The organism is Candidatus Omnitrophota bacterium (assembly GCA_040755155.1).
Classification (GTDB): Bacteria; Hinthialibacterota; Hinthialibacteria; order Hinthialibacterales; family Hinthialibacteraceae; genus JBFMBP01.
This window is the reverse complement of the sequence record JBFMBP010000091.1, coordinates 1-45332: the sequence shown is the minus strand read 5'-3', so window position 1 is coordinate 45332 and position 45332 is coordinate 1. Positions and strand designations below refer to the sequence as shown.

Genomic DNA, 45332 nt, shown 5'->3' with positions numbered 1-45332 from the left:
CGCGTCTCTTCCCTCTCGCCGAATTCATGGTTAGATAAGATTCAAAATATATTGGACTGAGGTGAAACATGATCGTCGACTTACTGCAAAATTGGGAACAATATTCGTTTGGACCCGCTGGCCGGCGCGCTTTCGAATTTCTTCTTGACCTAAAACCCGATGCGGAGGAGAAAAAATTCGAGATCATAGGCGAAGACGTCTTCGCGCGGATCATGAGTTACGAAACCCTGCCGCCGGAGAAAACAGGGCTGGAAACGCATAGGATCTATGCGGATATCCAATTATTGTTGGCGGGAACCGAACGGATCGAATGGCATCCCAAGGCGTTGCTGGAAGTGAAAACGCCGTACAATCCGGAAAAAGATATCGAATTCCATCATTGCGGCAAACCCGCTCCCGCGCATACCGACTTAAGCCCCGGACTCTTCGTCCTCTATCTGCCGCAAGACGCCCATCGGCCTCAGCTCGCCATCAACGGTCCGGAACGCGTCAAAAAAGTCGTGATTAAAATCAAAGCCGATTTAGTCATGGCCTAATTTTTTTCATCAAAAGAACATCTCTCTCGTCTTTCGCGGGCGGGGGAGATAATGCCATGATATCCTATGTTCTTTCAATGGATAATACCAACATGCATTGAGATTGTTGTTTTCAAAATTCCTCTCCCAAGATTGGGAGAGGTTAGGTGAGGGTTGATATTATTAGGCTTATATTTCCCTCACCCTAACCCTCTCCCAATGGGCGAGGGAATTTATAAGCTGCAATTTTAACGCAGATTGGTATAATTTGCTTTATTGCCGATTCCAATTTTTCACTTTCGTTTTGACAGGCGGGAAGGATTGCCCTTCTTTGAAAATCATCACCTCAACGGCGCCCGCCAGTTCCTGCTTGAATTTCTCGGCATCCTGGGCGCTGCCCACGACGGCGCCGTAGTGCATGGGAACAGCGATGGCGGGATGGATGACTTTCGCTGCTTGGGCGGCTTCCACAGCGTTCATCGTGTAGGTTCCTCCTATGGGAAGAAGGGCGATATCCGTTTCGATGTTGGCCATCTCCGGAATGTTATCCGTATCCCCCGCCTGGTAAACGCGGCGCCCATCGCTGAGAGTTACGACGAAGCCGAGATAGTTTTTCGATTTGGGATGATTGGTTTTGGTTATGTTATAGGAAGGAACCGCTTCGATTTTTAGTTTATTCCATTCGATTTTATCGCCCGGCTTCATCGTTTTCGTCTCCAGCCCCAGACTTTTCAACTTGGTTGCCGATTCCGGCTCGGTGACGAGAACCGTTCCCTCTTTCATGACGGCGCGGACGGCGGAGACATTGCAATGATCGTCATGGGAATGCGTGACGAAAATAATATGGGCGTCGCGCGGAGAACCGGTTACGCCATAGGGATCGAAATAGAGGATCGTCTCCTCATCCTGGATGCGGAAGCAGGATTGCTTGATCCAGGTAAAGCCGCCTAAGAGAACTTCCGGCTCAAGGGGGAGTTCCTCTTCACTAAAAGCATTTATCCGATTTCTCCCTAGAAGAGCGAGGCCTCCGCATCCCGCCAGGGCAAGAAAACGTCTACGCATTATGGGTTGGTTCATCATATCCCTCCTATTATTCCACGTAAAATCCAAGCGTTTCCGGAGCAGGTAGCGCTTTGGTTTTGTAGTACTCTTCCCACGCCTGGTTGATTTTATCGTACATCTCCCAGCCGCGAAAGATTTCGCGGTCCCAGAGCGCCAGCGTTCCTTCTAGATTATAGGGCGTATTGCCCCGCAGCCACAAATCCCGGTAGAGAGATTTCAGATTCCCGGCAAGAAAAATGAAATCGTAAACGCGGCATTTGTTGGCTTTGGTGGAGGCGCCCAATTGGATGCCCGCCAATTGGATGCGGGAGCGGTCGTTGGATTGACGGGCGGCGCGATAGATGCGGCTCATTTCGGGGCCGTATTGCAGTTTGAGACCGGCGAGATCGAGGCGCAGGGCGGCGTATTCGATGAAGTCCAAAAGATCGGCGTTGCGCAGCGGCTTTTGGCGGCTTTCGTATATGCGCTCCAATGCGTTCTCGGCATGGATTCTCATATCGCGCAGTTTCGGTTCCCACTGGACAATGCGTTTTTGGATTTCTTCCTCGAAGGGATCAAGCCAGAAGAGGCGGATAGAACTGCCGGAATAGAGCGACTCGGCGATGACTTGGGATTCCAATACTTCATGATAGACCTTAAGAACATCGCCCGTTGCGTCGCCGTGAAATGCCCAGGCGAAACCGCGTTCGAACGCTTCGAGATCGGGCGCTTGCGGCTGCCATCCGGCGGCGGCGCCGTAAGCGAAGCCATAATAGTTTAGGCTGTGCAGTTCTTCGCAAGTATCGATCCATAAGGTATTCAATATCCCATCGGTTCCGCTCTCTCGGCCTCGTTTGAGAAAGACGTCGACGACTTGGCTCATTCCTTTGAAATTGGGATAAATTTGCATCCAATTGCGAACTCCGGGACAGACGACGAAGGGAAGCCCAGCGTCGGCGAAGGGTTTTACTAGCGGCGTAAAATCGTCTTGGCGCTCGAAGTAACTCCAGGTCATCATGCGCATGTTTTTAGGGATGCTGTTAATAATTTCAGGATGATTCAGCAGAATGTCGCCCCAGACTTCCGGCGTACGGCCATAGGAGCGGATGATTTTCTGCACCTTGAGAGCGTGTTCAAGGTAAATTTCTCCAGCGGGACGATTTGGATGCCGTTCGCGGCTGCGTCCGGTTCCCAGTTCGTAAGTTTCGTCTCCGCCCGCATGGATGGATTTAGAGGGAAATAATTCCGCCAGGGTTTTCACGCATTTTTCGACGAATTCGTCAACGCCTTGTTGGCCGGGAGATAGTTCGCCGCCGTGAGGAACTTCGGCGAGATCGGAATATTTTTCTACGCGCAAGTTGTTGTGCAAATGGCCGTGGAATTGGACGCAGGGAACGATTTCGACGTAATTCTGCGCGCCCGCCGCCACGATGGCGCGGATATCGTCCGGCGTATAGCGTCCGTTGGTTTCGCCGATAAGCGGCTGGTTGGGATATTCGAGCGTATCTTCGGAATAGAGGTAATACTTATTGAGTTTGAATTCGGCCATGGAAGCGATGAAGCGTTTGACCGTTTCCAGGTTGGGGAGAATCCCTTGGCTGGAATCGATCATGACGCCCCGGAATCCGGATTCAGGCCAATCGGAGATTCGGACGGCGGGTAACGTCAGAGAGTGATTATCTATAGGATACAGCAATTGCAGAAAAGTCTGAGCGGCGTAGAAAAGCCCGGCGCCGGAGTTCCCCGCCAATAGAATGCGTTTGGACGTAGATTCCAAGAAATAACCTTCCGGCGTTTGCGGCTTCTTCTCTCCTAATTGGTTTATCGCCTCCGCCGCCGCATCGCGTCCGGCGATAGCCAATACGATTTGCAGCGCGTCCGAATCGGCTGGGGCGACGGCGAGGGGAAAATCCGGCTGGGTCATTTCACCGATGCGCCGCCGCAACAAATCCGCGGCGTTGCGATAATCGGGATGTGAGGCGTCGGGAATCGACAGCGCGGCGTTGGAACTTAATGTGATTTCTCCTGACAATATCTCCACGCTGCGCGGTTGGGGAATTAATAAAATTTCGCTGGCGGAAGCAAGCAGGCAAAAGAAATTCAAACAAACAATAATAAAAGCATTTCGGAACATGACGAATCTCCTATAGCGTTCAGCGCGATTCAGCGTAATGGGCGAGACGATTATCGCAAAAAATTTTAAATACCGAAAGCGGAGATAATAAAGTCTATTCATGAAATCAATTTAATATATGGACTCATCTATCATCACTCTCGAAATGGTTTCCCATTTTTTCGTGATTTTCGCTTTTCTTTCGTGGTTTCGTGATTCAATACGGCATGTAATTCAATTTCATCGCGTTTTCATCCAGCCTAACATGAAGCAAGATGGATTCAGGCGTCGATCTTCTCCCAAACGGTTCCGATCGCCGCTTCGCCGGGAAGATGGCCTTGGCATACGGCGCGGCAAATGCGGCTATCGCCGCTGCATTCGAACGACAATTCGACGCAGGAGCCTTCTAGATAAAAGACATTATTCGTTTTGTGGATCAAGCGAGTTTTGTAAGCATTGTCGAAATATAAAAAATCATCTCCAACGGCGACGATCCATTCCTGGCCGGAATGGATTTCTCGGTACCGTCCGGCGAAATCAGCCCAATTGTTTATTGGATGGGATGGATGATCGATATTATCAATGCCGAGAAAATCGCCGATGCGCCGCCTATATTCGTCCCAATCGCCTTGAGAATTTTCTATGGCGAGTTTTCGCTGCGGAAATTGCTCATAAAGAGCATCCATGAATTCGCGAAAATGTTGGAACGCCTCTACGATTTTATTTACATTGTCAATTTTCCGCTTTTTTCCCAATGGCGTTTCGCTGAATTTTGCGATGAGAAAACGATAAAACTCGCCGCCTCTTTTTTCGTTGATTCTATGCAGCGCCTGTGCGATGTCGTCTTGATAAAGATAAATCAAAATCGGATGGAGTTCGTGGATTAGAGGAGGAATTTGCTGAGAGTAGGCGATAATTTCGCCTTTTTCCGCACCCATCAATAACAAGGAACCGGCCGAGGTTTGGAAGAAAGCGCTTTCGAGGATAATGACGCGCTGGGTTCCTTTTAATTCGCTGGCAAGTTTTTCCCAATTCTCCAAGGCTTTTTTATGAATGCGGTTCGGTTCGGATAGGCCTGTTTTCAAAGCCGCTTCTACTTCATCTGCATGGAAAATGGGATGGGGAACCTCATGTTCGTAGAACCATTGCGCGTCGATTCCCTGACGGATCATGTTCAAATAAAGCCGTTGAGCTGTCGTCGATTTTCCCGAACCGGATATGCCTTCGATGAGAATTAAATTCGTTGAAATCATGAAGCATCGCCTATTCTTCACTTCTTAACAACTTTTCCAAGCGGGATAATTTATCCTCAATGGAATCATCAGCGGCCTTCGCCGCTTCGTTCAATGCGGGAATGATAATCGGCTTTTCCACTTTTCTATCGTCATTCCAATGAAAATGTTCGTGCGCCAAAAATTCCGCCAGCGAACGAATGTTGGGTTGATCGAAGATCAACGTCGATGATAACGATAGATTCAATTGTGCGGCAAGGCGGTTTTTTAGTTCAACAGCCATCAGAGAATCCATGCCCAAATCGAAAAAACCGCGCAGAGGATCGGGCGTACAATCCGGCTCGTAATCGAGAATAGCCGCCGTTTGCGCTTGCAGAAACGCAAGTAACAGATGCAAGCGATCTTCCTCATTTTCCTTTTCCCATAGTTCAATAAGATTCGATTTATGCGATGGCGTCAGCGCGGACTCGGAGGGCGCAGCGGCGATTTCCTGAAAAAGCGTCCTTGCGCCTCTTGCTTCGTATATCTCTTTAAATCTGTTCCAATGGACATCGGCGACAACGGTTTGACCTGTTTTGGCAGCCAGAAGAAAACCCAACGCCGACAGAGCGGTTTCCGGCGGCAAGGCGTTGACGCCCATTTTGGCAAGCGCCTCGAGATGTTCCGGCGCCGCCATGCCGCCGCCCGACCACGGCCCCCAATCGATCGTCAAAGCAGGCAAACCAAGGCTTTTACGGTAAAATGCCAAACCGTCCAAGAATTGATTCGCCGCCGCGTAGTGGGCTTGTCCCTTGGAACCCCAAACGGAAGCGATGGAAGAGTACATTGCGAAGAAATCCAAATCCCGATGGAGAGTATGCTGATGCAACAACCAAGCGCCTGTAGTTTTGGGCGGCAAAACGGATTGAAACGCGGCGGCGTCCATCGATGCAATGAGTTCATAACTGGCAACGCCCGCCGCATGAATCGCGCCGCGCAAGGGAACGCCTGCGGCGTCGATCTCGGCGAATACTCTGGCCATATCTTCTTCTGACGAGACGTCCGCTTTGCATACTGAAACCTGAACGCCAGCCTCTTTTAGACGATATATGGCTGCCATTGCATCGCCTGCGGCTCCCCGGCGGCTGGTCAGAATCAACCGTCTGGCGCCATGCTGCGCCAGCCATGCGGCCGTATGCAAACCTAGGGCGCCGGTTCCGCCTGTAATGAGATAAGCGGCGCTAGGCTGGCAGCGAAATTCCTTGGGAATTATGGCCTCGCTAGGCGACAGGCGGGCGGCGAAGCGTTGGCCAGGACGCAAGGCGATCAGGTCTTCGCCTTCGGAATCGACGATTTCCGCTAATAAATCTTCGGCTTCGTTTTCCTGCAGTTGCGGCGCCAGATCGAATAGTCCTCCCCAATATTCGGGATATTCCAAAGCGAAGGATTTCCCCCAGCCCCAAATGGGCGTCTGCGCCAGAGCGATGGATGATGTTCCAACAGATGCGGCGCTGCGGGTGACGAAGCGCAAACGCGGCGGCGGAGAGGATTGCAAACGAACAAGAACTTTTGCTAGATGCAATGCGCTTTCGCAACTTTGCGTTAACGCCAGTTCGATGGAGGCGGGCGTCAAGCTGGCTGTGGACGGCGCGTCCAGGCTCCATAGATGAACGATCTCCCCCAGCGGCGCCGAAGAGCCATTCGCGATGTCGTGAAACAGCAATTTAAAATCCGTCGCATTGCTAGGATCGAGAGACCAGGTTTTATCATCGATTTTATTAAATGTACGATCGCAATAAACCATAAATACTTCCTGATTGAACGATGCGAGCATTTGAACTAGTGTATTTCCCAAACCGCTTTTATCGGCGAAGATCAGCCAAGTCTTGCGCTCGCCGTTGCGCAAGGACTCCAAAGACAGAGAGCGGCGGCGAGGACAAGGGCGCCATTGCCATTCGTAGAACCAATGCTGCACGGCGGCTAACGACGATTCGCGTAGGCATTGCCCAGCGAGGATTTGTAGGCAATCCGCCATGTCCATCTTTTCTTCGAGCGAACGATGGCAGGTTTGGACGAGGCGTTGGGATAATCGTTGAACGTCTCCTTGTTGCAGAAGCGCGATGGATTCGCTGCATTCGTTCGGCGAAGCCGATTGCCTCGCCTGCGGCGCATCCACCCAATAGCGGCGGCGTTGGAAGGGATAGGTAGGCAATTCCACGCGGCGTCGAGCATAATCGCGATCAAAACCGCGCCAATTGATTTTTGCACCACGTATATAGAGTATGCTGAGGCTTTGCAGCATGACGCGCCAATCCGAACCGTCTTTTCGCAAGCTGGGCAGCCATAATCCCGCATCCTTGCCGTCCATGCCGCACAAGACGGGATGGGGGCCAATCTCAAGGAAGATTTCGCAGCCGCTTTGCCGCAGCGTCTTTATTCCCGCATCGAATTGCCCCGGCATGCAAGCCTGGCGGCCCCAATAATCCGGCTGAGTATATTCCTCCCGTTCGAATCTGCCCGTAATGCTGGAAATCAACCCTAATGAAGGCTGCGATAAGGAAATCTTCAACGCCGCGTTTTCCAATTCATCTAATAGGGATTCGCTCTCATTGTCTTGGCGCATAGTCTGCATCAAGCGCGCCCGCTCGGCGGTCCATCGCAAGCCGTCTTCCAGGCTAAATACTCCCGCCAGGCAAGCGGCGGCGCATTCGCCCGCATCACAACCCATAACGGCGGCCGGTTCGATCCCCCATGAACGCCATAATTGCGCCAATAAATATTCCAAAGAGAATAAGGCGGGCTGGGCGTAACCTATATTGTTTAATAATATATTGTTATCTTCTAAATAATATAAAATGTCAATTAAATGTTTATCCATGCAAGGACGCAACATCTCGGCGCAACAATCCATGCTTTGGCGAAAAGCGGGCGATGTTTCATAGAGTTGGCGTCCCATTCCCGCATACTGCGAACCGATTCCGGAAAAGAGAAACGCAACCTTGGGTTGGAAATCGCTTGGCGATATTCCTTGGAAAATATCGTCATCTTTCCTTTGGGCAATATGCGCGGATAACGATTTTTGCGCTCGATCTATCAACGGCGTTATTATGGCGAGGCGATGCTGGTGATGGGATCGTCCTGCGTTGGCGGTGAAACAGACGTCTTCTATTGGCAAGGAAGGATGAGAGGCGAGATGATTATCATAGCGGACGGCGAGTTGTTGCAACGCCTCTTCCGATTTCGCCGACAGCGTCAATACATGCAATGGGCGCTCGATCTCAGCGCGTTGGATTAAGGTTGATGGCGCTTCTTCTAAGATAACATGGACATTGGTTCCGCTTATGCCGAAGGAACTGACGCCCGCTATTCTTGGCGACTCGCAACGAGGCCAAGGCGTATTTTCTTGAGGAACCTTAATAGAAATTTCATCCCAAGGAATATGGGGATTGGGTCGATGAAAATGAATTTGCCGGGGAATTTCATTATGCTGAAAACAAAGGACAGTCTTGATCAAACCGACGATTCCGGCGGCGGCTTCCAAATGGCCAATATTCGCTTTGACGGAACCGATCCATAAAGGATTTTGCTGCGAGCGTCCTTGGCCCAACGCAGCGTTAAGCGATCGTATTTCGATAGGATCGCCTAACGCGGTCCCGGTTCCGTGGGCTTCCACATAGCTGATTTGTTGCGGCGCGATTTTGGCATTGCTCAGCGCTTGCTGAATGACGGCTTGTTGGGCGGCGGCGTTGGGAACCGTCAAGCCGCTGCTGGGACCGCCGTGGTTGAGAGCGGAGCCGCGGATGATGGCGTGAATAGGATCGCCATCGGCGATGGCGTCCGAGAGGCGCTTGAGCACGGCGGCGCCGCAGCCCTCGCCCCGGCCATAGCCGTCGGCGGCGGCGTCGAATACCTTGCAGCGGCCATCGGGCGACAGCGCCTTGGCGCGGCATAGGAAGATCGTCACTTCCGGCGAAAGGATGAGTTGAACTCCCCCAGCGAGCGCCAAATCGGATTCCCGCGAGCGCAAACTTTGACAAGCGAGATGGACGGCGGCCAGCGAAGAAGAACAAGCCGTGTCGAGAGCCAGGTTGGGGCCTTGCAAACCAAGGATATAGGATAAGCGGCCAGCGGCGAAGCAGAGGCCGTTTCCCGTCCCGTCGAAAGCGCTAATGCGCGCAGGATCGCCGCCGAATAACGACAATCGCGCATAATCGATTTGCCCAATGCCGACAAAAACGCCGGTACGGCTTTGCGCCAATTCGTCCGGCGCTTGTCCCGCATTTTCCAACGCTTCCCAAAATACTTCCAACAATAGCCGCTGTTGCGGATCCATGCTTTTGGCTTCGCGGGGGGATAGGCCGAAGAACGACGGATCGAATCGATCCACATCTTGCAAAAAGCCGCCGCCGCGAACGTAGATTTTCCCCGCCGCATCGGGATCGAGATCGTAATAGACGCTGGCGTCCCAACGATCTTGGGGCCACTCGGTTACAGCGTCGGTTCCATCGCGCAAGAGATTCCAATAGCGGAAAAGATCGTCTGCGCCGCCGGGAAAGCGGCAGCCCAAACCGACAATGGCGATCGGCTCCGCTTGCGTCCGCTCGCAGGCATCGAGCCGGGAGCGCATTTTCTTGAGCGCAATCGCCGCTTTTTGCAGGGGAGATATGGAATCCATTGTTTTATCGGCGCTCATGAATTCCATCTTTCCCATTCTTCGTCGATGAGAGACGCCAATTCATTTTCATCCATGCGCAAGATCTCTTCCACTATCGCCAGCTCCGATTCTTGCAAGGGCGGCTTTGCCGCTTCGCCGGGAGAATCGAAATGGAGTTTGGCGGCGATCAAGTATTGGGAGAGAGCCGTTATTGTCGAATACTCGAAAGCGATCGTAGCGGGCAGCGAACAATTCAACGCCCCTTCCAAGCGGTTTTTCAAATCGACCGCCATTAACGAATCCATACCCATATCGAAAAAGCCCTGCTGGCTATCGAATCGGCGTGATGATTCGAATCCCATAACGCTGGCGGTTTCTGCTCGAATGCAATCCATCAATACATTCAACCTTTCATTGGGATGACATTTTTTCAGAAGTTGCAAAATGGCGGAAGGCGGCGAAGATTCTTTCTCTAGCTTGCGCGGGCATAATTCGGCGAACAACGATCTTGGTTCTCCTTTGATGGTTTGAGAGAAGCTTAGCCAATCGACCGGCATCGCGGCTGCTTGAATAACGTTGGAAGCGAGCGCTTGTTCCAAAGCGAGAAAACCCTGTTCCAGATTAATCGTATTCATTCCCTGAGACGCCATTCGCTCTTGATGGCGGCTTTCTAGTCTCGCCGCCATGCCCTGACCTTTCCATAGTCCCCAATTGACGCTCAACGCCGCCAGTCCTTGCGTCCGCCGATAATGAACCAAGGCGTCCATGAAATGGTTTGCGGCGGCGTAGTTGGCTTGTCCCTGCGATCCGAGGATAGCGGCGGCGGATGAATAGAGGACGAAGAAATCCAAGGGGAGGTTCATAGTCCATTGATGCAGGTTCCACGCGCCGCGCATCTTGGGCGCCATGACTCGCCGGAATTGCTCGCAGCTTAGCCGCAGAATCATGGCGTCCTCGACGACTCCGGCGGCGTGAACGAGGCCGCGCAACGGCGGCATGGAAGACTGCATTTCATCGCGCAGCCGCGCAACATCCTCCGGCTGAGAGGCGTCGGCTTGAAAAACAAAAATGCGAACCCCTTTTTCTTCCAACCGATGCAGCGCTTCTTGCGCTTGATCTGTTGGTCCACGCCGTCCGCATAGCGCTAAAAATCGCGCGCCTTTCTCCACCAGCCACTCGGCGGTCTTCAAACCCAATTCTCCGAGTCCGCCGGTAATTAAATAGGAGGCGTCTGGTTTTAGGGAAAATTCACGCGGCTCGGCAATAGCGGAGAGAACGAGGCGGGCGGCGAATCGTTTTCCTTCGTGATAGGCGATTTGATCCTCTTCGGGATTCATAATCTCCAACAATAAGGCCGATATTTCACGATCTTCAAAAGAAAGATCTATAGCGCCGCCCCAAAGCTCGGGATGTTCGAGCGCGATAACGCGGCCCATCCCCCACAACGGCGCTTGCGCAATTGAAAGATGATGCGGGGATGGCTCAGCAGCAACGGCGCCTTGCGTCGCCAACCATAAGCGGGGCATCGCGCTCGGACGTTGTTGCAATAAGGATTGAATCATAAGCATGACGCTTTCGCATCCCAGCGTTTGCGCCTGCTCCAGCGCGGCGATGGATAAATCTTCCGTCGGAGCGGCATCGAAACTCCAAAAATGAATAATCGCTTTTAGCGGCAAATCGCAAACCCGCAGAATTTCTTCTAAAACAATTTCATAATCCTGCCGATTGGCGGGGCGAATATTCCATACGTTATCTTCGATTTTGCGATAGGAATCTTGCGCATTGACGAGATAGACTGTTTGTCTTTTGTTTTCTAAAACATCCGCCAAACGGCGGCCTATACCGGAACGATCGGCGAAGATCAACCAACGGCCTGTTTCAGTAAAAGATATGGATTCGAGCGCAGTCTCAGCACGGCGGGGCGTTGGACGCCATTGGATTTCATAAAACCAATTTTTGATTGAGGAAAATAGCGTCTCGCGTTCATGGCGGCGGCGGACGAGTTCCAGAAACTCCGGCAGCCATCGCTTTTTCTCTTCCGAAAGCCCCAGTTCTTGCGCCAATTCTTCCGCGTCGCCTTGCAATATTCGATTCAGGATAGGGGAAGATTCAACCGCGCCGGACGAAATGTTCGCCGCCGATCGCGCGCTGCCCGCGGGCAGCCAATAACGGCGGCGTTGGAAAGGATAAGTTGGCAGATCGACTCGTTGTCGAAAATAATCGCCGTCGAAACCGCGCCAGTCTATCGGCGTTCCCCGCGCGTAGAGTTCGCCCATACTTTGCAACATCCGACGCCAATCCGATTGGCCTTGGCGCAGACTAGGCAGCCAAACCAGAGGCGCTTGCGGCAGGCATTCGCGGCCTATCCCTAATAATATCGGTTTGGGACCTATTTCTAAAAATAGATCGCAGCCCGATTGGCGAAGCGTTTCCATACCGTTTTGAAACTGCACGGGAAAACGAACATGATTGCGCCAGTAAGCGGGCGTAGCGGTTTCCGCGCCTGCAATCCTTCCAGTAACGTTGGAAATCAGAACCATCTTGGGCGATGAATAAGAAATAGACGCCGCCGTTCGTTCGAATTCATCCAATATCGAATCCATCAAAGGCGAGTGGAAAGCGTGGGAAGTATTCAGTTTTACGGTTTTGATTCCTTCTGATTCCATCGCGCTCGCTATGGCTTGAATGGCTGATCGCTGGCCCGAAATAACGACGCTTTGTGGACCATTGACTGCTGCGATGGAGACATCGCTGGAAAAGGGACGGATAGCTTCGGCGGCGTGTTCTTCGCTGGCGAAGACGGCGAACATTTCTCCATCGCGAGGCAAGGCTTGCATAAGGCGCCCGCGCGCGGCGATTAGTTTCAATCCTTCCTCGAGGCGAAATACGCCAGCCAAGCAGGCGGCGGCGTATTCGCCCACGCTATGGCCCATCAGGAAAGCCGGTTCCACGCCCCACGCCAGCCACAACTGGGCCAGAGCGTATTCCAACGAAAACAAGGCGGGTTGAGTATAAGCGGTTTCGTCAAGCGGCGATTGGTTGCCTTCTAGCGGATACAGAACATCGAGCAGAGGGCGATCCAAAAAGGCTCGCAGGATTTCATCGCATTGCTGAAGGATGCTGCGAAAAGCGGGCGAGGTTTCGTAAAGTTCTCTTCCCATGCCGACATATTGCGAACCTTGGCCGGTGAAGAGAAAAGCGATTTTGGGTTGCGATGAAGCGGCGCGAGCGCAGATCGTTCTTGCGTCGGTTTTATGGTTTATATAATCACTTAATGATTCCGCCGCCTGAGTTTTCGTTTCGCTAATTATCGCCAAGCGATTAGTAAAGTGCGCGCGGCCCATATTGGCCGTGCAACAAGCGTCCGCGAATAGTGAGTCATCGAGGCTCGTAAAATGGGCAGCGTACGATTTCGCTAAATCAATCAACGCCGCTTCTGTTTTCGCCGACAGCGTCAATATGTGAAGCGGCCTCTCGATCTCATTACCTTGTAATGGCGCTGGCGGCGCTTCTTCAATGATCGCATGGGCGTTAGTTCCGCCGAAACCGAAAGAACTGACTCCAGCCAAACGCGGGCGAACGCTTCGAGGCCAGGGCTGCGGGGTTGAAGGAATGGCGAAGGGCGAATCCGCCAAGGGAATTAAGGGATTGAGTTTTTTCAAATGCAAATGCGGCGGAATCATTTCCTGCTGCAAGGCGAGTACAACCTTGATGATGCCCGCAACGCCCGCCGCCGCTTCCAGATGGCCAATGTTAGTCTTAACGGAACCAAACCAGCAAGTTTGATCCCTCGCTCGCCCGGGCGAAAGCGCCTCGATCAACGAATTGGCTTCGATCGGGTCGCCTAGAGCCGTGCCGGTTCCGTGCGTTTCGACATAATCGATTTGATGCGGTGAAACGTTCGCATTGGCCAGCGCCTGGCGGATAACGGCCTGCTGGGCGGGGCCATTGGGCGCCGTGAGTCCGTTGCTGCGGCCATCCTGATTGACGGCGGTTCCGCGAACGATCGCCAGGATGCGGTCTCTATTCCGCTGCGCGTCCGAAAGGCGCTTGAGAACCAACATCCCGCATCCCTCGCCGCGAGCATAGCCATCGGCGCTGGCGTCGAAGGTTTTGCATCGTCCATCCGCCGCCAACATGTTAGCTTGGGAGAAAACAACGCTGAGCGCGGGGGAAAGAATCAGGTTGACGCCGCCGCATAAGGCGGCGGCGCATTCGCCCCGGCGCAGGCTATGGCAAGCCTGATGCAGCGCTGCTAACGACGAGGAACAAGCCGTATCGATGGCCAGGCTGGGGCCGCGCAAATCTAACCAATAGGAAAGGCGATTGGCGGCGACGCTGAGCGCGGAACCCGTAGCCGTATAGGCGTTGAGCAATTCAGGGCGATTGGTTTGCAATTGAAAATAATCGTTGATGCTGACGCCGAGAAAAACTCCGGTCTGGCTTCCTTCCAAAGCAATCAGCCCGGCGTTTTCCAATGCTTCCCATGTTGCCTCCATCAACAAACGATGCTGGGGGTCCATGCTTTCCGCTTCTTTGGGCGAAATGCCAAAAAATTCGGCGTCGAACTGATCTACCTCTTTCAAGAAGCCGCCAAGGCGAATATTGCCTTTTCCCGGCGTCTCGCAATTCTTGTTTGCCTCCCCCCAACGGCCAGGCGGAATTTCGCCAATAGCGTCGATCCCCTCGCGCAAGAGCCGCCAAAAGGCTTCTGTATGGGAAGCGCCGGGAAATCGGCATCCGAGACCGATGATGGCGATAGATTCGTTTGACGGCGCCAAGGCGCCGCTTCGCCGGTCTTTGACTATTTCTGCTTCTGGCGATAAATAACGCGCTAGCGCCTGAACGTTGGGATAATCGTAAACCGCCGTCGGCGAAATCTTTCTCCCCAGCCATTGCCCTATTTCCCCCGCTAAAATCGCCGCCGTCATGGAATCCAATCCATAACGAGCGAAAGGTTCTCGATGTTCAATTTCAGGCGCGGCGATTTTGAGATGATAGGAAAGACGATTTACCAACCAATCCTGGATGAATTCTCTGGTTGGCGGCTCTTGCAGTAGAGAAATATCGGCGGCTTGCGGCGATAGAGATTCGGGCGATGTTTGCCGCCATTCCGCAATTGCGTTAAGGCTATTCTCCAAGAATCCCGCACGGCAAGCATGACGCTGAATCTTGCCGCTGGAGGTTTTGGGGATTGACGCCGGGCGCAGCAATAGGATGGCGTAAATTTGCAGCCCAAATTCTTCCGCCGCGGCCTGGCGGATGGCAGCGAAAATCTCTGCCGCATTCGCCTGGCGCATAAAGCGGCGTTCCAATTCCTGCGCGATAACTAGGTTCTCTTCACTGTCCACCTCTACCGAGAAAGCGGCCCCGCCGCTGGGACGCAAGGCGGGATGGCATTGCTCGACGATCCATTCGATATCCTGCGGATAATAATTAAGCCCCCGAATGACGATCATGTCTTTGAGGCGGCCCGTTACGTAGAGTTCACCGTTCCAAATGAAACCCAAATCGCCCGTGCGCAAAAACGGCCCTTCTCCCATATCGGCAAGATGCGCTTGAAAGGTTTGTTCGGTTTCTTGGGGACGGTTCCAATATCCTTGAGCAACGCTAAGACCGCAGGTCCATATCTCGCCGACGGAACCGTCGGGGCAGGCGGTCATCGTTACAGGATCGGCGATGACGACTCTGGCTTCCGGCTCGACGCGGCCGCATCCGCATATCGTTATAGCGTTCGCTGCTGGTTTCTCGGATGCTACGATCTTATGATGGGCCAGCGCATCTGCATCGACCGTAAGCAATATACGATGATCCTTGGCCCGCGTCGCCGTGACTTTCAAGGTATTTTCCGCAAGTCCAAAGCCAGGGCAAAAAGCGTTTGCGGAAAATCCGCAAGGAGCGAAGGTTTCGGCGAATCGGCGCATCGTCTCTTCGCGAACCGGTTCGGCGGCGTTGAGAGCCATGCGCCAACGGCGTAGATCGAGCGCTTCCCGTTTTTCGGGGGCAATGGCGCGCGCGCAAAGATCGTAAGCGAAATTGGGCGCGGCGCTGTGCGTGCCGCCATAGCGCGTAATCGCTTCCAGCCAGCAATAGGGAGATTGCAAAAACAAAGCGGGATCGATCATGTAACAGGGAAAGCCGCCAAACAACGGCTGCAGCGCTCCATAAATCAAACCCATATCGTGAAAGACGGGCAGCCAGGTAACCATGACGCTGTCCGTCCCATGATCCCATCCTTGATCGAGAAAAGCCAGATTATGCAGCAGATTGGCGTGGCTGACCATAACGCCCTTGGGCGTGGATGTGGAACCGGAAGTATATTGCAAAAAAGCCAAATCGCCGCCCTGCGCGCCGGGGTCGCGCCAGCCATCGGCCATAGCGCCGTCCACTTCATCCGTCGCCAGCCAGTAGAGAGAATTCATATCCAGCGTTAAATCACGTCGTCGATCCCGATCGGCGAGAATAGACGAGACGGTAAGCGCTGCCGCCGCCTGCGCATCCCCCGCGATGGCTTGCAAGCGCCGGTCGGTTCGATGGCGCCGGGGCGGATAGCTAGGAACAGCCACGGCTCCAGCGTAGAGACAACCGAAGAAAGCGGCGATGTAATCTAATCCAGATGGATAAAACAAAAGAATTCGTTGCCCGCGTAAGTTGCGATCTTGCAAAACAGCGGCGATGGAACGCGCTTTGCAATCCAATTCTTCGTAAGCGAGCGAAACAATATCACCCTCGCCGTTGGGAAGAAAATTGTAGGCGTTCCGATCTGGCATTCGCTGCGCTTGGCGGCGAAGAAGATCGACCAGCGTAGAGACGCGGCTTCTATCAGCATCGGTTGAGAGTAAGATCATTTTTGTATGACAATATTCGATGATCGATGGAATCCATCGAAGTTTAAGTGATTTCATTCGTAAAATATTTTTCTTAATGAATACAACAAAAGCCGCAATCTGTAAATGATGAATCGCATTCGACGATCGCGCGCTCTCGCATCGGCATTACGAACTCATGTTACACAACCTGGGAGTGCGGACGTCCCGTCCGCAAGTTGGAGTAACCGTTCCTGAGCGGCGCTTGGGTTTTATTTCTGTTGCGTTTTTGAATCGCGAAAACACGAAAAGGCTCGAATTCTACGAAATTTTTGAATTAGGGATATCACAGATTCTTTTTGATTCCACAAAGAAATCCTTTTCGCGGCACGATCCCTCGCGCCAACTGTTTTATATTTTTTTTCGCGTCTTTCTTTTTCTTTCGTGTTTTCGTGATTCAATACGATATGAAAACAATCCCAACCTACTTTTCATCGTGCGTAATATGAGTGAATAAGATGGAACCGCAACCGCTGCTGAGGGTTGACAACCTCGTCAAATATTTCCCCGTCCGGCAAGGCTTGTTCGGACGCGCCCGCGAATTCGTGAAAGCAGTGGACGGCGTCTCCTTCTCCTTGCAGCCGGGAGAAACGCTGGGACTGGCGGGTGAAAGCGGCTGCGGTAAAACCACCGTGGGGCGGTTGATTCTGCGCCTGTTGGAGGCGGACGGCGGCGACGTTCGTTTTAAAGATTCCCCCAACCTCTTGACGCTTTCGCCACAAGAAATGCGTCCATACCGCAAATGGATGCAAATCGTATTTCAGGATCCTTATTCTTCTCTCAATCCACGCCTCACGGCGGGCGGCGCGTTGAACGAACCGTTGAAACTTTTTCGCATCCGCCAAAGCCGCGGCGAGCGCCGCGAGCGATGCGCGGAGTTGTTGCGATCGGTGGGGCTGAACGAGGAACATCTTTCCCGTTACCCCCACGAATTCTCCGGGGGACAGCGGCAGCGGATCGGCATCGCCCGCGCCTTGGCCGTAGAGCCGGAATTGATTGTCGCCGACGAAGCCGTATCCGCCCTGGACGTTTCCATTCAAGCCCAGATTCTCAATCTTCTGCTGGAATTGCGCGACCGGTTTGGATTGAGTTTTCTTTTCATCGCCCACGATCTATCCATCGTGCGCCATATCAGCGACCGCGCAGCGATTATGTATCTGGGAAAAATCGTAGAACTGGCGGCGACCAAGGCGATTTTCTCCCAACCCAAGCATCCTTACACTCTGGCGCTCCTCGATGCGATCCCCCATCCTGCGCCGGGTAAGAAGAAACGGATTCTGCTCGAGGGCGACGTCCCCAATCCCATTCAACCTCCGCCGGGCTGCCCTTTTCATACGCGCTGCCGCTTCCGCTTCGAACCCTGTTCCGAAATCGCGCCGCAAATGCAGTCGCTTGGCGGCGGAATTGTCGCCTGTCATCTGTATAACCGGGAATTCAACGCCGCTATTCCCGAAACCATTCTCGATTATCCGCCCTCATCGCGGGGCGCCGGGATTTGAATCATGCGTTATACCTCCACGGATGCCGTCAAACGCCATGCGCCTTTCTTAATGATCTTCCTGGCGGGTTTGCTATTGCGCGTCTGGACTATCGGCTATGGAACCAATGTGGATGAGGGCGATTACCTGATGCAGGGGCGCGAAATGACGCATGGTTATTGGCCCTACCGCGACGTGCATTTGAACAAACCGCCACTAGTAAGTTTTCTGGCCTATCCTTTCTTTCTAGTTTTTAATATTCCCATCATCCCTGCGCGGATATTCATGATCGCCGTCAGCGCCTCCGCTCTCGCCGCACTCTATGGATTAGGACGCCTTTGCGGCGAGGAGCGCGGGGGTCTTTTGGCGGCGGGATTTTTTGCCTTCGATCCCTTCGCCGCCGTATGGGCGAAATATCTGCACGTCTCCACGCTGGCGCCGGTCTTATCGCTTTGGGCGTTGGTTTGCTTTTTATGGGGGATGAAATCGCAACGGCGGATCGGCTTGATGTTATCGGGCGTGTTTGCAGCGCTATGCCTATTGAATAAACAAACCGGCGTCATTGTTCTGCCCGCGTTATTCTTCGCTTTTCTTCTTTTCGAAAATAGGCGTTGGCGGGATTGGCAATGGTTTCTGCTCGGATTCTTCCCCTTGCCTCTATTGCTTATTTTCTATTTGGCGTTGTTAAACGCATTCGAGCCTTTTTTCTATGACATCTACTATTCCAATTTCGCCATGGCCGATTTCTTCAACCAATCCGCCGCTGCGCGCTGGGGCGAGTTTCTCGCCGTAGAGTATTGGAATCCTATCGCCTGGTATGGAATCGCGGCGGGCTTAGTCATTATGGCGTTGAAGCGGCGGCGATATTTGATTTGGCTAATCGTATGGTTCAGTTTGGAATTCGGCGTCAACATTTTCGCCTTGAGCCACATCTGGCAGCATTACGTCCTCGCCATCATGCCATCCGCCTTCGCGTTGAGCGGTTTGGGTCTCGCCGCTCTCTTGGATTGGGCGCCGCTGCGACGCCGCCTCTCCGAACCTGCCAACCGCTGGCTGCCCGCTGTGATGGCGTTAATCCTTACCGCCCCTTTCTGGATGCGCGCCGATTGGCGTTATCCTAATATGACTTTAGAGGACGAACGCGGATTCGCCGCCCAGATCGCGCGCCATTGTCCATCGCCCTACTTGCTGTGCTTCGCCAATGCGGCGTATTTCATGCTGACGGATAAGGAAGTCCCTCCTTCAATCCGCCATGGAAGAAAAGTGCGCATCCCTCCCTTTATGAATACGGCGGGAAGAAAATATCTTTCGCTGGAGGATATGAAAAAAACCGTGGAATTATGGCGCACGCTGCCAATGGATTATTGCGTTATGTACGATAAATACGCCCGGCAGATTTTTATCGATCAAGACCCCCATCTGGAACCGGTAAGGCAATTTTTGGAAAACGATTTCGAACGCGCGCCGAATCTGTCGAAAAACCTTCGAACGTATTACGCCCATATGATTTGTTTTGCGAGGAAAAGAAACTAAGGCTCAACTCCCAAAGGAATTGAGCCTTAGCAGTCTTTGTTTGATTGGAAAAGCCAAAAAATATTACTGTTGAATGAACAATACGGGTCCGGCTGCATGAAACGGTCCGTAGTGCCTGTTTGGATCTATAATAGCGTATAATAGAAATTTATACGAATTGCCAAACTGCGGGCCGGAGCGGAATGCAGGAAGGATGGAGTAATCCGTGGTCTTTTTCCAGACTAAAACCGTATCCGTACTTGGCGCTCTGCCCATATAGGCAAAGTTCCCAGCATTATTCGTTTGTACATAGATATGGAAAGACGTGATATTTGCAGGATCGAAATCGCCGCCGTCATGATGCCAACGAAAAACGAGTTCGCGGGCATCTGGCGCATCGTAATCTATACTATTGCTCAAATCGGCGAACGAATCCAAGTTGTCCGTTACAATGAACATGGGCGCGAGTTTTACCATCCTGCTTGAATAAGGTCCCAAAGCAGTTTTTCCACTCCGCAAAGCAAAAATTCGGAAAATGTACGAGCCAGACTCCGGACCAGAGCGGAAAGCCGGCGCAATAGAAATATTGCCTTTTTTCCATTCAAGCGCGGTAGATGAACTGCTCCTAAAACCAAGGAATTTTCCTTGACTATCCGTTGCGTCCGTCGCAACATAAATGTGATAGCTGCTTACTTGTTCGTTGGAGTTATATTCCCAGCTTATTATCAACTGGCGGTTTTCCAACGTATCGTAATCCGTTGCGCCGCTAATATCTATTATAGAAGAAAGATTATCATAGATGCGTATGGCGATAGGCTGCGACTGAACAATGACAGTCAGCCTTTCGGCTTTCGTCCATCCGCTTACTTTTCCGGCGGCGTTGATTCCACGAACGTAGAAATCGTATTCGCCTTCGTCTTCCGGCTTTAGGTTGAACCATTTTTCGCCGGTCGCTTCGGCGATAATGCCGCTGAATTTTAAAATGTACTTATCGACAGGCATAAATGCCGCGATGACGTAGCCTGTATTTGCTTCGTTCGTCGTCCATGCGATTTTGATTTGCACGAAGTCGATTTGTTCCGCCGTCACCTTCGCGGGGGGGACGGGATCGGGGATCAAGGTCGGCTGCGTTGTCGGCGTATTCGTTGGCGTACTCGTCGGCGGAATCAGCGTGGCTGTGGGAGGAACGGGGGTTATTGTTGGCAGCGGCTTAGGCGTATTCGTAGCGGTTAGGGCGGGAGTATTTGTCGCGGCAGGCGCAGGCGTCGCGGTTGGCGGCGCCGTCACTTCATAGGAAATAACCAGCGTAGAATATGTTTTGCCGTCGCTGGCGTAGGCGTACAATTCGAACTGAAAGCGGCCCAGTTCGCTGGAGTCCGCCCTAAGGATCATGATGGATTGATTGCCTATCGTTGTCAGCGAACTGTCCAATACCGGGGCCGTTGCGGGAACCACTATATTCGCCGCCTGCGCTTCATACTTGTTTACGCATTTCACTTGCATTGACAAACAACTGTTTTGACATACGCACGCTAAGTTTTGGCTGCAAGAAGACAATTCTAAGGATGGCGGGACGGTTTCCATGACGCACCAGTTGACTATATACGCATCGCTGGCTTTGTTGCCGTCATATACTTGAATGTTCAATGTATATTGTCCAAGTTGCGATGTCGATAAAAGCAACGATATTCGCGCCTGATGGTTGTAAACGAAGTATTTTACTTCTACGGCGTTTACGTCGCCGGAGATCGTCCAGTTTTGCGGCACCGTCATTTGTTCCGGCGAATAGGGTCCATCCGCGTCGTCTACGACCATGCCCAGCTTAATGTATTCGTTTCGCTTAAAAGTGAAATAGGCGGGGTTGGCGTGCGCATCGGCGGGGAAATAGAAGGAAATCCGCGGCGGTTTGTTGGCGCTGTCCGGAGTGACGGTCGGCGTCGCCGTCGGCAACGGCGTATGAGTCGCCGTCGGCGTGCAGGTCGGCGTCGCCGTCGGTGTGAGCGTCGCTGTCGGCGTGTTCGTAGACGTAGCCGTCGGTTCCGGCGTATAGGTGTCCGTCGGCGTATAGGTCGGCGTGAATGTTGGCGTCGCCGTCGGCGTGAGCGTTGGCGTGGCGGTCGGTTCCGGCGTGTTCGTAACGGTAGCCGTCGGCGATGGAGTGAAGGTAGGGGTTGGCGAAGCCGTCGGAGTGAACGTCGGCGCGGTTTTAAATTCAACGCTTACCGAGCCTAGCAGGCTGTTGCCTTGCGGATCCCGCGCCAGCAATTGGATAAATACGTTCCCTGGCTGGTCTTGCGCATAAGTTACCAAATACACTCCATCCGCTTGCTTCACGATGGTTGCACCGGGTGGAAGATTGTAATTTTCCACCGTCAGCGACGATGCGGGATCGTCCGGATCGCTGAAAATAAACCGAACGGTAAACGGCAAGCTAACAAACGTCTCTTTCCATGCGTAGTTGCCGGTTATGGAGCTGCCGTCGGCAAACGTCATCGTCAAAACCGGCGCGGCGGTAATCGTGAAGTTGGCTCCGACAAACGTCAAAATGTAACGGTCGCTGCGCAAGGCCAGCGTTCCTTGACGGATGGCGTAGACTCCGCCCGTTTCGCCGGGATCGCGGGCCAGAGCGCCGGAGAACGTATCGGCGCCGAGCAGCGATCCGCTGGTTATGCGGTAGTTAAGATGGGGATCGCTGGCGCCCATGTTTTTGCTTTGGGCTTCTGCCGTTACCGTAATCGAACGCTTGGTGATGTTGGCGGTCAGTGACGGTTGCGTCAGCGCATAGTTGCTCGCCGCCGCACCGCTTAACGAATAGCCAGTCGTCGTAATGCCAATGCCGTCTCCGATTTCCGCCGAGGCGAACATGAAGACAGGCGTTCCGGCGAGCGTTACGTCATCTGCCCCGTCGACGCCCGAGAGAGAGGCGGTTCCCGACGCCGTCGCCGCGGTAGTTCCATCATATTCTTTATTGGCGCCCGTTAGTCCGGCGACCGTCAGCATGGGCGTAAAGACGGATGTTGGGTACGTTTTCCAAGGATTCGTCCAGCCAGTTTTTCCCGCCCGGTAGTAGATGGTAAAACCCGAGGCGGCGTCGGAAAAAACGAGGCTTCCAAAAGATGATGGAGCATTCCCATAAAAATTCGCTGTGGTCAAACTGCTGCAATATCTAAAGGCATAAGGTTGAATGGTTGTTACGCTGCTGGGGATTGAAACGCTGGTCAAACCCGCGCAGCTATTAAACGCGTAAGCGCTAATACTGGCAACGCTATTTGGGATCGTTACGCTGGTCAAACCGCTGCATCCCTGAAACGCAGATTGTCCTATGCTGGTTACGCTAGAGGGAATCTCATAAGTTCCTGTTTTGCTTGCAGGATAGGACACCAGAGTCGTTTTTGTTTTGTTGAAGAGAACGCTATCTTGGCTGGAATAATTAGGATTATTCTCATCCACAGTGAGACTGGTCAAACTCGCACATTCAAAAAATACTTTATTTCCTAAAGTAGTAACGCTAGCGGGGATCGTTACGCTGGTCAATCCGCTGCCTCTAAACGCATAAGTTCCAATGCTGGTTACGCTATTGGGGATCGTTACGCTGGTCAATCCGCTGCATCCATTAAACACAGATTGTCCAATGCTGGTTACGCTATTGGGAATTACGACGCTAGTTAAACTACTGCAATTTTGAAATGTATAGTGATCAATGCTAGTCACGCTGTTGGGGATCGCGACGCTGGTCAAGCCGCTGCATCCTTCAAACGCATAATCCCCAATGCTGGTAACGCTATTGGGGATCGCGACGCTGGTGATAGCGCTCTTGTTTTGAAACGCATTGGCTCCAATAGTGGTTACAGGATTGCCGGCAATCGTATCGGGGATAACCACAGCGCCGCCCGCGCCGGTATATCCCGTGATGGTAATCGCCGTGCCGGAGTCCGTGTAGGTGAAATCGCCGAACGTATCGGAATAGGAGGGTAGGGAAGAAATTAAAAGGAGGAAAAAACAAAATGCTAATTTGCGCATTATTTTAACTCCTTTCATTTTTATTTAATCATTTTTTTAGGTAAAATCTAGAGCAAAAAAATAATAAATTTCAGTTCCTGTTCAGCGTGAATTGGAATTTAGGATCGCCTGAGTCAGCAAGAATAAAATAATTAAAGACGTTGTTGGACTCTTCTCTTCAACAAGCGGCTTGTTTGGCTTAGGAATTTATGAAAAGATGAAAATATCGATTTCATCCAAAACAGAAAGCAAGCGGTTCGCGCCGCTGGGAGCAGATCGATGAAAAAACAAGCATCCGTAAATCGAAGAAGATTTATCGAAACGGCGGGCAAAGGCGCGGCGGCGTTGGCGGGCTTCTATGCCGGAGCGCCGGCGGTTCTCGCCGCCAAATCGCCGAACGATCTCATCGGCGTCGGCCATATCGGCCTGGGCGTTCGCGGCGGAACGTTGATTACGGAAGTGGCGGGACGGCAAATGGGCGGCGGCGTCCAAGGAACCAAGGTCGTCGCCGTTTGCGACGTTTATAAGCCGCACATGCAAAAAGGCGTCGAACGCAGCCTGAATCCCGAAGTAAAAACGTATGAAGATCATCAAGACCTGCTTGCCGATCCTCGCGTCGACGCCGTCGTCATCGCCACTCCCGACCATTGGCATTCCCCCATGCTGATCGACGCCGCCAAGGCGAAAAAAGACGTTTACATCGAGAAAGGCTGGACGCGCACGATCGAGGAAGCCAAGGCCATGCGCGCCGCCGTCAAAGAGAATAACATCATCATGCAACTCGGCCACCAAAGCCGCGCCCAGACGGCGGGCGCGCAAGCGGCCCAGTTGATCGAAGAAGGCGTCATCGGCCCCGTCAGTTTAGTGCGCACTGGCCGCTTCGAAAATAATCCGTTGGGGAAGAATATCTGGCGTTGGTATGGCTGGTACGATTACTACGAACGCCCCGATCCCAAAGAAGTCATTAAAGAGTTGGATTGGGATCGTTGGCTGGGACCGGCGCCGAAAGAGCCCTTCAACATGGAACATTTCTGGCATTGGCGCTGTTATTGGAATTATGGAACCGGCGTGGCGGGCGATTTGCTCTCCCATGAAGTCGATTTCGTGCAATGGGTTTTGAAACTAGGCATCCCCGACGCCTGCGTCTGTTCGGGCTTCAACGCCATGCTGCATGACGGACGCGAAGTGCCCGATACCTGGAACACGATCTATACCTACGAGAAGAAAAACTGCACCGTAACCTTCGATTGCAGTATGAACACCGCCATCGTCCAACCGCCGGAATTCCGGGGCAAGGAGGCGATGCTGCGCTTCGATTCCATCGCCCAATCCGTGGAGAATTTCGAAGTAACCGCCGATCCCAAAACTTCGAAATATGCCGCCAAGATCGAATCGGGCGAAGTCAAAACGGACAAGCCTTTTTTGAGATACGATCCCTCCAAAACGCCGCAACTTCCCAACCATATGGAAGATTTCTTTAATGGCGTCCGCAGCCGCAAGAAAACTAAATGCAACGAGGACGAAGCCTTCATCGAAGCGGCGACGCTGGTGATGTCCGTAACATCCCTCAAGGAAAAGCGCCAAACGCGCTGGGATGCGGAGAAAGAGGAGATTATTTAGCCCTTCAGCGGAACTCGCTCGATTCGCCATACGCCATGGCAAAGAAAAACAGCCGGAGCGGGGATGCGTTCCGGCTGTTTCGACGTTATAAATCCCTTCCGTATTACGCCCCTGCTTCTTTCGCCGCCGCAATGGCTTTTTCGTAGTTCGGATGTTCCGTCACTTCCTGTACGATCTCCTGATAAGCGATTTTCCCCTCTTTATCGATTACGAAAACCGCCCGCGCAATAAGTCCCAATTCGTCGATTAGCAGTCCAAAAGCGTTGGCGAACGAATGATCTTTGTAATCCGATAGACAAGCGACATTGTTTACGGAGAAGGAACTGCAAAATCGCTTTTGGGCGAAAGGCAGGTCCATACTAATGGTTAATACTTTCGTGTTCAGTTTGGCCGCTTCTTCGTTGAAGCGCTTGGTTTGCAATTCGCAGACGGGCGTATCCAGCGAAGGAACGGCGGAAATCATCGTCACGTTCCCAAGAAAATCGGATAGTTTCACCGGCTGCAAGCCGTTATCCAAAACGGTGAAATCGGGAGCTTTATCTCCCGTTTTCAACTCCGGCCCCGCCAACGTCATAGGATTGCCTTTGAACGTAATTACGCCTGTTCGTTTCATAATTATCTCCTCAATTTTTTTTCGATAAAAAAAGACGTTGTCCATTCATCACTCATTATTCATCATTCATCGTTTATATTTCCGCGAGGGCTTCCAAAGCCTCGTCTTTATTGGCGTATGATTTAAGGCGTTGGTAATAGGGCGTCGTTTTCAATACTTTCGCCACAGTGTCCGATACGCCGCTAAGTACGACCGTCCCCGTGGCCATCAAGTTTTGGATGGGCGCTGCGATCATTTGCAGATTGGAATAGTTAATTTTTTCCACCCGGCGGAAATTGAGAATGAACTTCGCTTTTTTTTCCAGCAGGATTTCTTCCAGGAAAAACTTCAAATCCCGCGCTCCGTCCATATCCAAAATCCCGCGCATGGAAATCTCAATTACGTCGCCATGTTCATTTTTCGTAATTTGAAACATCGTATTTCTCCAGGTTCCTTATCAAGATCTCTCCGTACGTTGACAAAAAACGGACGAATTCATCGCACTCAACCGTTGCGCCGCAAAAACGCCTCATATAGTACGAAAAAAAATACGATTAGTCAAAAGAATTTCGCTAAATCATCGAGGGAGGAGGGATTTACTCGTAAACCTGGTTATGGGTTCCAACAGCAAGAAAACGAACCCGTTCGTAGTTGTTGATTTCAATAAAAACGAGACGTAAATCTCCCCCGGCGGAAATGGCTCGTCTTCCCTTTTGTTTGCCGTGCAGAGCATGGTTTCCGAGTTGGTGATCGAAGGGATTGTTTTTGAATATCCGTAACATTTCACCTATGCGCTTTTTTTGGTTGGAGGATAAATTCTTCAAACCTTTTCTAAAATTCCGGTGAAAAATAACCGTCATTGCATGCCTTCTTAAGTTAAACCAAGAGACTTAATCGCTTCTTCCATCGAAGCGAATTCTTCTACGTTAATCCCTCTTTCGGCTTCATCTTGAAGCCGGTCGAGCAAGGCGATATCTTCCGGAGAGTAATTTTCCTCTAGAAATTCTTCTTCGCTTTCGTTCAGGTACTCGGCGACTTTTTGCCGTTCTTCGGGGGGCAGTTCCTGGATGATGGCGATAACCTCTTCAGCGGTTTTCATCGGCGCGTCCTCCATGTTTAGGCGATGCGTTCATACTTCATTATAATACTTGAAACAGGGAACACGACATAAGAACCATAGCAGGAAAAGAAAGTTTTTTACTCATAAATTTGGTTGTGGGTTCCAACGCGAACGAAGACGACTTTCCGATAATCGTCTTCTTCTTCGAAAATCAATCGCAAATCCCCGCCTGCGGAAATTGAGCGTTCGCCTTTTAGACAGCCATGCAAGGAATGATTCTTGAGTTGGGGATCGTAAGGATTACGGCGGAAAAGATCAAGGGTTTCTTTGACGCGTTGCCTTTGTTTAGGATTAAGTTTTGCGAACGCTTTCTCGAAATTTCTATGAAGTTCGATCCGCATCATTCGGGTTGTATACTGTCAAGGTGAGATAAAAGTTCTTCCGTCGTATAAAAAGGTCCGATTACATTAATCCCCTGTTTGGCTTCTTCCAAATCGTGTTCGATTTTGGCCATGTCTTCCGGCGAGTAATTTTCCTCCAGAAATTCTTCTTCGCTTTCATACAGATACTCAGCGACTTTTCGCCGCTCTTCAGGGGGCAGTTCTTGAAGGATTTCGATTACTTCTTCGGCGGTTTTCATATACGTATTCTCCATATTAGGAAGTAACATACGCCATCCATTATAATAGGAAAAACCCGAAAAATTTCAAACGCATCGAGTATTTTTCTCCAGGTTAAGGGATTTACTTGTAAACCTGGCTGTGGGTTCCAACGCGAACGAAGATGACTCTGCGATAATCGTCTTCTTCTTCAAAAATCAATCGCAAATCTCCGCCAGCGGAAATGGCGCGTTTTCCTTGCTCTTTACCGTGAAGAGCATGGTTAAAAAGCGCTGGATCATGCGGATCCCGCCGAAAAAGAGCAATCGCGTCATCAACTTTTTCTTGTTGTTTTAGGGTTAGTTTCAAAAAGGCTTTGAGAAACTTTTTGTGATAAAAAATTTCCATCTATGCGTTTCTCATTAGTTTTCGCAGGTACTCGTTCGCCTCTTCGCCTGTAAAGGGGCCTACTACATTTTCTCCCCGCTTGGCTTCTTCCAAATCATGTTCGATGTCCGCCATATCTTCCGGAGAATAATGAGTGATTGGAAAAACATTCTCTTTTGCGGCTTCAACGTACTCCACGACTTTTTGCCATTCTTCCGGAGGAAGTTCTTTAAATTCCAGAATGATTTCTTCGGCGGTTTTCATTGGCGGTTTCTCCCTATTCGAGCGATGCATCCACATTCCATTATTATACCTCAAAAGGAAATTTGGAGATCGAATTTTAGACGATCTATCAAATGTTCCGATAAAGAACTATAGAAGACGTTCGAATCCATGAATTGAAAACGTTTTTTTTAAAAAAAATCGTCTATAGTTCATCATTATAAAATACTGGGAGTTCGATCGTGAATCGATTTTATCCTCGTTTATTTCTGCTACTCGTCGTTTTGCCCATTCCCTATTCGTTCGCCTATGAGAATGCGAGTCCGGCCTCGCCTATTTTGATTCAACCGCAGAAAACCAAACTAGCCGAGTTATTCGCGGCCATGCTGGATCGGGATGTTGCGGCGGCTTTGAAGAATGTCGAGGATGGCGCCGACGGGATGACCGAAGGAAAAACAAACGCCGTCAAGGATGAAAAATCGTTCTCCGAATTGTTAGAACCAAAAGGATTAGAGGAATCCAAATCAATTGCGTCGGATGTTCTACGGTGGACGGCCGACTTGGCGGGGACGCTGGGTTGCGCCTATTCGCTGCCGGATTCGAAATATTACCGCGACGCGCAGTTGATTCCATTGATCGAAACCATCTTCGAAGGATTCGAGGCGCGGCAAACGCCAATGGGGGGACTTTTGGCGCCTCCGAACCAAGACGGAGGGCGTATAGAGAATTATGAAATCGCCGAGTGTTACGAATCGCTGCTTTCGGCGTTGGCTATGACGGAAACAGGGCTGGAAGCGAAGAAACGAAAGACATACCGGTCGATGCTGGAAAAAGGGCTGCAATTTCTGCTGGATCATCAAGAGCGGTCGGTTTCCTATCGGGGGATGATAGGGTGTGGAACCTTGGCGTTGGGATACGCCTATACGGGCGATCGAAAGTACTTGGAGGCAGCGAAAAATGCTTGGGCGTGGCTTGAATCCGCGCTAGGCGAGGAAGGCGAACCCGCTGCGCTTTACGATATGAATCTGGACGACGCCGCCGATTTTTTGCAGAGTTTGTTTCTGTATCGGTTGATGAGCGGCGACGCAAAGACGGACGAGAAACTTATTACAGGCCTGCGCTGGTATGCGCGGTTGTTTTCGCCGCGGGGCGTTCCGCTGGCGGAAATTGGAAGGGATCCGTTGGGAGCGGATGGAGCCTTGACGGCTGGAATGCTGGGGGCGCTGAGCTTTTACTCCGCGAGAGAACCGGAATTGGCGCAAATCGCCTCGCGCTGGCTGGAAGCGCTGATGGAGCGCCCCAGCGGTTTCACGATGCGCCGTGGCGGCGGATATTTTCTGCGCGGGGCGCTATACCTTCGACGCCAGGAGACGCTGAAAGCGATTCCATATGCTCCCTACGCACAGCTGGTACGCGGCGAACGCAGTTTGCGTTATCTCGTTGGGAAGAATTACCAAACCGCCGTCAACTTGATCGGGAAATCGCCGTGGAACGGAATGCAGGCTTGGTCGTACAAGGGGCAGCCGCCCTTGATCTACCCTTCCCTATCGGCGCAATCGCGGGCGCGAGGATTCGGCTACGATTCGCATGTGATGGATAGCGCGCTTTCCGCGCCGGGACCCTGCAAAATCACGCCGGTTACGGAAGGTATTGACGTTCTGATAACGCCGCAGGGCGATTTGGTTACAGGATACGTCTTCTCGCAAGACGCTACGATTATCGTTTATTATCAGAAAGCGGACCGGGCGTCGCTGGAACTGTCGATGCAGCTGCCCATTTGCGCGAAAGCCAATGGCCGGCAGGGTAACTTAATTACTTTTCAAGACTCAGAGGCTCGCATTCTACTGCCGCAGGAATCATCTTCTGCGATCGAGAGTTCGGGGGATGATCTTCTGCTGCGGTCGCCATTCAGCGGCGAGCATTTTTGGATCACATTCGCCGGCCCGGAAACGCGCTCCTTCGTCCGTCCTGTTGGGTACGGCCTTGCGCTCGTTCATCTCCTCGACGGCGGAAAAACCATGAATATCTTGTTGAATTTATCAAAAGAAGCCTTCTCGACGGAAGCGACATTTCCCGGAACATCCATACCCATCCCGGATATGGAGCCTTTCGGCGCTGCCATAGTAGAAAAGCAAGGAGGGAAGGACGAATAAGACTATAACGGCGGAATTCGTTCTTATCATTGGCATCTCGGCGAATTCCTTTTAAAATGGAAAAAAACAGGAATGATTATCCTTATTCTAAAATTTCATTTAGGGTAATATAATATATGTACTATTTTTAGATCGATGACGCCAAAGCGAAATAAAATCGGGAATGCGCGCTTTCATCTCATGCGGGTCTGTATTATCGTAACGATAGCGCCGTATGGTTTCGAACGGCGTTCAGGGATTCGAATTATTTGCGTTTGTGTAGGAGGGGAAGTGTATTTATGAAAGTGGAAGAACCTGTCTATCAACGATATTTTCAAATCTGCCTGAATATCACAAGTAAACCGTGCGTCGTCATTGGCGGGGGAGATGTGGCTCGAAGAAAAGCCGCCTCTCTAATCGAAAACAAGGCGGACGTCACCCTCGTCAGTCCCAAGTTGGATCCCGTCTTGGAGTATATGGCCTTCCAGAAAGAATTCGTCTGGAAGCAGCGCGAGTTTCAACCGAAAGACCTCGACGGCGTATTCATCGCCATTGCGGCCACGGACCAACGCGAGGTGAACGAGAAAATCGCAATCCTATGCCGGGAAAAAGGGATATTGTGCAATGTCGTGGATGCTCCAGACGAGGGAACGTTCATCACTCCCACAGCGGTAGACCGGGGGCCGCTATCCATATCCGTTTCCACCTCGGGAATCAGCCCAGCGTTGGCCTCCAGCATCCGGCAGGAGATCGAGATGGCCTACGGAGAGGAATACGGACGCTTCCTGGAACTGATGGCCATGCTAAGGCCCAAAGTGTTAGCGGAATTTTCTTCGCTCCAGCAGCGGCATTTGATATTCGAACGAATGGTATCGTCCCGCGCCCTTTCCCTGTTGCGCAATGGCATGAACGAGGAAGCCCATAAGGAATTGGAGGATATCGTTCGAGAAGCGAAATTCGACTCTTTCGCGCCCGGCGGCGCTCTAGCCAATGGAAAATCCAAGGAATGACGATGAAGCAAATCGCCTTTGCTCTTCTTATCGGATCGATCCTCCTCCTATCTTTTTCCTGCGCCAAAGAAGAAAAACCCGGCGCGGACGCCGCGGAAAAACATCGGGTGACGATCAGCGACCGCTCGTGCACGTTCAAAGAACAGATGCTCTATCTCGTTTTGGTGCTGCAAGTCTACCGCTTGCACGTTGGAGCGTTTCCCTCATCCTCCAACAATCTGGAAGCGTTGGCCGCCAAACCTAACGTACTGGAAGCCACGGGAGGATGGGATGGACCTTACGCGGAATCCGATAAACTCTTCCTCGACCCTTGGGGCAGAAAACTGGCCTACTCTCTTGACGCCAAAGGCAAGATGGATTTGCGCAGCTTAGGTCCGGACGGCGTCCGCAGCGGCGACGACCTGATCGCCGCCGACATGTTTCCCGATTTTTACAAGGAATTGGATAAACTGGACCGCATGGGACCCATCCCGGTCGTCCATTCGGCGACGGCCCCATAGCGACATTGACGGAAGAGGCTTTTTTTCAAATGCGCCGCTATTCTTCTAGCAATATCAAAGGGAAGTCAACCAACGCTTGCATGACTTCTTAATACTGTTAATTATTCCTTAAACCATTTTCCAACTATCTTCTTTTTTTCCTTTTCCCACTGCGAAAAATCCTTGCTATCGAGAATCATCCATCGCGGTTCGCAATAGGTTTCGACAAAGCGCCGAAGGCTTTGAATTTAGCCGTTCGTCATTATTACTCGCCCCATTGACGATCATCCATATTCATTCTTATTGTCTTGCGCATATTTCCTCCGTTTTCTTTTAAGAGAGAATCGCTAAGCGCATCCGTCTTCAATGAATATTGGAATTGTACTCGTTATGCAGATCAGAGAAATTGGAATATAATAGAGAGTGTAGGAAGATTTTCGAATAGGGCTGGATATCCTTAGTATTGGATGCCCATCGAATCCAAAAGCCGCCGCCGTTTTTAATCATGGACTCCTTGCCGAACGAACAAAAATCCACGGAATTTCTTAAAATGTATACTCTAAGGATAGGAGATTGATTTGCTTAATAGTAATATGCCTTCTTTCATTCGATCCAATTTTTAAAAATATGTTTTGATTATTGTAGGATTGTAGACGCTTCAGCGGGAGGCGATTCATGGGAAGAGACGAAGTCTTCGATGATCTTTTCGAACAAATCGAAACGCCTATATTCCTCGTCAACGTCGTTGACAACGGCGATTTTATTTACGAGGAAATCAATCCAGCTTTAGAGAAGGCGCTCAGTTTATCGAAACAAGAAATCATTGGAAAGCGGCCCGAAGATATCCCTGCCTTTTCCGATGAAATGGCGGAGACGGCGCGAGCGAATTATAAGCATTGCGTCAAGAGCGGCCATCCCTATTGTTATGAAGAGAAGCGCGTTATCGACGGCAAAGAAACATGGTGGACGATCCAACTTTCTCCTCAACGTGGAGAATCGGAAAAAATCATCCGGCTCATCGGCGCCGCTTTCGATATTACGAATAGAAAAAGAAAGGAAGAAGATCTCAGGATTTATCAAAACATCGTATCTTCCACCAACGATATTATTTCCCTCGTTGATAAGCAATATACCTACCGCGTAGTCAACGATTCCTATTTAAGATTTCACCAAAAAAAACGCGAGGAGATTGTCGGGCGCACCGTCGCGGAGATTTTGGGAGAGAAGGTTTTCAGGGAGACCGTCAAAGAAAAACTCGACCGATGCCTAAAGGGCGAAACGATTCAATATCGATCCTGGTTTCAATACCCGGTTTTAGGACGCCGGCTCATGGAAATGACCTATTCCCCTTACAAAGACGAATACGGAGTCATATCGGGAATCGTGGTTAATGGTAAGGACGTCACGGAAATTCAACGGGCGCAAGATACGCTGCTTGAGAGACTCGATTACGAGCGGGCGGCGGCGGAGAGCATGAGCCTCCTAGTGAAATCCCAGGAGGTGGACGAGCAATTGCCGCGTATTTTGAATATCCTGCGCCTGGCCGTCAACGTCAGCCGCGCTTATATCTTCCGGAACGAGGACGATCCAGACGCGGGGCTTTGCATGACTCAAATCCACGAAGCCGTCGCCGAAAACATTCCCCCGCAGATCGGCAATCCCTCCTTGCAGCATCTCCCCTACCGGGAGGGCGCGCCGACGTTGTTATCCGTTTTGCAGACGCGGCGGCCCTTTGCGCGCATCGTGGCCGATATGCAAGGTTTGGAATGCGAAATTCTGGAAGCGCAAAACATCCTCTCCCTTCTGATTCTCCCTATTTATTGCGGAAACGAATTTTGGGGACTCATCGGCTTCGACGACTGCGAGACGGTGCGCGCTTGGCGGGAGGAGGACATAAACTTGCTGCAGGCCGTAGCGGACGGCGTCGGCGCGGCCATCTTGCGCCAGCAATCGGAGAAGGCGGTCAGAATCAGTGAAGAGAGGTTTCGCGCCCTATTCGAGAATTCGCCCATTCCGATTTGGGAGGAAGATTTTTCCGCCGTCAAAGGAGTGCTCGACGGTCTGAAAGATATGGGCGTAGACCATCTTGAAACATATTTGGAACAGCATCCCGACGCAACGAAGCAATGCGCCGAGTTGGTGCGGATTACCAATGTAAATCAGGCCGCCTTGGAGATGCATGAAGCGGCTTGCAAAGAGGAATTGTTCAAGGGACTGATTAGGACTTTTACGCCCGAATCCTATAAGACATTTCGATCCGAACTGATTGCTCTTTGGAACGGGCGAAAGGAGATGGCAAGCGACGCCGTTATTCGGACATTAAGCGGCAAGCCAAAGCAAGTAACGATATATTTCGCCGTTTGTCCGGGCCACGAACAAACGCTGTCCAAAGTACTGGTTTCCATCATCGACATTACAGAACGCAAACAAGCGGAAGAAAGGCTCATGTTGCTGAACTTCGCTCTCGACCATGTGTGCGAAGCGGCCTTTCTCGTCAAGGAAGACGCTCGTTTTATCTATGTAAACGAAAATGCTTGCCAAGTCCTGGGATACGAGCGCGATGAGCTGCTCGGCTTAAGCGTACCGGATATCGATCCCGATTATCCCATGGAACGCTGGAGAGACCATTGGAAACAACTCAAGACTCGGCATTCGATAACCTTCGAAACTCGCCACAAAACGAAGGATAGCCGCCTTATCCCCGTCGAAATGAGCGTTAACTATTTTGAATACGACGGTCAGGGCTACAACCTAGGATTGGCGCGAGACATCGCCGACCGCAAACGCGCGGAACAAGAACGTTCGGCTTATCTTCATTTCTTTGAAAACATGGACCGAATCAACAGAGCTATCCAGGGCGTCAATGACCTCGAACGGATGATGAGCGACGTTCTCGACGAGGCGCTATCCATTCTCGATTGCGATCGGGCGAGTCTGGTTTATCCCTGCGATCCGGAAGCCGCTTCATGGCGGGCGCCGATGGAACGCACACGGAAGGAATATCCCGGTCTGTTCGCCTTGGGGATGGATATTCCAATGAACGCAGATGCCGCCAACGTATTCCGAACCTTGCTAGCCTCAAACGTTCCCGTAAAATTCGGCCCACCCTATGAACATTCTTTGCCGGCGGAGATAATCGAACAGTTTCATATCCAGTCTCAGATCGCGATGGCGATTTACCCCAAGATCGACAAACCTTATATGTTCGTCTTGCACCAATGCTCATACCAACGTATTTGGACGCCGGATGAAGAAATTCTATTCCAGGAGATCGGCAGGCGGATAACCGACGGCTTAACCAGTCTGTTGTCGCATCGCAACTTGATGGAAAGCGAAAAGAAATATCGCTCGCTTTTCGAGGATTCCTTCGACGGACTCTTTATCACTTCCCCCGAAGGAAAAATCCTCGACGTGAACAAGAAGGGCGTCTCCATGTTCGGCTACAGCTCGAAAGAGGAGGTGCAGCGCCTGGATTTATCGAAGGATGTCTATAAGAGTCCCTTAGACAGGCAGCGAGTGCTTTCCATAGCCGATGCGCAGGGCTTCGCCGAATACGAGATCGGCTTCAAGAAAAAGAACGGCGACAAAATCATTGTTCAATGCTCTTTAACCGCCCAGAAAGACGAAAAGGGAGAGGTTGTCGCCTACCGAAGCATCCTGCGCGACATCACCGAATCCAAGCGTGCTCAGAATATCATGCAAGCGCGTCTGCGGCTGTTGGAGTTCGCCCCATCTCACGCGATGGACGAATTGCTGACGGCGGCTTTGGACGAAATGGAAGCGCTGACGGAAAGTTCGATCGGATTCTATCATTTTCTCGAATCCGATCAACAAACGCTCTCCTTGCAGAGTTGGTCGACGAATACGCTCAAAAACATGTGTACGGCGGCGGGAAAGGGCAGCCATTACCATATTTCCCAAGCGGGAGTATGGGTGGATTGCGTCCATGAACGCCGTCCCGTCATTCACAACGATTACGCCGCCTTGCCGCATCGCAAAGGGATGCCGGAAGGTCATGCTCCGGTAACGAGAGAGCTTGTTGTACCGATTTTCCGCGGCGATTCGATTACGGCGATTATAGGCGTGGGCAATAAATCTGTCCTGTATAATGAAAATGATATCGAAATCGTATCGACTCTGGGCGACCTTTCCTGGGATATCGTCGAACGCAAACGGGCGGAAGAGAGAATCCGGATGCAACTCGACGAGCTTCAACGTTGGCATGATGTTACGTTGAACCGGGAAGATCGAGTTCAAGACCTGAAGCGAGAAGTCAACGAATTGATGACGCGGTTGGGCGAGCCTGTCCGTTATGCCAGCGCAGCGGAATAATCGTCCGTCCGGCGGCGGCAAAATTAAAAAAAGAGCGTGCGAAGGATTCTTTAGTCAATCCGCGCTAATGGATAGGGGAGAACGAAAATGATCGGCATGGAGTTAGAACAGCTGATCGCGGCGTACAACGAAGCCGTGTTCGACACGGATCGAGACAAGGCGCTCAAAATCGTTCGCGATGCGGTGGACGGCGGCGTCTCCCCGGAAGAGATCGTGTTCCAGGTTGTCGTACCCGCTATCGAGCATACGATCGGAGCCATTAGCGGGAAATGCGAGTTAAGCCTGGCTCAGCACTTTATGATCTCCCAAATCGCGGCGGAAGTGACGGAAGAAATGCTTCCCCAATTCAAGGAATCGCCGGCTATCGTCGGCCGCATCGTTATCGGAACCTCGCAGGGCGACTTGCACTCGCTGGGAAAAAGAATCGTCGTAGGCTGCCTCAAAGCCCGCATGATCGAATCCATCGATCTCGGCGTAAACGTGGCGCCGGAACGGTTCGTAGACGAGGCGGCGGCGAACCGCGCTCCGATTATCGGAATTTCATCCATGCTGGTTCATACCGCCAGGGGAGAGAACGGCTGTCTCAAAGTACGGCAAATCTTAAAGGAGCGAAAACTGGAGGACAAGATCAAGATCGTCGTCGGCGGCGCTCCCTTCCGATTCGACCATCTACTTTACAAGGCCGTGCAAGCCGACGCCTGGGCGGAGGATGGCATCGCGGCGGGGAAAGTCATCGCCGAACTGATCCAGGAGGCGCTGAAATGATTACGGGTATGGATAGACTCGCAGCGGCGATAAACGGATCCGTTTCCGATCGCATACCTGTATTTTGCAACCTGCTTGATCAGGGCGCGAAGGAACTCGGCATCTCCCTCCAAGAGTACTATTCGCATGGCGAATACGTCGCCGAAGCGCAACTTAAAATGCGCGAAAAGTATGGGCATGACAACCTGTGGAGTCTGTTCTACGTGGGAAAAGAAGCGGAATTGCTGGGTTGTCAAAAAATCGTTTTCGCGAAGGACGGTCCGCCCATCGTCGAAGATTTCGTCATCAAGTCTTGGGACGACATTCGACGGCTGAAGATTCCCGAAGACGTTTCAACGCATCCCGCCTTCGAGGAAGGATTGAAATGCCTGCGCATCCTGCGGGACAAAGCGGGCGGCCAATATCCGATCTGCGCATACATTACCGCCACCATGACGCTGCCTGCGCTCCTGATGGGAATGGATAAATGGATGGAACTGCTCTTTTTGGGTCCAGCCCCCGAACGCAACGAGCTTTTAGCCAAGTGCCACGAGTTTTTCGCGAAGGAAATACTCGCTTATCGAAAGGCCGGGGCCGATGTTCTTATTTATTCCAATCCCTTCGGTTCTACCGACATTGTCCCGATGAAATACTTTATGGAACAATCGCTTCCCTGGATCGAAAAGGATATTGCGGCGGCCGGAACGCATGGTTTAGTCTATTATTGCGGTATGTCGCGATTCAGTCCGGTGATTGACATTGTGCTCGAACGGACGGGTATCGAGGCCTACTACCTGAGTCCGCTCGACGATATTCGAAAGAGCAAAGAGATCATCGCCGGAAGGGGACTCGCCTGCGGAGTCATTAACGATATTAAACTCATCGATTGGACGAAGGATGAGATTAGGGATGAAGTAAAGAGGATGATGGACGCCGGAATGGCGGGAGGAAAATTCCTCTTTGGAACCGGTTTAATGCCTTATAGCATCCCTGAGGAGAATATCCGGACAATGCTCGAATCGGCTTACGAATTCGGCCGTTACGAGAACTGAGAGCGGCGCTATGGCTGAAATGATAACAATATCCAAGGCGGAGTACGCCAACCTAGAGGAGCGGGTGAAGAAACTCGCCGCCGACAAATCGCACCTCCAGTTGATCGTTCACATGATGAACAAAATAAGCGCCGTCTCCGGTCTCGAAAATCTCGTTGAGAATATTTTAAACGCCGTCGGCGACGTCATCGGCGGCGTCAATCTCATACTGTACTACAAGATCGATAATGACATTTATTATGCGGATATTAACGGCGACAGACAGAAGATCGATACGATTATCGACGACCTCGTAATCAAGGCTTTTGAGACGCGCGAACCGATCGAATACGAACATGCTTTCAGCGATACCAAGATGATGACGCCCGAGTTCACGAAGGCTTACACGTGGGCTATTCCTCTGCTTGTGGGTACCGAACTGATTGGCGTGTTCAAAATGGAGAGTCTGCATATCGCGATGCGGGAGTTGGGCCAGCCTTTGCCCATCTTCTTCTGTTATGCCGCCCTGGTTCTGAAAAACGAGATTCTAGGGCGCACGCGGCTTCAAAAAGCCTACGACGAACTCGAGAAGGAAGCAGCGGTGCGCCAAAAAGCGGAGGAAGCGCTGCGTTTGGCCAACGAAGCCCTGGAAGAACGCGTCGCTGAACGCACAGAGGAATGGCGGAACGCGAACGTACGGTTGCGCGAGAGCGAAATGCAAATTAAAGCGCTGCTCGAAAAATCGGAACAATCGCGCCGCGCTTTGTTGAGTCTTTTGGAGGACGAAAAACGGGCGGAGGAGACGCTGCGCCGCCTCAATCGTGAACTGCGGGCCATTAGCCAATGCAACCAAGTCTTGATGCGGGCTGTTGACGAACAAACGCTGCTCGACGAAGTCTGCCGGATCATTTGCGACGAAGCCGGTTACCGCATGGCCTGGGTGGGATACGCCGAACAAGACGAAGCCAAGACCATCCGTCCCGCCGCCTGGGCAGGCGTCGGCAGCGAATATATCTCCAGCGCCAAACTGAGTTGGTCGGAAGACTCGGAACGAGGCCGGGGACCTGCCGGAATCGCCATCCGGAGCGGCAAAATAATCTACGTTCAGGATATCGAAACGGACGCGCTCATGGCGCCTCGGCGCGAAAACGCCCTGCAGTGCGGCTATCGCTCCAGTCTCGCCCTCCCGCTGAAGGACGAATGCGCCAATGTCTTCGGCGTCCTCCTGATTTATTCCGCGGAAGTCAATGCGATCACGCCGGACGAAATCCGGTTTATGGGGGAATTGGCGGATGACTTGACATTCGGCATCGCCGCCTTGCGCACGCGCGCCGGACGCAAGCAGGCGGAAAAGGAATTGCAGCGATCCAACGATCTGCTTCGGGCTATCATCGACGCCGCGCCGACGGCGATTATCGGATTGGACCTGGACGGAAATGTGCACTCGGTTTGGAATCCAGCGGCGGAGAGAATGTTGGGCTGGAGCGCTCAGGAAGTCATGGGCCGCCCGCTCCCCAGCGTACCCATTGAAAAAAAAGAAGAATTCGCGCAATTTCGAAAAAGGATGCGGGAGGGCAAGACCTTGAATGGCGTGGAAGTCAAACGCCGAAAACGCGACGGCTCTCCCATCGATTACAGCATCTACGCCTCGCCCTTGCACGACGCCGAGGGCCGCATCACCGGCAATGTCGCCGTCATGGTAGATATCACCGAACGAAAGCGCGCGGACGAAGCCTTGAGGCGGTCCGAGAAGAGAAAGACGATCCTCAACGAGATTGCTAACGTTTTCCTCACCATCCCGGATGAAGAGATGTACGGATGCGTTTTGGATGTGGTTCTTCGCGTTATGAAAAGCCCATTCGGCATTTTTGGCTTCATAGGCGAAAATGGGGACCTGATCATGCCCAGTCTGACTAGAAATATCTGGGAACAGTGTCAAGTACCCGATAAATCTCTCGTCTTTCCGCCGGAAACTTGGGGCGGCAGCCTTTGGGGCCGCGCCATCCGAGAGAAAACGAGTTTTTATTCGGACGGCCCCTTTCATACGCCGGAGGGACATATCCGCATCGATCATTTCCTTACATCGCCAATCTTTTTTGGCCAAAAGACGATCGGCTTGCTTTCTCTTGCCAATAAGGAAACAAGTTATACCGAGGAAGATAAGGATTTACTGGAGACTATCGCCGCCTTTATTTCGCCCATCCTCAACGCGAGATTGCAAAGAGACGCGCAAGAACGAAAGCGTTTGGAAGCGGAGGAGGCGCTGAGAAAATCGGAAGAACAATATCGCCTGCTGGTGGAAAACGCCGAGGAAGCGATCTTCATCGTTCAGGATGGAAAGATCGAGTTTCCTAACCGCAAGACCCAAGAGTTATCTGGGCGATCAAAGCAAGAACTGACGAATATGGTCTTCGCCAATCTGCTTCTTCCTGACGACCAATCCTTCGTTTTGGATAAAATCGAAAAATGCCTTCATGGCGAAAAACCATCCATCGCTCCCCCCTTTAAAATTCAAAACCGATCGGGCGAGGATGTATGGGTTCAACTCTCTCTGGCCATGATCCTTTGGAGGGAACGTCCCGCCGCTCTCTGTTTTCTTAAAGACGTTACGGAGCAAAAAGCGTTCGAAGCCCAGTTCATGCATGCCCAAAGAATGGAAGCGATAGGACGGCTGGCGGGAGGCGTAGCTCACGATTTCAACAACATTCTTACGGTAATCAACGGCTATTCCGAACTCGCTATGTTTCAACTTCGCCAAGACGATCCGCTATGGAACCATATCCAAGGAATCCACGAAGCTGGCCTTCGAGCTTCGGAACTTACTTACCAGCTTCTCGCTTTCAGCCGCAAGCAGGCGTTTAAGTATGAAATGATCGATTTGAATTATCTCATCGAAAATATGAAAAAAATGCTGATCCGCCTGATTGGAGAGGATATCGAACTGGCGACGGTTCTATCCGATTCGCTATGGCGCATCAAGGCCGATCCCGTACAGATCGAGCAGATTGTCATGAACTTGGCCGTGAATGCTCGCGATGCGATGCCGGAGGGGGGGAAGCTCACGATCGAAACGACGAATATCATCCTAGATAAGGAATACGCTTCGAAGCATATCGAGATTTCGCCCGGTCCTTTTGTGATGTTAGCGGTTTCGGATAACGGCTGCGGCATGAACCAGGCGACGATGGATAAGATATTCGATCCCTTCTTCACGACAAAGGAAATGGGCAAAGGTACGGGTTTAGGGCTTTCAACGGTCTACGGCGTCGTGAAACAGAGCGGCGGAAGCATCTGGGTCTATAGCGAATTGAATGTTGGAACCACCTTCAAAATCTACTTTCCCCGATCGGAAGAAACTCCGTTAGAGAAGGAGTCCAGCCAATTATCTTCCCTCCAAGGGGCGGGAGAAACCGTGCTCGTGGTCGAAGACGAAGACTCGGTGCGGGAGATCGTCATCCAAATTTTGGAATACAGCGGATACAAAACGATTTCGGCGCGCAGCGGATTGGAAGCCCTCAATCTTTCTCTACAGTTCCAAGGGCGTATTCATCTTCTTGTTACGGATATTATCATGCCGGAAATGAACGGACGCGAATTATCGGAACGCCTTACCTACCTTCGGCCGGATATGAAGGTGCTTTATATGTCCGGCTATACGGATAAATCCGTTACGAATAATGGCATCCTGAAAGGCCGCTTTCCATTCTTGCAAAAACCCTTTAGTTCGGAAAGCCTTTTGCAAAAAATCCAGGAAGCTTTGGAACAATAATCAATATCCATTCGTTTCGTTCCTAGTCCGAAGTTCCCCCCTCAAAAGTCATAAATATATAATACTCTACAAGTCAACCGCATCCTTGCGATTTTTTTTTCAACCAGTCCAGTTCCACCTTCAACTGACCGATTTGCCGGTACAATTCATCGATGAGTCCGGCTTTTTCTTCCTGGTTCCTCTCCCCCTTCCGGCTCAAGATGAGTGGCAACTCGTTGAGGGCTTTCTTTCTCCAATGGGCGATCTGGTTGGGATGAACTCCATATTGGGTGGCTATTTCTCCCAGACTATTCTCCCCTCGGATCGCTTCGAAAACCACTTTCGTCTTAAAAACTCCATCGTATTTCTTTTGAATTCTCTTCATTTCGGAAAACCTCCTTGCCTACTCTCGGCAAACCGATTTTCCACCTTAATCCCCTGTCTAAATTGTGGGGGACATTATACGCCGAAATCCGGGAGGCAAATTCCGGAGTGGCTGTAGATTTCAAAGGTTTAATGAACGAAACGAAAAAAAAGTCTCAAGTTTTATGTCAAGGCGCCGAAAACTATGACGACAAAGCGGAAAATTCGTTCAAAGGCGAATGCAAGGCGGGAAGATGGATAACCGCATCGCTGAGTCGAAAAAAGACGAAAAAATTGGATTAAACGATCCAACCCATCGGAAAAAAGGCCTCGGAAACCTTGGTAGGGTGCGGAAAAATTAATCCGAACGCCGGCGAAGCGAGAAGTTTCATGCGGCGCGTAGATACGAATCATTGTTAATACCTTGGAAAAAATAGTATAAAAATTAAAAGGAGGTGAACGTCAAGAGAATAAAGCATAGGGGTGAAACTACTCGACCCGTCGGATAAAAGGCCTCGGAAACCTTGGACGAGAAGATGCGGAATTCACAGCGGCAATTCCTCCTGTTTTACCCCCCTATCAATCCAGACAACAAAACATCAAGGCAACCCTGAAGGTAAGGCTTGGCTATTTCTCCCCCCATGCGGTCGTGGCGAGAAGCCGTCGAGAGTATTCGTTCAGAGTGGTTGCCGCAATCTGAAAACTGGAATGCTTAGCATCGGATGCTAAGAGCGAATTCCTCAAGGAGGATTAAAATGGCAATCACTCAAATTGCGACTAATATATCTGCGCTTACCGCCCAGCGCAACGTCAATACCGTAGGCGGGAATCTTTCTAAATCCATCGAACGCCTCTCTTCGGGCTTGCGCATCAACCGGGCGGGCGACGACGCCGCCGGAATGAGCGTGGCCAATCGCTTGCGTACGCAAACGGAAGGCTTGAATCAAGCCGTTACCAACGCGCAAGACGGCATTAACCTCATCAATGTGGCGGAAGGGGCCCTGGAAGAAACGACGAACCGGCTGAATCGCATCCGCCAACTCGCCGTACAAGCGGCGAACACGGGCACAAACGACTACAAGGCGCGCGCCGCCATTCAAGACGAAATTTTTCAAGGCATTGACGAAATCACTCGAATCGCCAATACCACTCTCTTCGGTTCCAATTATCTTCTCAACGGCGATTTCTCCATTAAATCCACCGTCAAGGACGGTCAACCCAACTACGGTTTTCAGATCGACGCTTCTCCCGTAGCGAGCACCTTAGACAGCGGAGCCGCTTTTCTGAATATTCGTCTCTCTCAACAAGGATATGCCCAGATCGTGGCGGGCGATACGGCGGGCGACAAGCAAATCGTGAGCACGGGAATCCGCAACCAGACAGACATCGCCGTCACGTTGGCTAGTTTCAATCAGAGCCGTTCCTTCGGCGGCGCCGCCATCCAAACTACGGACGCCGTCAGCACGGGCATCTATTTCAACGGCGTTTCTATGTTTGCGAACGATACCATATCGTTCGAAGGGGTGCTCGCCGACGGCGTAACTACATTTGCCGGGTCGGTAACCCTAGCCGCTACATCGACGCTGGGCACATCGGCGAACGCGACGTCCACTCGTCCAGAGACGATCATCGGCGCTATTAATAAAGCCATCGACGATGCGGAAAAGGTTCTGTTCGGCGTAAATTCCACCGGCAGCGTGCCTACGGCTTACCGCACGACCGTCACTCTCGCCGGCGCGACGACCGACAATCGCGGACGTCTTCTCTTAATCAACGAAGGAACGTATATCAATCAATCCACGATCAACATTTCCCTATTGCGCAGCGGCACTATGGTCACCAGCACCAGCGGCGTCACGCGGTCGGGCGCTATTGGCTCGGCTTCCGCTTTGTCCGGCGGCGGCCAAATCGGCAATTCCGTAACGGCCATAACGGGTTCGACGTTTGGGGAAGGGGAGTTTACTATTCAAGTCAAAGACGTTCAGAACGCGCAGCAGAAAAAGATCGAAAGCACGATCGCTTTCCTGGACGGCAATGGTTCCCGAATGGGACGGACGACGACGTTGACAGGTTCCAACAGTTCGACCACCCTCGTACTCAACGGTTCGTTTGTAGGCAGCACCTATACCGGCGGTCAGACGATGCGGGATAACGACATCATCATACTCAACGGAACGAATGCCGACGGCACGACCTTCCAAGGACGGTTTACATATGTCGATCCGGCGGACAATACGGAACTGCAAGAAGCGGATACCGATTTCAACGACTTCGAATTTTCCACCATTTCCGGCTTGATTCAGGAAATGAATTATCGCACGCGCGATTATACGGCCGGCGTTGGTACTAGCGACGGAACTCAAACGCGCTTCGAAGATGCGATATTCACCTATACGCCCGGCGGCACCTTGAGTTTGGTCGACGATGTGGGGCGATCCAATTCGCAGATGGCGTTCACGTTGACTTTCCAAAACCGGGACGACGCAACGCCGACGGAATACTATACGCTGCAGGACGATGGGGCTCTGGTGCAGGAAGGCTATGCCGAGCAGGCCACGTTCCAATTGGCGGGCGGGCAGGAAGTCCGAGGGGAAGCGGGACAAGTGATTACCTTGCAAGGCCCCACTTCCACCGTCGAAGGCGTTCCGACGCCGCAAGTAACTTTCCGCGTGGGCGACGGCTTCACTTCGGGAACGGATAAATTCGAAAACATCCCTACGACGTATGTGGGCGCGCTGAATGGCGGCGCCTCCGTAACCTTCACGCCGGGGCAGCAGGATGTAGTGTTCCTGACGCCTTCCACCACAACCAAGGCGCCCGATTACCTGACCGTAGACTTCGATTCCTTCGTCAACGTCACTTCGAGCGGTACGGGCGATGATAACGGCATCACGGCCATTATCAGCACCACCAATACGGGTTTGAACTTCCAGATCGGCGCCTTTGCGGGACAAAATATCACCTTCTCCGTCGGCGACCTGAAGGCCGATAATCTGGGATTCGGACGGGGCAGCGGACGCACGGTGCAGGATGTCAATGTAACTACGCTCTCAGGCGCTAACGAAGCTATCGAAATTGCCGACGAAGCGCTCGACCAGGTCAACCGCACCCGGTCGATTCTCGGCGCGGCTACGAACCGATTGGAATCCAGCGTCGCTAGTATGAGCGTAGCTTCCGAAAACCTGACGGCTTCCGAATCGCGCATCCGGGACGCCGACATCGCAACAGAAACCTCGAAATTCACCTTGAACCAGGTCATGCTTCAGGCAGGCGTCTCCGTACTGGCGCAGGCCAATTTCCAAAGCCAGACATTCTTGCAACTTCTCGGCTAAGTCAAGAGAAGGTGAGTACATGGCGGGCGGGGATTTTCCTCGCCCGCCGTTTCTCTTTGTATGAATCGATCATACTCCATCGGCTATCATGCAATGATCCTAAAAACGGCAATAGAAAACGCATCAAATCGTAAGATGGATGGCGTTGTTAAACGCATCCATTGCTCTTCTGAAACACTTTTGTAAGCCATGATAATTGAGCCGTTAAGCGACTAGGCTCTTGAACGCGATTTATATGTGTTTCTTTCTGATATAGCCCGCGAACCGCGGGTGGTTTGCTCCTAAGAAAACA

At 51.7% G+C, this 45332-nt stretch carries 28 protein-coding genes; 13 read left to right on the top strand and 15 right to left on the bottom strand.

Translation table 11 applies throughout. The features are described from left to right. Positions 1 to 68: 68 nt before the first annotated feature. Entirely contained in the window at positions 69 to 536 is a 468-nt protein-coding gene (locus tag AB1656_13185; protein ID MEW6236334.1) for a YhcH/YjgK/YiaL family protein, read from the top strand. Between the two features lie 252 nt (positions 537 to 788). Here the strand turns inward: AB1656_13185 and AB1656_13180 are convergent, their stop codons facing one another. The 5 genes from AB1656_13180 to AB1656_13160 all read right to left on the bottom strand — a co-directional run bounded on the left by AB1656_13180 (position 789) and on the right by AB1656_13160 (position 16439). Next, positions 789 to 1595, bottom strand: coding sequence for an MBL fold metallo-hydrolase (locus AB1656_13180; protein ID MEW6236333.1), 807 nt, complete (start codon positions 1593 to 1595; stop codon positions 789 to 791). Positions 1596 to 1605: 10 nt separating this feature from the next. Then, positions 1606 to 3690, bottom strand: a complete 2085-nt coding sequence (locus AB1656_13175) for a beta-N-acetylhexosaminidase (protein ID MEW6236332.1) — start codon at positions 3688 to 3690, stop codon at positions 1606 to 1608. A 260-nt stretch (positions 3691 to 3950) separates the two neighbouring features. Next, positions 3951 to 4922 carry a hypothetical protein gene (locus tag AB1656_13170; protein ID MEW6236331.1) on the bottom strand — a complete coding sequence of 324 codons (972 nt, stop codon included), beginning with the start codon at positions 4920 to 4922 and terminating at the stop codon, positions 3951 to 3953. Between the two features lie 10 nt (positions 4923 to 4932). Further along, the gene (locus tag AB1656_13165; GenBank protein MEW6236330.1) at positions 4933 to 9573 is read right to left on the bottom strand and encodes a type I polyketide synthase; all 4641 of its coding nucleotides are present in this window, start codon (positions 9571 to 9573) and stop codon (positions 4933 to 4935) included. Continuing rightward, positions 9570 to 16439 (bottom strand): type I polyketide synthase, encoded by a 6870-nt coding sequence (locus AB1656_13160; protein MEW6236329.1) that lies wholly within the window; start codon positions 16437 to 16439, stop codon positions 9570 to 9572. Before AB1656_13160 ends, AB1656_13165 begins: the two co-directional genes overlap by 4 nt. A 419-nt stretch (positions 16440 to 16858) precedes the next feature. Between AB1656_13160 and AB1656_13155 the strand changes: the two genes are divergently transcribed. Together AB1656_13155 and AB1656_13150 are read left to right on the top strand one after the other, a co-directional pair. Next, on the top strand, positions 16859 to 17899 hold the full coding sequence (locus AB1656_13155) for an oligopeptide/dipeptide ABC transporter ATP-binding protein (protein MEW6236328.1): 1041 nt from the start codon (positions 16859 to 16861) through the stop codon (positions 17897 to 17899). Between the two features lie 3 nt (positions 17900 to 17902). Then, the gene (locus AB1656_13150) at positions 17903 to 19411 is read left to right on the top strand and encodes a glycosyltransferase family 39 protein (GenBank protein MEW6236327.1); all 1509 of its coding nucleotides are present in this window, start codon (positions 17903 to 17905) and stop codon (positions 19409 to 19411) included. 63 nt (positions 19412 to 19474) lie between these two features. On the opposite strand, the gene AB1656_13145 is transcribed toward AB1656_13150, so the two are convergent. Next, positions 19475 to 23410: a leucine-rich repeat protein gene (locus AB1656_13145; protein MEW6236326.1), complete on the bottom strand. Its 3936-nt coding sequence runs from the start codon at positions 23408 to 23410 to the stop codon at positions 19475 to 19477. A gap of 258 nt (positions 23411 to 23668) precedes the next feature. Between AB1656_13145 and AB1656_13140 the strand changes: the two genes are divergently transcribed. Further along, on the top strand, positions 23669 to 25009 hold the full coding sequence (locus AB1656_13140; protein ID MEW6236325.1) for a Gfo/Idh/MocA family oxidoreductase: 1341 nt from the start codon (positions 23669 to 23671) through the stop codon (positions 25007 to 25009). A gap of 103 nt (positions 25010 to 25112) precedes the next feature. Here AB1656_13140 and tpx read toward each other — a convergent pair whose 3' ends face one another. From tpx to AB1656_13100, 8 genes are all read right to left on the bottom strand, one after another. Continuing rightward, the gene (gene tpx / locus AB1656_13135; GenBank protein ID MEW6236324.1) at positions 25113 to 25622 is read right to left on the bottom strand and encodes a thiol peroxidase; all 510 of its coding nucleotides are present in this window, start codon (positions 25620 to 25622) and stop codon (positions 25113 to 25115) included. 73 nt (positions 25623 to 25695) lie between these two features. After that, the gene (locus tag AB1656_13130; protein MEW6236323.1) at positions 25696 to 26037 is read right to left on the bottom strand and encodes an STAS domain-containing protein; all 342 of its coding nucleotides are present in this window, start codon (positions 26035 to 26037) and stop codon (positions 25696 to 25698) included. 160 nt (positions 26038 to 26197) lie between these two features. Beyond that, on the bottom strand, positions 26198 to 26383 hold the full coding sequence (locus AB1656_13125; GenBank protein ID MEW6236322.1) for a hypothetical protein: 186 nt from the start codon (positions 26381 to 26383) through the stop codon (positions 26198 to 26200). A gap of 89 nt (positions 26384 to 26472) precedes the next feature. Next, the gene (locus tag AB1656_13120) at positions 26473 to 26700 is read right to left on the bottom strand and encodes a hypothetical protein (protein MEW6236321.1); all 228 of its coding nucleotides are present in this window, start codon (positions 26698 to 26700) and stop codon (positions 26473 to 26475) included. Positions 26701 to 26798: 98 nt separating this feature from the next. Further along, positions 26799 to 27062: a type II toxin-antitoxin system mRNA interferase toxin, RelE/StbE family gene (locus AB1656_13115; GenBank protein MEW6236320.1), complete on the bottom strand. Its 264-nt coding sequence runs from the start codon at positions 27060 to 27062 to the stop codon at positions 26799 to 26801. After that, on the bottom strand, positions 27062 to 27301 hold the full coding sequence (locus tag AB1656_13110; protein ID MEW6236319.1) for a hypothetical protein: 240 nt from the start codon (positions 27299 to 27301) through the stop codon (positions 27062 to 27064). Before AB1656_13110 ends, AB1656_13115 begins: the two co-directional genes overlap by 1 nt. Before the next feature lie 103 nt (positions 27302 to 27404). After that, the gene (locus AB1656_13105; protein ID MEW6236318.1) at positions 27405 to 27668 is read right to left on the bottom strand and encodes a type II toxin-antitoxin system mRNA interferase toxin, RelE/StbE family; all 264 of its coding nucleotides are present in this window, start codon (positions 27666 to 27668) and stop codon (positions 27405 to 27407) included. Beyond that, positions 27669 to 27911, bottom strand: coding sequence for a hypothetical protein (locus AB1656_13100; protein MEW6236317.1), 243 nt, complete (start codon positions 27909 to 27911; stop codon positions 27669 to 27671). A gap of 200 nt (positions 27912 to 28111) precedes the next feature. Between AB1656_13100 and AB1656_13095 the strand changes: the two genes are divergently transcribed. The 7 genes from AB1656_13095 (at position 28112) to AB1656_13065 (ending at position 41366) form a co-directional block, all read left to right on the top strand. Further along, a complete protein-coding gene (locus AB1656_13095; protein MEW6236316.1) occupies positions 28112 to 30022 on the top strand; it encodes a hypothetical protein in 1911 nt (636 codons plus the stop codon). Between the two features lie 278 nt (positions 30023 to 30300). Continuing rightward, positions 30301 to 31011, top strand: coding sequence for a bifunctional precorrin-2 dehydrogenase/sirohydrochlorin ferrochelatase (locus AB1656_13090; protein MEW6236315.1), 711 nt, complete (start codon positions 30301 to 30303; stop codon positions 31009 to 31011). Then, the gene (locus AB1656_13085; protein ID MEW6236314.1) at positions 31008 to 31511 is read left to right on the top strand and encodes a type II secretion system protein GspG; all 504 of its coding nucleotides are present in this window, start codon (positions 31008 to 31010) and stop codon (positions 31509 to 31511) included. The genes AB1656_13090 and AB1656_13085 overlap by 4 nt, the downstream gene beginning before the upstream one ends. 654 nt (positions 31512 to 32165) lie before the next feature. Further along, positions 32166 to 35822 (top strand): PAS domain S-box protein, encoded by a 3657-nt coding sequence (locus tag AB1656_13080; protein ID MEW6236313.1) that lies wholly within the window; start codon positions 32166 to 32168, stop codon positions 35820 to 35822. Between the two features lie 87 nt (positions 35823 to 35909). Beyond that, complete coding sequence (locus AB1656_13075) at positions 35910 to 36587, top strand: cobalamin-dependent protein (protein MEW6236312.1); 678 nt, start codon at positions 35910 to 35912, stop codon at positions 36585 to 36587. Next, positions 36584 to 37618: a uroporphyrinogen decarboxylase family protein gene (locus AB1656_13070; GenBank protein ID MEW6236311.1), complete on the top strand. Its 1035-nt coding sequence runs from the start codon at positions 36584 to 36586 to the stop codon at positions 37616 to 37618. The genes AB1656_13075 and AB1656_13070 overlap by 4 nt, the downstream gene beginning before the upstream one ends. Positions 37619 to 37628: 10 nt before the next feature. Beyond that, positions 37629 to 41366, top strand: coding sequence for a PAS domain S-box protein (locus AB1656_13065; protein ID MEW6236310.1), 3738 nt, complete (start codon positions 37629 to 37631; stop codon positions 41364 to 41366). Between the two features lie 73 nt (positions 41367 to 41439). Here the strand turns inward: AB1656_13065 and AB1656_13060 are convergent, their stop codons facing one another. Continuing rightward, positions 41440 to 41730, bottom strand: a complete 291-nt coding sequence (locus AB1656_13060; GenBank protein ID MEW6236309.1) for a transposase — start codon at positions 41728 to 41730, stop codon at positions 41440 to 41442. Between the two features lie 107 nt (positions 41731 to 41837). Here AB1656_13060 and AB1656_13055 point away from each other — a divergent pair, with 107 nt between their 5' ends. Both AB1656_13055 and AB1656_13050 read left to right on the top strand, forming a co-directional pair. Beyond that, entirely contained in the window at positions 41838 to 42011 is a 174-nt protein-coding gene (locus tag AB1656_13055) for a hypothetical protein (protein ID MEW6236308.1), read from the top strand. Positions 42012 to 42463: 452 nt separating this feature from the next. Continuing rightward, positions 42464 to 45040 carry a flagellin gene (locus tag AB1656_13050; protein ID MEW6236307.1) on the top strand — a complete coding sequence of 859 codons (2577 nt, stop codon included), beginning with the start codon at positions 42464 to 42466 and terminating at the stop codon, positions 45038 to 45040. Positions 45041 to 45332: the final 292 nt, after the last annotated feature.

Coding starts and splice junctions, on each gene's coding strand:
- AB1656_13185 (MEW6236334.1), top strand. CDS start 69: ATGATCGTCGACTTACTGCAAAATTGGGAACAATATTCGTTTGGACCC.
- AB1656_13180 (MEW6236333.1), bottom strand. CDS start 1,595: ATGATGAACCAACCCATAATGCGTAGACGTTTTCTTGCCCTGGCGGGA.
- AB1656_13175 (MEW6236332.1), bottom strand. CDS start 3,690: ATGTTCCGAAATGCTTTTATTATTGTTTGTTTGAATTTCTTTTGCCTG.
- AB1656_13170 (MEW6236331.1), bottom strand. CDS start 4,922: ATGATTTCAACGAATTTAATTCTCATCGAAGGCATATCCGGTTCGGGA.
- AB1656_13165 (MEW6236330.1), bottom strand. CDS start 9,573: ATGAGCGCCGATAAAACAATGGATTCCATATCTCCCCTGCAAAAAGCG.
- AB1656_13160 (MEW6236329.1), bottom strand. CDS start 16,439: ATGAAATCACTTAAACTTCGATGGATTCCATCGATCATCGAATATTGT.
- AB1656_13155 (MEW6236328.1), top strand. CDS start 16,859: ATGGAACCGCAACCGCTGCTGAGGGTTGACAACCTCGTCAAATATTTC.
- AB1656_13150 (MEW6236327.1), top strand. CDS start 17,903: ATGCGTTATACCTCCACGGATGCCGTCAAACGCCATGCGCCTTTCTTA.
- AB1656_13145 (MEW6236326.1), bottom strand. CDS start 23,410: ATGCGCAAATTAGCATTTTGTTTTTTCCTCCTTTTAATTTCTTCCCTA.
- AB1656_13140 (MEW6236325.1), top strand. CDS start 23,669: ATGAAAAAACAAGCATCCGTAAATCGAAGAAGATTTATCGAAACGGCG.
- tpx (MEW6236324.1), bottom strand. CDS start 25,622: ATGAAACGAACAGGCGTAATTACGTTCAAAGGCAATCCTATGACGTTG.
- AB1656_13130 (MEW6236323.1), bottom strand. CDS start 26,037: ATGTTTCAAATTACGAAAAATGAACATGGCGACGTAATTGAGATTTCC.
- AB1656_13125 (MEW6236322.1), bottom strand. CDS start 26,383: ATGTTACGGATATTCAAAAACAATCCCTTCGATCACCAACTCGGAAAC.
- AB1656_13120 (MEW6236321.1), bottom strand. CDS start 26,700: ATGAAAACCGCTGAAGAGGTTATCGCCATCATCCAGGAACTGCCCCCC.
- AB1656_13115 (MEW6236320.1), bottom strand. CDS start 27,062: ATGCGGATCGAACTTCATAGAAATTTCGAGAAAGCGTTCGCAAAACTT.
- AB1656_13110 (MEW6236319.1), bottom strand. CDS start 27,301: ATGAAAACCGCCGAAGAAGTAATCGAAATCCTTCAAGAACTGCCCCCT.
- AB1656_13105 (MEW6236318.1), bottom strand. CDS start 27,668: ATGGAAATTTTTTATCACAAAAAGTTTCTCAAAGCCTTTTTGAAACTA.
- AB1656_13100 (MEW6236317.1), bottom strand. CDS start 27,911: ATGAAAACCGCCGAAGAAATCATTCTGGAATTTAAAGAACTTCCTCCG.
- AB1656_13090 (MEW6236315.1), top strand. CDS start 30,301: ATGAAAGTGGAAGAACCTGTCTATCAACGATATTTTCAAATCTGCCTG.
- AB1656_13085 (MEW6236314.1), top strand. CDS start 31,008: ATGACGATGAAGCAAATCGCCTTTGCTCTTCTTATCGGATCGATCCTC.
- AB1656_13080 (MEW6236313.1), top strand. CDS start 32,166: ATGGGAAGAGACGAAGTCTTCGATGATCTTTTCGAACAAATCGAAACG.
- AB1656_13075 (MEW6236312.1), top strand. CDS start 35,910: ATGATCGGCATGGAGTTAGAACAGCTGATCGCGGCGTACAACGAAGCC.
- AB1656_13070 (MEW6236311.1), top strand. CDS start 36,584: ATGATTACGGGTATGGATAGACTCGCAGCGGCGATAAACGGATCCGTT.
- AB1656_13065 (MEW6236310.1), top strand. CDS start 37,629: ATGGCTGAAATGATAACAATATCCAAGGCGGAGTACGCCAACCTAGAG.
- AB1656_13060 (MEW6236309.1), bottom strand. CDS start 41,730: ATGAAGAGAATTCAAAAGAAATACGATGGAGTTTTTAAGACGAAAGTG.
- AB1656_13050 (MEW6236307.1), top strand. CDS start 42,464: ATGGCAATCACTCAAATTGCGACTAATATATCTGCGCTTACCGCCCAG.